At 73.1% G+C, this 56744-nt stretch carries 47 protein-coding genes and 1 other RNA gene (1 of these 48 running past the window's edge); 23 read left to right on the top strand and 25 right to left on the bottom strand.

Features of this window, described 5'->3' with window-relative positions; translation table 11 throughout:
* From ACFV1J_RS08345 to ACFV1J_RS08335, 3 genes are all read left to right on the top strand, one after another.
* Positions 1-379, top strand: partial view of an acyl-CoA dehydrogenase gene (locus ACFV1J_RS08345; protein WP_385856489.1) — the final stretch only. 1814 nt of this gene lie to the left of the window's left edge; 379 of the gene's 2193 nt are visible here — the last part of the coding sequence; the start codon falls outside the window, past its left edge; it ends in the stop codon at positions 377-379.
* A gap of 88 nt (positions 380-467) precedes the next feature.
* On the top strand, positions 468-1661 hold the full coding sequence (locus tag ACFV1J_RS08340; protein ID WP_385856488.1) for a lipid-transfer protein: 1194 nt from the start codon (positions 468-470) through the stop codon (positions 1659-1661).
* Between the two features lie 246 nt (positions 1662-1907).
* Positions 1908-3356 carry an MFS transporter gene (locus tag ACFV1J_RS08335; RefSeq protein ID WP_385856487.1) on the top strand — a complete coding sequence of 483 codons (1449 nt, stop codon included), beginning with the start codon at positions 1908-1910 and terminating at the stop codon, positions 3354-3356.
* 91 nt (positions 3357-3447) lie between these two features.
* On the opposite strand, the gene ACFV1J_RS08330 is transcribed toward ACFV1J_RS08335, so the two are convergent.
* From ACFV1J_RS08330 to ACFV1J_RS08315, 4 genes are all read right to left on the bottom strand, one after another.
* Positions 3448-4053: a response regulator gene (locus tag ACFV1J_RS08330; protein ID WP_385856486.1), complete on the bottom strand. Its 606-nt coding sequence runs from the start codon at positions 4051-4053 to the stop codon at positions 3448-3450.
* Positions 4050-5243 carry a sensor histidine kinase gene (locus ACFV1J_RS08325; protein WP_385856730.1) on the bottom strand — a complete coding sequence of 398 codons (1194 nt, stop codon included), beginning with the start codon at positions 5241-5243 and terminating at the stop codon, positions 4050-4052. Before ACFV1J_RS08325 ends, ACFV1J_RS08330 begins: the two co-directional genes overlap by 4 nt.
* Positions 5244-5480: 237 nt before the next feature.
* Positions 5481-6209 carry an ABC transporter permease gene (locus ACFV1J_RS08320; RefSeq protein WP_385856485.1) on the bottom strand — a complete coding sequence of 243 codons (729 nt, stop codon included), beginning with the start codon at positions 6207-6209 and terminating at the stop codon, positions 5481-5483.
* Positions 6209-7276, bottom strand: a complete 1068-nt coding sequence (locus ACFV1J_RS08315) for an ABC transporter ATP-binding protein (RefSeq protein WP_385856484.1) — start codon at positions 7274-7276, stop codon at positions 6209-6211. The genes ACFV1J_RS08320 and ACFV1J_RS08315 overlap by 1 nt, the downstream gene beginning before the upstream one ends.
* Positions 7277-7690: 414 nt before the next feature.
* On the opposite strand from ACFV1J_RS08315, the gene ACFV1J_RS08310 reads away from it, so the two are divergent.
* The 3 genes from ACFV1J_RS08310 to ACFV1J_RS08300 all read left to right on the top strand — a co-directional run bounded on the left by ACFV1J_RS08310 (position 7691) and on the right by ACFV1J_RS08300 (position 10812).
* Positions 7691-8566: a MaoC/PaaZ C-terminal domain-containing protein gene (locus ACFV1J_RS08310; RefSeq protein WP_385856483.1), complete on the top strand. Its 876-nt coding sequence runs from the start codon at positions 7691-7693 to the stop codon at positions 8564-8566.
* A 129-nt stretch (positions 8567-8695) separates the two neighbouring features.
* Entirely contained in the window at positions 8696-9772 is a 1077-nt protein-coding gene (locus tag ACFV1J_RS08305) for a Zn-dependent alcohol dehydrogenase (RefSeq protein ID WP_385856482.1), read from the top strand.
* A 59-nt stretch (positions 9773-9831) separates the two neighbouring features.
* Positions 9832-10812 carry a 3-oxoacyl-ACP reductase gene (locus ACFV1J_RS08300; RefSeq protein WP_385856481.1) on the top strand — a complete coding sequence of 327 codons (981 nt, stop codon included), beginning with the start codon at positions 9832-9834 and terminating at the stop codon, positions 10810-10812.
* Between the two features lie 80 nt (positions 10813-10892).
* Here the strand turns inward: ACFV1J_RS08300 and ACFV1J_RS08295 are convergent, their stop codons facing one another.
* Together ACFV1J_RS08295 and ACFV1J_RS08290 are read right to left on the bottom strand one after the other, a co-directional pair.
* Positions 10893-11060: a hypothetical protein gene (locus tag ACFV1J_RS08295; protein WP_385856480.1), complete on the bottom strand. Its 168-nt coding sequence runs from the start codon at positions 11058-11060 to the stop codon at positions 10893-10895.
* A 98-nt stretch (positions 11061-11158) separates the two neighbouring features.
* Complete coding sequence (locus tag ACFV1J_RS08290; RefSeq protein ID WP_385856479.1) at positions 11159-12613, bottom strand: hypothetical protein; 1455 nt, start codon at positions 12611-12613, stop codon at positions 11159-11161.
* 229 nt (positions 12614-12842) lie between these two features.
* On the opposite strand from ACFV1J_RS08290, the gene ACFV1J_RS08285 reads away from it, so the two are divergent.
* Genes ACFV1J_RS08285 through ACFV1J_RS08275 form a run of 3 tightly spaced genes read left to right on the top strand, consistent with a single transcriptional unit; the run spans position 12843 to position 15688 of the window.
* Complete coding sequence (locus ACFV1J_RS08285) at positions 12843-13721, top strand: Nif3-like dinuclear metal center hexameric protein (protein WP_385856478.1); 879 nt, start codon at positions 12843-12845, stop codon at positions 13719-13721.
* Positions 13718-14461, top strand: a complete 744-nt coding sequence (locus ACFV1J_RS08280) for a zinc ribbon domain-containing protein (protein WP_385856729.1) — start codon at positions 13718-13720, stop codon at positions 14459-14461. Before ACFV1J_RS08285 ends, ACFV1J_RS08280 begins: the two co-directional genes overlap by 4 nt.
* A 3-nt stretch (positions 14462-14464) precedes the next feature.
* On the top strand, positions 14465-15688 hold the full coding sequence (locus tag ACFV1J_RS08275; protein ID WP_385856477.1) for a bifunctional RNase H/acid phosphatase: 1224 nt from the start codon (positions 14465-14467) through the stop codon (positions 15686-15688).
* Between the two features lie 37 nt (positions 15689-15725).
* Here the strand turns inward: ACFV1J_RS08275 and eda are convergent, their stop codons facing one another.
* Both eda and yaaA read right to left on the bottom strand, forming a co-directional pair.
* On the bottom strand, positions 15726-16415 hold the full coding sequence (eda, locus tag ACFV1J_RS08270) for a bifunctional 4-hydroxy-2-oxoglutarate aldolase/2-dehydro-3-deoxy-phosphogluconate aldolase (RefSeq protein WP_385856476.1): 690 nt from the start codon (positions 16413-16415) through the stop codon (positions 15726-15728).
* Positions 16416-16522: 107 nt separating this feature from the next.
* The gene (gene yaaA, locus ACFV1J_RS08265) at positions 16523-17320 is read right to left on the bottom strand and encodes a peroxide stress protein YaaA (RefSeq protein WP_385856475.1); all 798 of its coding nucleotides are present in this window, start codon (positions 17318-17320) and stop codon (positions 16523-16525) included.
* 430 nt (positions 17321-17750) lie between these two features.
* On the opposite strand from yaaA, the gene ACFV1J_RS08260 reads away from it, so the two are divergent.
* On the top strand, positions 17751-19235 hold the full coding sequence (locus tag ACFV1J_RS08260; protein ID WP_385856474.1) for an RNB domain-containing ribonuclease: 1485 nt from the start codon (positions 17751-17753) through the stop codon (positions 19233-19235).
* A 38-nt stretch (positions 19236-19273) separates the two neighbouring features.
* On the opposite strand, the gene ACFV1J_RS08255 is transcribed toward ACFV1J_RS08260, so the two are convergent.
* Complete coding sequence (locus ACFV1J_RS08255; RefSeq protein ID WP_385856473.1) at positions 19274-19999, bottom strand: hypothetical protein; 726 nt, start codon at positions 19997-19999, stop codon at positions 19274-19276.
* Positions 19996-20805: a MerR family transcriptional regulator gene (locus tag ACFV1J_RS08250; protein WP_385856472.1), complete on the bottom strand. Its 810-nt coding sequence runs from the start codon at positions 20803-20805 to the stop codon at positions 19996-19998. The genes ACFV1J_RS08255 and ACFV1J_RS08250 overlap by 4 nt, the downstream gene beginning before the upstream one ends.
* Before the next feature lie 167 nt (positions 20806-20972).
* On the opposite strand from ACFV1J_RS08250, the gene rnpB reads away from it, so the two are divergent.
* Positions 20973-21375: RNase P RNA component class A (gene rnpB / locus ACFV1J_RS08245), an RNA gene on the top strand.
* Positions 21376-21534: 159 nt separating this feature from the next.
* Here the strand turns inward: rnpB and ACFV1J_RS08240 are convergent.
* The 8 genes from ACFV1J_RS08240 to ACFV1J_RS08205 form a co-directional block, all read right to left on the bottom strand.
* Positions 21535-22146, bottom strand: a complete 612-nt coding sequence (locus ACFV1J_RS08240) for a hypothetical protein (protein WP_385856471.1) — start codon at positions 22144-22146, stop codon at positions 21535-21537.
* Between the two features lie 64 nt (positions 22147-22210).
* A complete protein-coding gene (locus tag ACFV1J_RS08235; protein ID WP_385856470.1) occupies positions 22211-23593 on the bottom strand; it encodes a fibronectin type III domain-containing protein in 1383 nt (460 codons plus the stop codon).
* Between the two features lie 123 nt (positions 23594-23716).
* Complete coding sequence (locus ACFV1J_RS08230; protein ID WP_385856469.1) at positions 23717-24316, bottom strand: CAP domain-containing protein; 600 nt, start codon at positions 24314-24316, stop codon at positions 23717-23719.
* An 87-nt stretch (positions 24317-24403) separates the two neighbouring features.
* Entirely contained in the window at positions 24404-25459 is a 1056-nt protein-coding gene (locus ACFV1J_RS08225) for a chitinase (RefSeq protein WP_385856468.1), read from the bottom strand.
* A gap of 380 nt (positions 25460-25839) precedes the next feature.
* The gene (locus ACFV1J_RS08220; protein ID WP_385856467.1) at positions 25840-26985 is read right to left on the bottom strand and encodes a metalloprotease; all 1146 of its coding nucleotides are present in this window, start codon (positions 26983-26985) and stop codon (positions 25840-25842) included.
* A 187-nt stretch (positions 26986-27172) separates the two neighbouring features.
* Positions 27173-29161, bottom strand: coding sequence for an acetate--CoA ligase (gene acs, locus ACFV1J_RS08215; RefSeq protein ID WP_385856466.1), 1989 nt, complete (start codon positions 29159-29161; stop codon positions 27173-27175).
* 76 nt (positions 29162-29237) lie between these two features.
* The gene (locus ACFV1J_RS08210; protein WP_385856464.1) at positions 29238-30866 is read right to left on the bottom strand and encodes a cation acetate symporter; all 1629 of its coding nucleotides are present in this window, start codon (positions 30864-30866) and stop codon (positions 29238-29240) included.
* Entirely contained in the window at positions 30863-31297 is a 435-nt protein-coding gene (locus tag ACFV1J_RS08205; RefSeq protein WP_385856463.1) for a DUF485 domain-containing protein, read from the bottom strand. The genes ACFV1J_RS08210 and ACFV1J_RS08205 overlap by 4 nt, the downstream gene beginning before the upstream one ends.
* A gap of 578 nt (positions 31298-31875) precedes the next feature.
* On the opposite strand from ACFV1J_RS08205, the gene ACFV1J_RS08200 reads away from it, so the two are divergent.
* The 3 genes from ACFV1J_RS08200 to ACFV1J_RS08190 all read left to right on the top strand — a co-directional run bounded on the left by ACFV1J_RS08200 (position 31876) and on the right by ACFV1J_RS08190 (position 35629).
* Positions 31876-34716 carry an AAA family ATPase gene (locus ACFV1J_RS08200; protein WP_385856462.1) on the top strand — a complete coding sequence of 947 codons (2841 nt, stop codon included), beginning with the start codon at positions 31876-31878 and terminating at the stop codon, positions 34714-34716.
* Positions 34717-34859: 143 nt separating this feature from the next.
* On the top strand, positions 34860-35279 hold the full coding sequence (locus ACFV1J_RS08195; protein ID WP_385856461.1) for a hypothetical protein: 420 nt from the start codon (positions 34860-34862) through the stop codon (positions 35277-35279).
* Positions 35276-35629, top strand: coding sequence for a hypothetical protein (locus tag ACFV1J_RS08190; RefSeq protein WP_385856459.1), 354 nt, complete (start codon positions 35276-35278; stop codon positions 35627-35629). Before ACFV1J_RS08195 ends, ACFV1J_RS08190 begins: the two co-directional genes overlap by 4 nt.
* Here the strand turns inward: ACFV1J_RS08190 and ACFV1J_RS08185 are convergent.
* The 3 genes from ACFV1J_RS08185 to ACFV1J_RS08175 all read right to left on the bottom strand — a co-directional run bounded on the left by ACFV1J_RS08185 (position 35565) and on the right by ACFV1J_RS08175 (position 42632).
* Complete coding sequence (locus tag ACFV1J_RS08185) at positions 35565-38456, bottom strand: BTAD domain-containing putative transcriptional regulator (RefSeq protein ID WP_385856458.1); 2892 nt, start codon at positions 38454-38456, stop codon at positions 35565-35567. The genes ACFV1J_RS08190 and ACFV1J_RS08185 overlap by 65 nt on opposite strands.
* Positions 38457-38722: 266 nt before the next feature.
* Entirely contained in the window at positions 38723-39772 is a 1050-nt protein-coding gene (locus tag ACFV1J_RS08180) for a polyprenyl synthetase family protein (protein WP_385856457.1), read from the bottom strand.
* Between the two features lie 154 nt (positions 39773-39926).
* Complete coding sequence (locus ACFV1J_RS08175; RefSeq protein ID WP_385856456.1) at positions 39927-42632, bottom strand: SpoIIE family protein phosphatase; 2706 nt, start codon at positions 42630-42632, stop codon at positions 39927-39929.
* 280 nt (positions 42633-42912) lie between these two features.
* Between ACFV1J_RS08175 and ACFV1J_RS08170 the strand changes: the two genes are divergently transcribed.
* The 4 genes from ACFV1J_RS08170 (at position 42913) to ACFV1J_RS08155 (ending at position 46088) form a co-directional block, all read left to right on the top strand.
* Positions 42913-43602: a DUF429 domain-containing protein gene (locus ACFV1J_RS08170; RefSeq protein ID WP_385856455.1), complete on the top strand. Its 690-nt coding sequence runs from the start codon at positions 42913-42915 to the stop codon at positions 43600-43602.
* Between the two features lie 264 nt (positions 43603-43866).
* The gene (locus ACFV1J_RS08165) at positions 43867-44352 is read left to right on the top strand and encodes a hypothetical protein (RefSeq protein ID WP_385856454.1); all 486 of its coding nucleotides are present in this window, start codon (positions 43867-43869) and stop codon (positions 44350-44352) included.
* Positions 44349-45077 (top strand): hypothetical protein, encoded by a 729-nt coding sequence (locus ACFV1J_RS08160; RefSeq protein ID WP_385856453.1) that lies wholly within the window; start codon positions 44349-44351, stop codon positions 45075-45077. Before ACFV1J_RS08165 ends, ACFV1J_RS08160 begins: the two co-directional genes overlap by 4 nt.
* Positions 45078-45173: 96 nt before the next feature.
* Positions 45174-46088 (top strand): transporter substrate-binding domain-containing protein, encoded by a 915-nt coding sequence (locus ACFV1J_RS08155; protein ID WP_385856452.1) that lies wholly within the window; start codon positions 45174-45176, stop codon positions 46086-46088.
* A 19-nt stretch (positions 46089-46107) separates the two neighbouring features.
* Here the strand turns inward: ACFV1J_RS08155 and ACFV1J_RS08150 are convergent, their stop codons facing one another.
* A complete protein-coding gene (locus ACFV1J_RS08150; RefSeq protein WP_385856451.1) occupies positions 46108-46668 on the bottom strand; it encodes a dihydrofolate reductase family protein in 561 nt (186 codons plus the stop codon).
* Between the two features lie 240 nt (positions 46669-46908).
* Here ACFV1J_RS08150 and ACFV1J_RS08145 point away from each other — a divergent pair, with 240 nt between their 5' ends.
* Positions 46909-48483, top strand: coding sequence for a protease pro-enzyme activation domain-containing protein (locus ACFV1J_RS08145; RefSeq protein ID WP_385856450.1), 1575 nt, complete (start codon positions 46909-46911; stop codon positions 48481-48483).
* 124 nt (positions 48484-48607) lie between these two features.
* Complete coding sequence (locus ACFV1J_RS08140; RefSeq protein WP_385856449.1) at positions 48608-48919, top strand: hypothetical protein; 312 nt, start codon at positions 48608-48610, stop codon at positions 48917-48919.
* A gap of 89 nt (positions 48920-49008) precedes the next feature.
* Here the strand turns inward: ACFV1J_RS08140 and ACFV1J_RS08135 are convergent, their stop codons facing one another.
* The 3 genes from ACFV1J_RS08135 to ACFV1J_RS08125 form a co-directional block, all read right to left on the bottom strand.
* On the bottom strand, positions 49009-50049 hold the full coding sequence (locus tag ACFV1J_RS08135) for a peptidase (RefSeq protein ID WP_385856448.1): 1041 nt from the start codon (positions 50047-50049) through the stop codon (positions 49009-49011).
* A 192-nt stretch (positions 50050-50241) separates the two neighbouring features.
* Complete coding sequence (locus ACFV1J_RS08130) at positions 50242-51177, bottom strand: SDR family oxidoreductase (RefSeq protein WP_385856447.1); 936 nt, start codon at positions 51175-51177, stop codon at positions 50242-50244.
* Between the two features lie 52 nt (positions 51178-51229).
* Positions 51230-52171 carry a DUF4429 domain-containing protein gene (locus ACFV1J_RS08125; RefSeq protein ID WP_385856446.1) on the bottom strand — a complete coding sequence of 314 codons (942 nt, stop codon included), beginning with the start codon at positions 52169-52171 and terminating at the stop codon, positions 51230-51232.
* 175 nt (positions 52172-52346) lie between these two features.
* On the opposite strand from ACFV1J_RS08125, the gene ACFV1J_RS08120 reads away from it, so the two are divergent.
* The 3 genes from ACFV1J_RS08120 (at position 52347) to ACFV1J_RS08110 (ending at position 56553) form a co-directional block, all read left to right on the top strand.
* Positions 52347-53978, top strand: coding sequence for an alkaline phosphatase D family protein (locus tag ACFV1J_RS08120; RefSeq protein ID WP_385856445.1), 1632 nt, complete (start codon positions 52347-52349; stop codon positions 53976-53978).
* Positions 53979-54112: 134 nt separating this feature from the next.
* On the top strand, positions 54113-55429 hold the full coding sequence (locus tag ACFV1J_RS08115) for a multidrug effflux MFS transporter (RefSeq protein ID WP_385856444.1): 1317 nt from the start codon (positions 54113-54115) through the stop codon (positions 55427-55429).
* Positions 55430-55506: 77 nt separating this feature from the next.
* A complete protein-coding gene (locus tag ACFV1J_RS08110; protein ID WP_385856443.1) occupies positions 55507-56553 on the top strand; it encodes a serine hydrolase domain-containing protein in 1047 nt (348 codons plus the stop codon).
* The last annotated feature ends 191 nt before the right edge of the window (positions 56554-56744 follow it).

The following is a 56744-nucleotide window of genomic DNA, read 5'->3' as shown; positions in this document are numbered from 1 at the left end:
CGCCCTCCTCGACCGCACCGCCGGCCTCGACGGCTCCGTACGGGCCCGGGTGGGCGCGCTGGCCGCCGAGGCGCACGCGCTGGCCTGCATCACGCTGCGCACCACGCTCCAGCAGGTCTCCGGCTTCGAACCGGGCGCCGGCGCCAGCATCCGCAAACTGGTGCAGACCCCGCACCAGCAGAAGGTCGCCGAACTGGCGCTGGAACTCCTCGGCCCGGACGGCGCGGTGCGCGAGGGCACCGGTGAACGCGCCCTGCACGGCTTTTTGATGTCGCGCTGTCTGACCATCGCCGGCGGCACCACCCAGGTGCAGCGGAACGTGGTCGCCGAGCGGCTGCTCGGACTGCCCCGCGACCCGGAGCCCCGCCCCCTCATCTGACCCCGCCCCCTCATCCGACCCCGCCCTCTTCTGACCCCGCCCTCTTCTGACCCCGCACGACGCCCGGTGACTCACCAGGAGGACCGAAATGGCAGGCACGGCGTACCTCGTCGGCGTAGGGATGACGAACTTCGAGAAGCCCGAGACCCGCGCGTGGCAGTACTGGGACATGGCCAAGGAGGCGGGCGGGGCGGCGCTCGCGGACGCCGGGATCGGCTACGACGCCGTCGAGCAGGTGCCGGTCGGCTACTGCCACCAGCCGTCCACGGCCGGCCAGCGCGCCGCGTACGAGCTGGGCCTGACCGGTGTCCCCGTCTACAACGTCAACAACAACTGCGCGACCGGCTCGACGGCGCTGATGATGGCCCGTCAGTTCGTCGCCTCGGGCCTCAACGACTGCGTCCTGGCACTCGGCTTCGAGAAGATGCGACGCGGCGCGCTCGGCGGCGGCGCGGACGCGGGCGACTTCAGTACGTCCCCGGTCGCCCGCCACTACGGCGTCATGGCGGCCGCGCACGGCTTCGAACGGACCCCGCCCACCGCCCAGATCTTCGGCAACGCGGCCCGCGAGCACATGGAGAGGTACGGCACCACGGCCGAGCAACTGGCCGCGGTCGGCGCCAAGAACCACCGGCACTCCGCGCACAACCCCCGCGCCCAGTTCCGGGACGTCCACACGGTCGAGGAGGTACTGGCCGCCAAGGTCATCCACCACCCGCTGACCAAGCTCCAGTGCTCGCCGACCTCCGACGGCGCGGCCGCGGTGGTCGTCGCCTCCGAGCGGTTCGTCCGGGCGCACGGGCTGGCCGACCGGGCGGTGGAGATCGTCGCCCAGGCGATGACCACCGACACCGAGGAGAGCTTCGCCTCCGGCTCCTGCATCGACGTCGTCGGCAAGCCGATGTCGCGGGCCGCCGCCCGGCAGGTCTACCAGGCGTCCGGGCTCGGCATCGAGGACGTGGACGTCATCGAGCTCCACGACTGCTTCTCGATCAACGAGTTGCTCACCTACGAGGCGCTGGGCATGTGCGCGGACGGCGAGTCGGGGAAACTGGTCGCCGACGGGGCCACCACGTACGGCGGCCGCTGGGTGGTCAACCCGTCCGGCGGCCTGATCTCGAAGGGCCACCCCCTGGGTGCCACCGGCCTCGCCCAGACCGCCGAACTGGTCTGGCAACTCCGCGGCACGGCCGGCGCCCGCCAGGTCCCCGACGCCCGCGTGGGCCTGGCCCACAACATCGGCCTGGGCGGTGCGGCGGTGGTGACGCTGCTCCGCAGGTGAGCGTTAACTCTCCTCCTGGGACGGGTAGTTGGCCCTTCGGGGGCCCTCCCGACCCTTAGGGGACCGCCACCCCCAACCCCTACGGGCCCCGCGCCCCGCCCCCTTTCGCCCCGCCCTTCTTCGGGCGCCCGCCCCGCCGGCCCGCCCCGCCCCCGCTCTCCGCCCACCGACCTAGGTCCCCCGTCAGGTGGCGTATGCACCGATATCCCGATGCGGGGGGTGCGGGGCGGGTGCGAGCATGTCCGCATGCCCCCGATAGCCGAGTCCACCACCCTGTCCACGGCCGCCCGCCGCAGCGCCGCACCCGCCTGGCTGGTCATGCTGCTGGTCTGCGCCGGACAGTTCCTGGTCGTCCTGGACGTCTCCGTGGTGAACGTGGCACTGCCCGCCATGCGGACCGGGCTGGGCCTGAGCGAGCTGGGCCTGCAGTGGATCGTCAACGCCTACGTGATCACCTTCGCCGGCTTCATGCTGCTCGGCGGCCGGGCCGCGGACCTCTTCGGCCGTAAGCGGATCTTCGTCCTCGGGCTGGCGCTGTTCACCCTCGCCAGCCTGGGCGGCGGACTGGCCCAGCAGCCCTGGCAGTTGATCGCGGCGCGTACGGTCCAGGGCGTCGGCGCCGCCGTGCTCTCGCCGGCCACCCTCACCATCCTCACCACGTCGTTCCCGGCCGGCCCGGCCCGTACCCGCGCGATCGCCACCTGGACGGCGGTCGGCGCCGGCGGCGGCGCGGTGGGCGGTCTGGTCGGCGGGCTGCTCACCGAGTACCTGTCGTGGCGCTGGGTGCTGCTGATCAACGTCCCGGTCGGCGCACTGGTGTTGACCGGCGCGGCGCTGTGGCTCACCGAGAGCCGGCAGGGCGCGGCCCGACGGCTCGACGTGCCCGGTGCGTTGCTGGTGACCGGCGGGCTGGGACTGGTCGCGTACGGGATCGTGCAGACCGAGACGGACGGCTGGGGGGCGGCGTCGGCGCTGCTACCGCTGGCCGCCGGGCTGGTCGTGATCGCCGCCTTCCTCACCGTCGAGGCACGGGCCAAGGCGCCGCTGATGCCGCTGGGGCTGTTCCGGCTGCGCTCGGTCTCCTCGGCGAACGCGGCGATGGTGCTGGCCGGCGCCGCGATGTTCTCGATGTGGTACTTCCTGTCGCTCTACGTCCAGAACGTCCTCGGATACCAGCCGCTGCAGGCCGGGCTCTCCTTCATCCCGCACTCGCTGTCCATCGTCCTCGGGTCCACGGTCGGGCCGCGGCTGATGAACCGGCTGGGCGCCAAGTCCCTCGCCGTCACCGGCGCGGTGATCTCCGCGTCCGGCATGGTCTGGCAGGGCACGATGGACGTCGACGGAACCTACCTCGGCACGATCCTCGGCCCCGGCATCCTGATGGCACTGGGCGCGGGCCTGACCGCGACCCCGGTCGCCGCCATCGCCACCTCCGGCGCCGACCCGGCCGACCAGGGCCTGGTCTCCGGCCTGATCAACACCTCCCGGCAGATGGGCGGCGCCCTGGGCCTGTCGATCCTGTCCACCGTCGCCGCCTCCCGCATCGAGGCGGGCCACGGCACGAAGGCGGCCCTGGCGGACGGCTACGGGCTGGCCTTCCAGGTCGGCTCGGGAGTGCTGCTGGGCAGCATCCTGCTCATGCTGCTCGCCCTGCCGCGCCGCCGCACGGACGTGGCCCAGGGCTGGAGGGCCTGAGCCAGGGCTGGGCGTGGTGACGCAGGGTTGGGCGAAGGTCCAGGGTGGGGCTCGGCCCCCTGGCGGGGCCCCGGCCCCGGCCTCCCTCCCGCTACAGCCACCCGTTCTGCCGCGCCGCCCGTACCGCCTCCATACGGTTGCGGGTGCCGGTCTTGCCGATCGCCGCGGAGAGGTAGTTGCGGACGGTGGCCTGGGAGAGGTGGAGCTTGCCGGCGATGTCGGCGACGGTCGCGCCGTCCACCGCGGCGGTCAGCACGTCCCGTTCCCGCTGGGTCAGCGGATTGGGGCCGGCGCTGAGCGCCGCCGCGGCCAGCCCGGGGTCGATCACCCGCTCCCCGGCGAGGACCCGGCGGATCGCCGCCGCCAGGTCCTCCACCGGGCCGTCCTTCACCAGGAAGCCGGACGCCCCGGCCTCCATGGCGCGGCGCAGATATCCGGGCCGGCCGAAGGTCGTCACGATCAGGACCTTGCACGACGGCAGCGCGGCGCGCAGATCGGCCGCGGCGTCCAGCCCGCTGCGCCCGGGGAGTTCGATGTCCAGGAGCGCGATGTCGGGGCGGGCCTCCAGCGCGGCCGGTACGATCCGGTCGCCCGCCGCGACCTGCGCCACGACCTGCATGTCCTCTTCCAGGTCGAGCAGCAGCGCCAACGCGCCCCGCATCATCCCCTGGTCCTCCGCGAGCAGGACCTTGATCACCTGGTCAACCCTTCCGTCTCCGTCGTCTCCCCCGTCCCCACCGGCAGTTCGGCCGTCACCCGGAAGCCGCGTCGGCCGTCGGGGCCGCTGTGCAGGGTGCCGCCGGCCGCCGCCAGTCGCTCGGTCAGGCCCTTCAGGCCGGTGCCGCCGGGCGGGCCCGGTGTGCCGGGTGAGGCGGCGGTGCCGTCCGCGGGGGCCGTACCGGCGGTGTCACCGTCGGGCCCGGGGGTGCGGTCGCGGAGCCAGGTCCGGCCGGCCGTCGGGGTCGCACCGGAGCTTACGGGACCCCGGCCGTCGTCCGTGATCGTCAGCCGGACCCGTTCCTCGTCGGCGTGCACCGCGATCTCGCAGCGGGTGGCGCCGCTGTGCCGGAGTGCGTTGGTGACGCCCTCGCGGACGACCCAGCCCAGCAGCGCACCGGCCTGCGGGGGCAGCGGCGGCCCGGACTGCCGGACGACGGCTTCGATGCCGGCCGCCTCCAGCGCCGAACGGGCCCGGTCCAGTTCGGTGGTGAGGCTGCCCTCGCGGTAGCCGGTGACCGCCTCGCGGATCTCGGTCAGCGCCTGCCGGCCGACCGCCTCGATGTCCGCGGCCTGGGCGAGCGCCGCGTCCAGATCGCGCGGTGCCAGCCGGCGCACCGCCTCGGCCTTGACCACGACCAGGGACATCGTGTGTCCCAGCAGATCGTGCAGGTCGCGGGAGAAGCGCAGGCGTTCCTTCTCCACGGCGCTGCGGGCGAGTTCCTGCCGGGTGGCCCGCAGCTCCTGGATGGTGTCGAACAGGCTCAGCACCGTGGACGTCACCATGCCGGAGAGGAACGTGCCGTAGCCGACGCCGAACGCGTCGCTCGGGTCGCCGGCCTGCCCGGACAGGAATCCGGCCGCACCGCTGAGCACGATCAGCCACACCGCGAGCTTCTTGCCGCGCAGCGCGCGGACCGTACCGGAGGCCAGTGACAGCAGCGGGAAGAACAGGAACCAACTGCCGCCGAAGCCGAGCGCGATGGCGAACGTGATGGCGGCGAGCACGCCCAGGGCGACGACCGGGTAGCGGGTGTCGCGCAGCCGGGGGCTGAAGGCCGACCAGATGACGGTGAGGTAGAAGGAGTTGAAGGCCAGCAGCCCGAGGCCGGCCAGCCAGGGGTTGCCGGTCCTGCCCTGGACGATGTTGGAGAACGCGCCCAGCCCCATCAGCAGCCAGGGCAGGAAGCTGTATTTGCCCGGGCCCTTGTCGAGCTTTCCGCCGGGCCGCTTCGCACACGACGTACCGTCGCCGTCGGCCGCCCCGTCCGTCCCCGTTGCCCCGTCCGTCCCCGCTGCCCCGTCCGTCCCCGTCGCCCGGCCGGGCGTTCCGCCGGCCGGGTCCTGCTCCTGCTCTGTCTTCTGCCGCACTGTCGATTCCCAGATCCGTGCCATCGCCATCGCCGGTCACACGGTCCGTGCGGCCCGGCGGTACGCGTACACCGCGTATCCGCCGAAGACTGTCAGCCAGGCGGCCAGCACCGCCACTGCCGCCAGGCTCGGTGCGCCGCCCTCGGTGACGCTCCGGCCGAGTTCGGCGAAGCGGTTGCCGGGCGTCCAGGACGACAGGGCGCGCAGCCAGCCGGGGAACAGCTCGGGCGGGAACCACAGTCCGCCGACGATCGACAGCAGCAGCATGCAGCCCGTATTGACCACACCGGTGGACTGCGCCGAGAGGCGGTAGCCGTTGCCCAGCCCGAGCAGGGTGAACGGGGCGGTGCCGACCCACAGCAGACCGGCCAGCGCGGCCCACTGCCAGGCCGGCATCCGGACGCCGTTGGCCAGCGCGCCCACCAGCAGGACCGCGGCGATGGCCGGCAGGACCGTCACCGACCCGGTCAGCCCGCGGCCCACCACGGCGCGCAGCGACCCCATCGGGGTGATCCGCAGCTGCCGCAGCCAGCCCAGCTGCTTGTCCTCGGCGACGCCGGTGCCGGTGCCGATCGCCGCGCCCAGCGCGCCGTACGCGGCCATGCCGACCATCGAGGCGGTCTTCCACCCCATGTCCGCGCCGCCGGGGCCGGTGCCGATGTTGGTCATCAGCACGTACATCAGCACCGGCATCCCGATGCCGAAGATCACGAAGCCCCGGTCGCGCAGCGTACGGCGGACTTCGAGACGGAGGTAGGCGAGCATCACACGGTCTCCTTCGGGGCGGCGAGAGGCGGGGCGTCGAGATTCGGAGCGTCGCGGTCCGGAGCGTCGCGGTCCGGGGCGGCGACGTCCGGGGTCTCGGGGGAGGTGAGGGCGAGGAAGGCGTCCTCCAGGCTGGCGGCGGAGACCTCCAGGCCGCGGACCAGGCCCAGTCCGGCCAGCGCCAGGACCGTGGCGTCGGAGTCCGCCGTCCGCAACAGGGCGCGGTCGCCGCGGACCTCCACGGTGTGCACGCCGGGCAGCCCGGACAGCGGTGCGGTCGGCGCGCCCGCGAGGTCGAAGGAGACCAGCGACCCGCCGGCCCGCCGCTTGACCGCCTCGCCGCTGCCGTCGGCGACCACCCGGCCCCGGTCGATCACCACGATCCGGTCGGCATGGTCGTCCGCCTCCTCCAGGTAGTGGGTGGAGAACACGATGGTGTGGCCGCGCCGGGCATAGGCCCGCATCGCGCGCCAGAACGTCCGGCGGGCCTCCACGTCCAGGGCCGCGGTCGGCTCGTCGAGGACCAGCAGGTCGGGGTTGCCGGCCAGCGCCACCGCGAACCGCACGCGCTGGGCCTGGCCGCCGGACAGCCGGTCCACCCGCCGCCCGGCGAACTCGGCCAGGCCCGCCAGCTCCAGCGCCTCGGTGACGTCCATCGGCCGCGGGTAGGTGGCGGCCACGAAGCCGACCAGTTCGCGGACGGTGACCCGGGGGATGGCCTTGCCGTCCTGCAGCATCGCCCCGACCCGGCCGGCCCGTACGGCGGTCTCCGGTTCGCCGCCGAACAGCCGCACCGTGCCCGAGGAGGGCGGTAGCAGCCCCAGCAGCATGTTCAGGGTGGTGGACTTGCCGGCGCCGTTGCGGCCGAGCAGTGCCACGGTCTCGCCCGCGGCGATCCGCAGGTCGATGCCGTCCACGGCCCGCACCGCGCCGTAACTCCGGGTGACGCCGGAGAACGCCACGGCCGTCCCGCCGCCGCCCCGCACCACCGGCGCCCCCTGCGCCGTCGTCCGCTTCCTGCCCGGTGTCGTATCCGGTGTGGTGTCTGTTGTCGTGTCCGGTGTCATCTCTGCCCCTCCGGTCGGTTCCTGTCCATGACGTTACGGAGCGTGCGCGGGCCGGGGCAGGGGCGAATGTGGGTGATGCCCACTGACAAATGTCACGGCTGCGGACCCCGGCTGCGGACCCCGGCTGCGACCCGGAGCCCGACGCGTTTCTGACAAACCGTCAGGGGCCTTCCCGGTGCTCGACGAATCGGCTATACATGAAGGCCATCGGCTAGAACGCGTTCTAGAAGTGGGCGGATGTCCCGTGCGGTCCGCCGGCCGGCGCGCGAGCCGCGCCCGGCCGGTGTCCCGTACGGCACCGCCGACCCGCGCGGTCCGCGCCGACCAGTGACGACCCCGGCCCGTCCGACGGTGCGGACGGCCGGGCCGGGGTCTTCCACCGAACTCCACCGTGGTGAAGGAGCAACCGCCCCCATGCCCATCGACGTCGCCAAGGCCACCTCCGCCGAACCGCGGACCACCGAACTCGCCTGGGACCACAAGGACGTCCAGCTCTACCACCTCGGCATCGGCGCCGGCGCCGCCACCCCCGAGAAACCGCGGGCCGCCACCGACCCGGACGAACTGCGCTACACCCTGGAGAGCGCGCTGCACGTCCTACCGAGCTTCGCCACCGTCGCGGGCGGGGGGATGGCCCTGGCCGGCGGGCTCTCCGCCCCCGGCATCGACGTCGACCTCGCCGCCGTCCTGCACGGCGGGCAGACCGTCACCGTGCACCGCCCGCTGCCGGTGCACGGCCGCGCCACCCAGACCTCGTCCGTCCCGGCCGTCTACGACAAGGGCAAGGCCGCCGTCATCGTGCTGCGCGCCGAAGCCGCCGACGACGACGGGCCGTTGTGGACCTGCGACACCCAGATCTTCGTCCGCGGCGAGGGCGGCTTCGGCGGCGACCGTGGCCCCTCCGCCCGCCACGAACTCCCCGACCGCGCCCCCGACCTGACCACCGACCGGCGGATCCGCGCCGACCAGGCGCTGCTCTACCGCCTCTCCGGCGACTGGAACCCGCTGCACGCCGACCCCGAGTTCGCCAAGCTCGCCGGTTTCGACCGGCCGATCCTGCACGGGCTGTGCACCTACGGCGTCACGCTCAAGGCGGTCGTCGACACCCTGCTGGACGGGGACGTCTCCCGGGTCCGGTCGTACGGCACGCGCTTCGCCGGAGTGGTCTTCCCGGGCGAGACGCTCCGCATCCGGCTGTGGCGTGAACCCGGCCGGATCCAGGTGTCGGTGACGGCGCCCGAGCGGGACGACGCGGCGGTACTGGCGGACACCTTCGTCGAGCACAACTAGCCACCGTTCAGCCACCGTTCAGTGCCCCCGCTCAGCCACCGCTCAGCCACCGTTCGGTGTCATCGCTCAGTCATCGCTCAGCCATCGCTTTGCCGCCGCCGAGTTGTCGTCTCCGAGGGGAGCCGTGAGATGCGCGCAGCCGTACAGCACGAGACCGGGCAGGACAAGCTGGAGGTCCTCGACGACGTCGAGGCGGTGGGGTTCGGGCCCGGCAAGGTCAGGATCCGCATCCGGGCGACCGGACTGTGCCACTCCGACCTCTCGGCGATGAACGGGGTGCTGCCGCAGCCCGTGCCCTTCGTCCCCGGCCACGAGGGCGCCGGGGAGATCGTCGAGGTCGGCGACGGGGTCACCGGTCTGGCGGTGGGCGACCGGGTGCTGATGTGCTGGCTGCCCGCCTGCGGCAGCTGTCCGTCCTGCAAACGAGGCCAGACCCACCTGTGTCTGGCCGGGTTCATGAACGCCGGCACGCCCAACTTCCGGCGGCCCGGCGGGGATGTCTTCGGGTTCGCCGGCACCGGCACTTTCGCCGAGGAGGTGGTGGTCGCCGCCAACTGCGCGGTGCCCATCCCGGACGACGTCCCGTACGAGATCGCCGCGCTGATCGGCTGTGGCGTCACCACCGGGCTCGGCGCGGCCTTCAACACGGCGCAGGTGGCGGCCGGTTCCTCGGTCGCGGTCATCGGCTGCGGCGGCGTCGGGATCTCCGTCATCCAGGGCGCCCGGGCCTGTGGCGCGGCCCGGATCGTCGCCGTCGACCCGGTGCCCGCCCGGCGCGAGGCGGCCCTGCGCTTCGGCGCCACCGAGGCCGTCGCCCCGGAGGAACTCGCCGGCGCCAAGGCCGAGTTCACCGGTGGCGAGGGCTTCGACTACGTCTTCGAGGTGGTCGGCAGGTCCGCCACCGCCCGCACCGCGTACGAGACGACCCGGCGCGGCGGCACCCTGTGCGTGGTCGGCGCCGGCGCCATGGACGACACCTTCCAGGTCAACATGTTCGAGCTGTTCTTCGACGAGAAGCGGATCCTGCCGTCCCTCTACGGCGGTGGGGACGTCCTGCGCTCCTACGAGCGGGCCATCGCCCTGTGGCGGGCCGGCCGGATCGACCTCGAAGGGCTGATCACCCACCGCGTCCGGCTCACGGAGATCAATGACGCCCTCGACCAGATGCGGTCCGGGACGGCACTGCGCACCTGCATAGAGATCTGACCGGCTGACAGCGAGACCCGAGAGCCGCCGCACGAAGACCGAGAGGACGGGAGCGCCAGATGGCACAGACACAGCCACAGCCACAGCCGCAGTCGCCGCCACAGCCACTTGAGGGTCTGACCGCGATCGTCACCGGGGCCGGCCGCGGACTGGGGCGCGCCGAGGCCCTCGAACTCGCCCGGCTCGGCGCGGCGGTCGTGGTCAACGACTATGGACAACCCGGCCGCGACGGCTCTGGTGCGTCCTCCGCCGGCCCCGCCGAGGACGTGGCCGCCGAGATCCGCGCGGCGGGCGGCCGTGCGCTGGCCCACGTCGGTGACGTCGCCGACCACCAACAGGCCCGCGCACTCGTCCAGTTGGCGATCGACACCTACGGCCGGCTCGACATCCTCGTCAACAACGCGGGCATCCTCCGGGACCGGATGGTGTTCTCGATGACCGAGGACGAATGGGACTCGGTCATCCGGGTGCACCTCAAGGGCCACTTCAACACCACCCGCTTCGCCGCGGCGCACTGGCGCGAGCGGTCCAAGGCGGCCGGCGGCCCGGTGCACGGCCGGATCATCAACACCTCCTCGGAGGCGTTCCTCGCCGGCTCGGCCGGCCAGCCCAACTACGCCGCCGCCAAGGGGGGCATCGTCGGCCTGACCACCTCCACGGCGCTGGCGCTGGCCAAATACGGCGTGACCGCCAACGCGATCTGCCCGCGCGCCCGCACCCGGATGACCGAGGACGTCTTCGCCGGCTTCGGCGAACCCACCGACGGCCGGCTCGACCCGCTGGCCCCCGAGCACGTCGCACCGCTCGTCGGCTATCTCGCCGCACCGGCCGCGGCCCGGGTCAACGGTCAGCTGCTGGTCGTCCACGGCGGCATGGTCGCGATCGCCGAACGGCCCCGGATCGCCGCCAAGTTCGACACCGCGAAGGAGGCCTTCACCTTCGAGGAGCTGGACGAGCTGCTGACGCCCTACTACGCACAGCGCCCGCCGCACGAGACGTTCGCGGCGGGCGAGGTGCTGGCCCTCAAGCACGGCTCCTGAGGCGCGGCCTCTGCGGCGCCGCTTCTGCGGCGCTGTGGTGGGCCGGGGCGGCCGGCCCGCGGCCCCTCGCGCCCGCAGCCCTACGCGTCCTGCGGCTGCTTGTCCCGGCGGTGCCGGCCGTGCGCGGCGGAGTCGGACTCCTCCGTGGCGGCCGGGCCACGGTGCCTGCCGGAGTGTGCAGCCTCGGCGGCCTGGGCGGATGCCTCCTGGGGGCGCGCCTGGGTCGTGTCGGTTCGGGCTTCGGACATGGGAAGAGTCACTCCGTCGGATCGCTTGCTGCTGTACGCGTCGGGACCCCGCCCGGCCGCTGCGAGGCCGTACCCCGAGCGGCGTCACCGGTGACCGGTCAACCGGCTGCGTAGCCCCCACCCGAAAGTTTAACGGGGTGGGAAATCACGCTCCATCGGGCCCGGCGGGCCCCGAGAGGCGCCTGTTGCAGCGGAACTGGCCTGCACATAGGGGGATGTGCGGGGGAGTGCTGCGGTTCCGTGCGGACGGCCTTCGGTTGTGCAGATGCTGTGGAGCCGTTGTCGGCATCCGCTGCATCCGGGACAATCCCCCCGCCACCTACGGTCTCCCCGCCCGCCACCGCCCGTACAGACCCCACCGGCCCCACCGGCTCCGCCCCTGCTGCTGGCCCCGCCGGTTCCGTCGGCCCCGCCGGTTCCGTCGGCCCCACCGGCTCCGCCAACCCCACCGATGCCGTCGGCCCCACCGGTTCCGTCGGCCCCACCGCCTCGACCGTCCCCACCGCCCCGACCGCCCCCACCGCCATCCTGGGCTCCACCGGCTCCAGCGGTATGGCCATCCGCGCCAGCCCGCACGGCTCCGTGTCCGTCGCGCACGGCAGCAGCAGTTCGCCGTCCGCCGTCCACAGCCCGGTCCCCGCCAACCACCCGTCCGGTACGGGCAGTTGCCGCAGCCGCCGGTCCCAGGGGCGCCAGATCCCCAGCCCGGTACCGCTCGCCGCGTCCACCCGGAACGCCACCGCACAGCTCTCCGGCGCCAGCATCTGCCCCGGCTGCACGGCGAACGGCGTCACCGCGGCATCGGCCGGCCGCAGGCACTCCGGGAACCGCACCGGCAGGCGGCTGCCCAATACGCCCCAGCCCAGCCGGTCGTGGCCCGGCGCGTCCGAGCGGACCAGCAGCAGCCCGCTGTCCGGATCGGCCAGCAGCAGCCGGTCGTTGCTCTCCTCGGTGATCTGCAGCAGCGGCCCGGTCTCGCCGCCCCGCGCCAGATCGACCAGCACGGTCTTGGTCCGGCCGTTCAGCTCCCGGTCCAGGGCCAGCAGCCGCCCGCCGCGGTCCAGCCACGCGCCGCCCGTACAGCGCCCGGGGATCTCCGCGACCCGCTCGGGCCCGCCCGCATCACCGGGCACCCGCCACAGCGCGGTGTGCCCGCACCCCGGCGCCAGGGCGTACGCGTCGGTGCCGCCCGGCGTCGGCGGCAGCAGGGTCAGTTCCGCCGCTTCCACGGTGCCCAGCAGGAGTTCGCCGGTGCCGGGGCCGGTCGGGTAGAGCAGGGAGAGGGTGAAGCGGTCGGCGACCCGGCGCAGGATCAGCACCCGGCCGTCCGTCAGCGGCAGCAGTTCGCTGTCCGGCTCCTCGGGCTGGCTGCCGGGCAGCGGCACCGCGTACGGCTCCGGGCCGCTCAGCGTCCAGCGCTCCGGGAACCAGCTCCGGTCGGCGTCGTCGTGCCGGGCGAGCCGGGCGGCGTACGAGCCGTCGGCGGCGATCGTCAGGGCCGCGCGGTGCGGCCCGTCCAGTGCCGTGGCGTCCTCAGTGGCGCAGATCGTCATGAAGTGGTCACCTCCAGTCGGCAGACCGACGCTAGGTTTCGCGGTTCCGGCCGGTCGACGAGGGGTGCCGCACTTCACGCATAAGGGTGGCGGATGTCCGGTTCGCCGGTGCCGGCCGGGGTGGTTGTGCTTCCTGCTTCAACGGGGCCGCCCCGGGCGGGTCGCACCGGTGCGCCCGCGCGCGGGCGGCGGCGGTGCGGGTTCACGCCCGGGAGGTAACCTTCCACCCGTGCCCGTACTGTCTGAAGTCCTCACCGCGCTCGACGCCCTCTGGCCTCCCGAGCGGGCCGAAGGGTGGGACGCCGTCGGCACGGTCTGCGGAGACCCGGACGCCGAGGTCCGCCGCGTGCTGTTCGCCGTCGACCCCGTCCAGGAGGTCGCCGACGAGGCGGTACGGCTCGGCGCCGACCTGCTCGTCACCCATCACCCGCTCTACCTGCGCGGGACGACGACGGTCGCGGCCTCGACGTTCAAGGGCAAGGTCGTGCACACGCTCATCAAGCACGACATCGCCCTGCACGTCGCGCACACCAACGCCGACACCGCCGACCCCGGGGTCTCCGACGCCCTGGCCGGCGCCCTGGACCTGCGCGTCCTCGGCCCCCTGGTGCCGGACCCCGGCGATCCGGCGGGCCGCCGCGGCCTGGGCCGGATCTGCGAGCTGCCGCACCCGATGACCCTGGCCGAGTTCGCCTCGTACGCGGCCGCGCACCTGCCGGCCACCGCGCAGGGCATCCGGGCGGCCGGCGACCCGGACCGCGAGATCCGCACCGTCGCGGTCTCCGGCGGCTCCGGCGACAGCCTCTTCGACGACGTCCGGGCGGCCGGTGTGGATGCCTTCCTCACCGCCGACCTGCGCCACCACCCGGCGTCCGAGGCCACCCAGACCACCGGACGGAGCACCCCGCCCGCGCTGCTCGACGCGGCCCACTGGGCCACCGAATGGCCGTGGTGCGAGCAGGCCGCGGCCCAGCTCGACGCGGTCTCCGACCGGCACGACTGGGGACTGCGCACGCACGTCTCCCGTACGGTCACCGACCCCTGGACCGCCCACGCGGCGTCCACCCCGATCTTCACCCCGACGCACACCACAGGAGCCCCCCGCTGAACGCCGCGCCCGCCGACCAGATCCGCCTCCTCGACGTCCAGGCCCTCGACGTCCGGCTCACCCAGCTCGCGCACCGGCGCGACAACCTCCCCGAACTGGCGGAGCTGCAGACCCTGGAGGCCGACCTCACCCAGCAGCGCGACCTGCTCGTCGCCGCGCAGACCGAGGAGAGCGACACCAGCCGCGAGCAGACCAAGGCCGAGCAGGACGTGGACCAGGTGCGCCAGCGCGCCGCCCGCGACCAGAAGCGGCTGGACTCCGGCGCCGTCACCTCCCCCAAGGACCTGGAGAACCTCCAGCACGAGATCGCCTCGCTCGCCAAGCGCCAGGGCGACCTGGAGGACGTCGTCCTGGAGATCATGGAGCGACGCGAGGCCGCCCAGGAACGGGTCGCCGAGCTGACCTCCCGGGTGGAGGCCATCCAGGCCAAGGTCGACGACGCCGTCGCCCGCCGCAACGCCGCCAGCAGCGAGATCGAGGCCGAGGTCGCCGCGGTCACCAAGGAGCGCGAGCTGACCGTCGCCGACATCCCGGACGACCTGCTGAAGCTCTACGACCGCATCCGCGCCAAGGAGGGCGGCGTCGGCGCGGCCCGCCTCTACCAGCGCCGCTGCGAGGGCTGCCGCCTGGAGCTGAACATCACCGAGATCAACGACGTCCGGGCGGCCGCCGCCGACACCGTCCTGCGCTGCGAGAACTGCGGCCGGATCCTGGTCCGCACGCCCGACTCGGGCCTGTAGGCCATGCCGCGCACGCTGATCGTCGAGGCGGACGGCGGGTCCCGGGGCAACCCGGGGCCGGCCGGCTACGGCGCGGTCGTCCTCGACCCGGAAACGGGCGAGGCGCTCGCCGAGGCCGCCGAGTTCATCGGCACCGCGACCAACAACGTCGCCGAGTACAAGGGCCTGGTGGCCGGGCTGCGGGCCGCGCTCGCGCTGGACCCGGAGGCCCGCATCCAGGTCCGGATGGACTCCAAGCTGGTCGTCGAGCAGATGTCCGGGCGCTGGCAGATCAAGCACCCGGACATGAAGCCGCTGGCCGCCGAGGCCAGGTCGGTCTTCCCGGCCGACCGGGTCACGTACGAGTGGATCCCGCGCTCCCAGAACAAGCACGCCGACCGGCTCGCCAACGAGGCGATGGACGCCGGGAAGATCGGCAAGCAGTGGGAGCCGCGGGACTCCCGGGCCGCGCTGGCCACCGCCGCCGCACCCGCCCGCAGCGCCGCCGCCCTTGCCGCCGACGAGGCCGCGGAGCGCGCGGAGGCGGCAGCGGAGCGGGCCGAGACCGCCGCGGCCCCCGAGGCGGTGGCCGCCCCGCCGGTCGGCTGGGGCGCCCCGGACCTCGGCGTACCCGCCACGTTCGTCCTGCTGCGGCACGGCGAGACGGCGCTGACGCCCGAGAAGCGGTTCTCCGGCAGCGGCGGCACCGACCCCGAACTCTCCGCCGCCGGCCACCGCCAGGCCCAGGCCACCGCGGCCGCGCTGGCCGCCCGCGGCACGATCCAGGCCGTGGTCAGCTCCCCGCTGCGCCGCTGCCGGGAGACCGCCGAGGCGGTCGCCGACCGGCTCGGCCTGGAGGTACGGCTCGAAGAGGGCCTGCGCGAGACCGACTTCGGTGCCTGGGAGGGGCTGACCTTCGCCGAGGTGCGCGAGCGCTACCCCGAGGACCTCGACGCCTGGCTGCACTCCTCCAAGGCGGCGCCCACCGGTGGCGGCGAGTCCTTCGCGTCGGTCGCCCGCCGGGTCGCGGTCACCCGCGACAAGCTGCTGGCCCGGTACGCCGGCAAGACCGTCCTGCTGGTCACCCACGTCACGCCGATCAAGACCCTGGTCCGGCTGGCGCTGGGCGCCCCGCCGGAGTCGCTGTTCCGGATGGAACTCTCCGCCGCCTCGCTGTCCGCGGTCGCGTACTACTCGGACGGCAACGCCTCACTGCGGCTGCTGAACGAGACGTCGCATCTGCGGTGACTTCCGCGCTGGCACACTCCGCGGCTGACCTTGCGGATCAGCCGCGGAGTGCCGCCGCCTCATGGGCCAGCCGCTCGATCCTCGCCCAGTCCTTGGTGGCCAGCGCGTCGGCCGGCAGCATCCATGTACCGCCGACACAGCCGACGTTGGGCAGTGCGAGGTACCCGGGAGCGGACGCCAGGGTGATCCCGCCGGTCGGGCAGAAACGGGCCTGCGGCAGCGGGGCGGCCAGCGACGTGAGGTAGGCCGTCCCGCCGGCCGCCTCCGCCGGGAAGAACTTCAGCTCGGTGACGCCCTCGTCCAGCAGGGTCACCACCTCCGAGGCCGTCGAGACGCCCGGCAGGAAGGGCAGACCGGAGTCCCGCAGTGCGCCCAGCAGCCGCGGCGACCAGCCGGGGCTGACCAGGAAACGCGCGCCGGCCGCGCGGGCCGCGGCGACCTGGTCCGGGTTGAGCAGCGTGCCCGCGCCGACCACCGCGTCCGGGACCTCGTCGGCGATCGCCCGGATGGCGTCCAGCGCGGCGGGCGTCCGCAGGGTCACCTCGATCGCCGGCAGCCCACCGGCGACCAGCGCCCGGGCGAGCGGGACCGCGTCGGCGGCCTCGTCCAGCACGACGACCGGGAGGACGGGGGCGAGCCCGAGAACCGACGGGACCGAGGGGCCGGTACCGGGGGCGGACGCGGGGGACGAGGCACGGGACGAGGCGGCGTGAGTCACGCCGCCCATAGTGCGCCTCGCACCTACCCTGCGCAACGACCGTTGCGCAGGGTGCAATGTACCTCCGGCGGCGGCGCGGTGGTGCGCTGCCCGGTGCCGCCCGGGACGTAGGTGACCTAGAGCTCCGTCACGATCACATCGAGCGCCCACGGCTTGCCGCCCTTCGCCGGCGCCTGGGCCTCCACCGCGTACCCCAGCTCGCGCAGCGCCTCGACCAGCTCCGCCGGGCCCTCCGGCGGGCGGCCCGCCGACAGCAGGTCCCGGACCAGCCGGCCCTTGGTCGCCTTGTTGAAGTGGCTGACCACCGTGCGCTTCTCCACGCCGTTCACGGTCTTCGACTGCAGCACCCGCACCGTCGCGGTCCGCCCGGCGACCTCGCCCTTGGGCTTCCACGCCGTGGCGTACGCCGCCGACCGCAGGTCCAGCACCAGACCGGTACCGGCCGCCGCCGGCAGCACCTCCGCCATCGGCGTCCGCCAGAACGCGCCCAGCGCGCCGAGCCCCGGCAGCTTCACGCCCATCGAGCAGCGGTACGACGGAATCCGGTCGGTGATGCGGACGGCGCCCCACAGCCCGGAGAACACCAGCAGCGACCGCTCGGCCAGCTCCCGGGCCGGCCCGTCCAGGGACGCCAGGCCGAGCGCGTCGTAGAGCACGCCGGTGTAGATCTCGCCGGCCGGCCGCGTGCCGGCCGTCCGCAGCCCCGCGTTCTTGGCGATCTCGCCCTTGAGGCCGTCGCTGAGCCCGAGCACCTCCTGGGCCTTGGTCTCGTCCGCCGCGCACAGTTCGACGAGCTCACCGAGGACCGTCTCCCGCGCGGCGGTCAGCCCGGGCAACGACAGCGCGCCGGTGTCCAGCGGCGCCCCGGCCGCTCCCGGGGCCTTGCCTTCGGACGGCGGCAACAGCACGAGCACGGTGTTCTCCTTCACGGCGGTACGGGCGGGGGTGCGGCCCCCGGAAAGCGTATGGCCTGCACCGCCCGCCCCGAGAACCACACCCACCCGCGCCGCCCTAGCCGAACCGCGCGCCGGGTGCGCTTCTCGGCCCGATCGCCCGGCACGCCTCGGGCGGCACCCGCGCTGCCCCGGCCCGCTGGCCCCGATCGCCCCGCCCGCCACGCGCGCCACCCGTGCTTCTTCGCACCGCTCGCCCCCGATCGACCCGCGCGCCACGGGCGCCACCCGTGCTTCCCCCCGGCCCGATCGCCCCGCCCGCCTCGGGCGCCACCCGCGCTTCCCCGCCCCGAGCGCCCCGATCGACCCGCGCGCCTCGGGCGCCGGATGCGCGTCCCCGCGCCCCCCGCACGGCGCGCCACCCCGGGCATCCAGTCATACGCTCGGTTTCATGCCCCGTCGCCATATGCATGTGACCGACGCAGCCGAGGCACCGCTGCGCGCGGCGCTGCGGGAGCTGCGGATCGATCTGGAGCTGCCGGACCACTTCCCGCCGACGGCCCAGGCCGAGGCGGACAGCGCGGCCCGGGCCCCGCGGATCCCGGCCGCCGACGGCGCGGTGGCGACCGAGCACGCCCTGGACGACGCCACCGACCTCCCCCTCTTCACCATCGACCCGCCCGGCTCCCGCGATCTCGACCAGGCGATATTCCTCTCCCGCCGGCCCGCCGGAGGCTTCCGCATCCACTACGCCATCGCCGACGTCGCCTCGTTCGTGACGCCGGGCGGTGCGCTGGACGCCGAGGCCCACCACCGTGTGACCACCCTGTACTTCCCCGACGAGCGGATCCCGCTCTACCCGTACGCGCTGAGTGAGGGCGCCGCCAGCCTGCTGCCCGACCAGGACCGCCCGGCCGTCCTCTGGCAGCTCGACCTCGACCCCGAGGGCGTCCTGGTCGCCACCTCCGTCCGTCGTGCCATGGTCCGCTCCCGCGCCCGCCTCGACTACACGGGCGTCCAGCGGGTCATCGACGAGGGGACGGCCGAGGAGCCGCTCGATCTGCTCCGGGAGATCGGCCTGCTGCGCGAGGAGCTGGAGGTCGCCCGGGGCGCGATCTCGCTGCACGTCCCCGAGCAGGAGATCGTCGAGCGGAACGGCCGCTACCACCTGGAGTACCGTGCGCCCCTGCCGGCCTACGGCTGGAACGCGCAGATCTCCCTGCTCACCGGAATGGCCGCGGCCGAACTGATGCTGGCCGCCGGCACCGGCATCCTGCGGACCCTCCCCACCGCGCCCGACGGCTCGGTCGCCCGGCTGCGGCTGGCCGCCCGGGCGCTCGGCGTCGACTGGCCGCACCACACCTCGTACTCCGCGCTGATCCGTAGCCTCGACCCGCACCGCGCCGCGCACGCCGCGTTCCTCCTGGAGTGCACGGCCCTGCTGCGCGGCGCCGGCTACACCGTCTTCGACGGCACCCCGCCCAGCGCCTCCGAGGCGCTGCACGCCGCGGTCGCGGCCCCCTACGCGCACGCCACCGCACCGCTGCGCCGGCTCGTCGACCGCTACACCTCCGAGCTGTGCCTGGCCGCGTTCGCCGGCCACGAGCCGGCGGACTGGGTGCGCAGTGTGCTGCCCCGGCTGCCGCACGAGATGGAGATCGGCACCCAGCGCGCCAACCAGGTCGAGCGGGCCTGCGTCGACCTCGTCGAGGCCGCGCTGCTGCGCGACCGGGTCGGCGAGACCTTCGAGGCCATGGTCGTCGACATCCAGGAACAGGACCCCACCCGGGGCACCGTCCACCTCTACGAGCCGGCCGTCATCGGCCCCGTCGAGGCCGCCCCGGAGGGCCCCGGCCTGCCCCTCGGCCAGCGCATCCAGGTCCGCCTCCGGGAGGCCGAACCGGGCCTCGAACCGGTCCGCTTCACCCCGGCGTGACGCCGTACCCGGCCCCGGCCCGGACCCGCACGTTCCCGCTACGCGGCATCCCCGGCCCGCTCGCCCTCCGCAGGGGCCGGCCCGTCCGCGGCCGGGATCCGCCCATCCGCCACGGCCGCCACGGACGGCACCGCAGCCACTGGCGCCACCGCCGCCCGTACGGCCGCCACCGCGCCCCGTGCGTCATCGGCGTGGAACCGCACCGTCCGCACCTCGTCACGCCGCCCCGACAGCCGCACCCCGACGACCGGCCCGCTCAGCTCGACGGTCACCGACGTCTGCCCGCCCACGGCCAGCGCCCACACCCCACCCTCCCCGCTCTCCTTCCCGTCCCTCCCGTCCTTCGGGAAGCGGAGGTCGTACCGGACGGAGGCGATCCGGTCCAGCGGGATGCGGATCTCCCTCCGGGCGCCGTCCCGGAGCAGCAGGCGCTCCGCGCCGAGCACATGGGGACGGGTGACCGCGGCCGCCTGCAGCCCCAGCAGCATCAGCACCGTGTAGACGTCGACGACCAGCATCACCGCCTGCGCCGTCGGGACGGGGCCGAGCATCGCATGCACCCCGGCCGTCTCCACCACGCACACGAACGTCAGCCCGTAGACGAGCGCCGACTGCGCCGCCGCGTACGGCAGGGCCCGCTCGCCCGCCGCCACCCCGAACCGTCGCCGCGCCACCCACCACACCAGACTCGCCAGCCACCGCCCCTCATGCGCCAGCAGCCGCCGCACCACCCCGTGTCCCGTGCTCGTTCCTCCCCGGCTCACCGCGCACGCTCCGCGACCAGCTGGATCGCCCGGCGCATCGCCTCGGCCTGCGCGGGCGGGAAGTGCGCGTAGTACGCGGCCAGGAATCCGCCGCCCGTCTCCCGGCCCCCGGCGGCCGCGCGCGCCCAGTCCTCCCCGCCGACCTCGGCGACCACGCTGTCGGGAATGCAGTCGGCGAGCGCCCGCGCGGCCCGTTCCACCCGCGGGTCGTCCGGCGCGGCCTCCGCCAGCTCGTCGAGCAGCCCGTACACCTCGTACGCCCGCGCCATCGCCCCCGGCGCCGCGGTGAAGTCCCCGAGCAGGCCCGCGACCCGCTCACCCGCCCCGTCGCCCGTCGCCTCCAGCAGCGCCAGCACCTCCCGTTCCTTCGCGGCCATCGCGGGCTCGGGTCCGGGGAGCGCCGCCGACATGCGGGCCATCTCCTGGAACACCGCGGCCAGTTCGTCGGACACCGGGCCCTCCGCGGGCAGCCCGCCGTGCTCCTCCGCCTGCTGCCGCAGCGCGGCCAGCCGCCCCCGCCGCGCCCGGATCTCCTCCTCCTGGCGCGCCAGGTCGGCGTCCAGCTCGGCCAGCACCTCGTGCAGCTCGCGCCCGGAGTCGTCGGCGAGCACGTCCCGGACCTCCTCCAGCCCGAGGCCCAGTTCCGTCAGCCGGCGCAGCCGGGCGAGCGCGACCGCGTCCCGCAGCCCGTACTCCCGGTAGCCGTTGGGCCGGCGTTCCGGCTCGGGCAGCAGTCCGAGGTGGTGGTAGTGGCGGACGGCACGGGTACTGACGCCGACAAGACCTGCGAGCTCACCGATTCTCATGCCGTTCAGTAGAAACGTTGCCGCTGCGACAAGGTCAAGCGCGCTCCGGCAGGAGGAGGGGTCCGGAAGCAGGCGTGCTCCGGCAGCAAGCACTCCGCCAGGAGAGGCCGGCCCGGTGCCGGGACGAGGGCCGGGTCCGCGCCGGGTAGCATGGTCGCCACGGCGGACGAGCCGGCCGGACGGCCGCGTGGGGATCGGCAACGATCCTCCCGAGGAACGTCCGGGCTCCACAGGGCAGGGTGGTGGGTAACACCCACCCGGGGTGACCCGCGGGACAGTGCCACAGAAAGCAAACCGCCGGAGGCTTCGGCCTCCGGTAAGGGTGAAACGGTGGTGTAAGAGACCACCAGCCTCCGAGGTGACTCGGAGGGCTAGGTAAACCCCACCCGGAGCAAGGTCAAGAGGGGGCATCGGCGATGCCCCTGCGCGGACGACCGAGGGCTGCCCGCCCGAGTCCGCGGGTAGACCGCACGAGGCTGCCGGCAACGACAGCCCTAGATGGATGGCCGTCTCCCCCCGGCCCGCAAGGACCGGGGGCGACAGAACCCGGCGTACAGGCCGACTCGTCCGCCACGCCATTACGGCTCCGACCTGGGGAATGCCCTGGTCGGGGCCGTTGTGCGTTGGGGTGGGACACGAAGACCTCCGGTTGGTGCAGCCGTGGGCGACTGCACCAGACCGGAGGTCTTCACCTCGATCAGGGGCGGTAGGGGGCCAGCGTGCTTGTGGTCAACGCGCCCCGTGCCGGCGGCGTTTGTGCCACCAGATGGCCGTTGCGCCCAGGGCGCCTCCCACGCCCGCGCATACCGCGGTCCACCGGGTCGGGTGGGAGCCGTCGCCGGCGTCCGCCCGGTTGCGGGGTGACGGGTCGTGGCCCGCGGTCGGAGTCCGGCCCTTCGCCGACTGGGGAACGGCCTCGGACGACGGGTCGTGGTCGCCGGACGAGGGCGGCCTGTGGGTGCCGGGGGTGACCGTCACCCGGCCCTCGCCGTGGCCCAGGTCGGGCAGGCCGCTCTCCACGGTGATCTTCCACCGGCCCGGGGGGAGTGCTTCCCGGGTGGAGTAGGTGGCCTCGGCTCCCGGGACGGCCACCAGGACCCACGGCCCGGCCGTACGTCCCTCCGAGGAGACGGCGCTCAGGGTGCCGGCGACCTTCTCGGTCACCGGGTCCTTGTCGTTCTCATACGTGGCGACGGCCCGTACGTGGCCGTCCCCGCCGCCGGACGTCTCGATCCGGAATGCGATCGTGTCGCCGTGGGCGGCGGCGGGCACGGCCGTGCCCAGGACGATGAGCCCCGTCGTCAGCAGTACCGTCGCCAGAGCGGAACAGCGGATACGCATGGTGGGGGGTCTCCTTCCGGTACGGGGACGCTGACGCACGGCCCCTGGGGGCGGTCATCAGTGCTCAGGAGGACGCCGGGGTGCGGAAGGTCACCGTGGGGCCGGGCCGGGAGGTGTGTCCGTCGCGGTCCCGCACGGAGACGGTGGCCCGGTAGCTGGTGCCGGCGCGCAGACCGGTCACCCGCAGCGTGGTCGACGTACTCCGGCCGGCGTCGCGGCCGTTGAGCCGGATCTGGTAGCTCTTGGCCGAGGGGACCGCCTTCCACGTCAGGACGGCGGACCTCGCGGTGAGGTGGGACGCCTTCGGTGCGGGGCCGGTCCCGGCGCCCTTGGCCGCGTCCGGGATCAGGAACAGGCTGTTGGCGGTGTTCCAGTGCGTGGCGAGGTAACTGCCGGGCTGCGGCGCGGTGCTGAAGTAGTCGTCGTGGTGGCAGTCCAGGCGCTCTTCGTGGTTCCGGTCCTGGCACACGTTGCGCATCTCGACGCCGGGGGCGTCCGAGTAGCACATGAGGTCCCACTCGTCGGTGCAGTGCCCGTGCTTGCTGCTGTTGGGGGCGCTGTCGTTCACCGCTCCCAGGTTGTGCCCCAGCTCGTGGGCGGCGACATGGCCGTTCCAACAACCGGAGTCCACGCGGGCGTAGGACGGTCCGAAGTTGTTCCGGTTGTCCTTGCCGGGGCGGTCGTCACCGGTCAGCGTCCCGATGCCGCAGAGCAGATTGGCATCGGTGAACATCACGTACTTCCGGTCCGGCCGGTTGTGGCCCTGCGCGGTCACCGCCTGGTTGGTGGCGTCGAAGTCGCCCAGGGCCGAGGCGGGAACCTCGACGTTGGTCACCGAGGCCGTACAGTCCGAGTCGGTGACATAGCGGATGTGCCGGGATCCGCCGGTCTCCTTGGCGCTCTCGTTGTAGATGACGTCGGCGTCCGCCGCCCACTTCTTGAAGGAGGCCCGGTACTGGGCGAACCGGTCCTGCCCCGGCGCGTGGACGTACAGCACCTGGACGCGGTTGCCCTTCTTGCCGTCGCCGTCGCAGACGACCTGGGAGCCGGAGCCCGCCGCCGCCGAGGCGTTCCGTACGACGGGGGCCGCGTCCTTGGTGATGTCCACGCCCTTGGGGGCCGCGTCCGGCCCGTGGGAGCACAGGTCGCCCTCGGACAGCTTGTACATGCCGACGCACTTGTCGCCCTTGGGGGCCGGAGTGAGGCCGTCGTAGACCATGCCGCGCCGTGTGTCGTTCTTCGGCGCCGCCGCGATCGGGGCGGGGCGGTCCTCCTGGTGCGAGGCGCCGGTCCGGGTCGACGCCTCGGCGGCCGGCTTCGCTCCGGGGCCCGCCATGGCGGAGGTGACGGTGACCGCGCCGCCGGCGAGGCCGGCCGTCGCCGCGACCGCGATCACGGCGAGGCGGGTTTTGCGCTGGTACTTGTGTATGCCGCTTGTTCTTGACATGACAACATCCATTCACTGTGCGTGACCGGCGAGCCGGTCGGGTAGCGTTTCCTGCCGCTTTCGCAAACCGGTGCTTTCGAAATCCGGAATTGAGTCCCGTATTCGGAATCCGGTAGGGGCGGTTCAGTGCGAGGTGCCGAAGTCCTGCGTCCACCAGGGGCCGCCGGGACCGAAATGAATTCCGACTCCTATTTCCTGTGAGTCACAGGCGAGAATGTTCTCCCGGTGGCCCGTGCTGTTCATCCAGGTCCGCATCACCTGGGTGGGCGTCCGCTGGCCGGCGGCAATGTTCTCGCCGTAGGAACTCCACTGGTATCCGGCCGCGGTGATGCGCTCGCCCGGACCGAGGCCGTCCGGGTTGGTGTGGTCGAAGAAACCACGGTTCGCCATGTCGTCCGAATGCCGCTGGGCCGCCTTCTGCAGCCGGGCGTTGTTCTTGAGCGGCGAGCAACCGGCCTTCGCCCGCTCGGAATTGACCAGCGCGATCACTTGGCGCACGTACGTCGTGCGCTTGCTCGTGCGAGGCGCGGACCTCGCCGTCGCCTGCGTATCGGGCGAGGCCGCGGCGGCCGTCGTTTTCGTGGCCTGCGGCCCGGACTCGGTGCCGGCCATCGCGGCATGGACGCCGATGGCGGTGGCGGCGACGCCGCCGGCCGCCGTGGCCACGGTGATCAGGAGGCGGTGTTTCTTGCGGTACTTGTGAGCCGCGCGCTTTGTGGGCATGACGAACGTCCCCTCGTCGGTCAGGTGGTGGGGAGGGAGGGCGAGGGCAGAGGGCGGGCTCCGGACGGATCGGAGCCCGCCCGCCCGTCAGCCCTGGTAGGAGGCGAAGACCTTGGTGAACGCGTGGTCGCTCTGCTCGACCCCGCTACAGGTGGGGTCGGCCTGGTCCTTGGTGCCGCCGGCACACTGCTTGTCCCGCGTCGCGGACCACAGGGAGAAGCCGCCCAGATGCTTGGACTTGGCGAAGGCGACCAGCTTCTTGGCGTCCTGGAGCGTGAACACCTCGCCCTTGATGTCGTTGACGCCGATCATCGGGGTGATCGTCAGCGCCTTCCACGCGTCCGCGTCGGACAGGCTCAGCGTGCGCTGGATCTGGCCGTGCGCCGCGCTGGCGGCGTCCATGGCGTACCTGGCCATGTTGCCGGTGAACGAAGGGCCGTAGTCCATGGCCATGAGGTTGACGGCGCTGATGCGGACCCCGTTCGCCTTGGCGTCGGCGAGCGTCTTGACCCCGTCCGGGGTGAGCCCGTTGGGCAGGACCGGCAGGGTGAACGTGACGTCCAGCCGGGGGTTGTCCTTCTGGAGCTGCGCGAGGGCCTTGGAGCGCAGGGTGTTGACCTGCGGCATGTGCAGGCCGAAGCCCTCGATGTCGAAGTCCACCTTGGTGAGGTGGTAGGCGCTGATGACCTTCTGGTAGGCGGCCGCGAGCTGGGTGGGGTCGGAGCAGGCGGTGGCCAGTTCGGCGCCCGTGGCCCCGCCGAAGGAGACCCGTACGTCACCTCCCGCCCGGCGCAGCTCCTCGATCTTGGCGGCCACCGGATTGGCGTCGAGGCCGGAGCTGCCGCCCCACTCGGGGATGCAGCCGCCACCGCGCTGGATGAACGCGAGGTTGAACTGCTTCACCCCGGTGGCCTTCGACACGGCCGGCAGGTCGAACGGCGGTGTGAGCGTGGCATCGACGTAGGGAGCGAACCGGGCGGCTGGGCGCGGGGCCGTCTTCGCGGCGGCCCCGTGGCCCGCGACGGGCAGACTCGCCTGCGCGGCACTCGGGACCAGCGCGGCCACAGCGACGGCGACGCCGCCGGCGGCTAAGGCACCCGCGACGGCCTTTCCCTTACGACTGACGGTATGACGGTGGTTCATGGGGGGTTATTCCTCTTCCTCATCAGCGGAGTGATGGAGCCGAAAATTGCGTGCTAGTGCACGTTAGAACCCGCCAGCGCGAAATAGGGCGACTTAATACGCCCTTAAGGAAGTGCTCAGCCGCACTTAAGTACTTTTTTTATCGCCCACCGCGATCGAGCCACTGCATTCCGGATTGCACGCTGGTCAGTAATCCGCTTTCACCTTCACGCCGCGGTCAGCCTGCTGCCGCGACGGACCGAGCCACCGCTGAAAAACCCCGGAATCAGGTCACGGAACGAGACGATACGATCGCGTAGCGGATTTCGCAGCATTTTTGTGCGGCCGTGACAAGGATGTCGGGTGACCCGAGCAGCGACAGGAAGTCGTCCCGCAGGTCCTCAGTAGTTGATGGTGTGGTTCTGCAGGATGTGGCGTGCCTTGCCGTCGGTGGCGAGGTGTGCGGTGGGCCTCAGGGCGGTGAAGTACTCGCGGAACGTGGAGACATGGTGGGTGCTCAGCAGTGCGATGGTGCGGTTCCAGGTGCCGCCGTCCACATTGCGCCACAGGTCGAGCAGGGAGCCGCCCACGTTGCCCTGGACCGTGTCGCCGTTGTCGTACGTGGGGCCGTGGGTGAAGCTGATGGGCACTCCGTTCGGCCCGACGTACTGGTAGTCGCCCAGGACGTACGCGGCGGCCGAGTCGGCGAAGGCCTCCGTCCATGCGCAGGTCTCCGAACTCGCCTTGTCGACCCAGTGCCGGTCGCAGTGGGTGACCTGCGGGAACCAGCCGCCGAACAGCCTGTGCTGGAGGAAGTGCGCGCTCTCGTGCAGCACCGTGTGCTCGGAGTCGGGCGCGTCACCGGTCAGGTGGACGGTGTTGTGCTGGGTGTCGTAGACCGTGCCGGAGGGTGCCGATGGGGCCCACTGCATGGTCAGTTCGGTGCATTCGTTGTCATCGGTCTCGCGGGCGCTCCAGCAGTTGCTCTTGGGATTGCCGCGCTGCGACCACAGCACGTTCGCGGTGTCGAAGGCGTGCCAGGCGCGCATGTCACCGGATGACGGCTTCCTGGCTCCCAACGATCTGCTGGCCGAAACGGCGGTCTGTACGGGGGAGTTCCAGGTGAAGGTGGTTCCCTTGCCGTTGGTGACCTTCCAGAGGTTGCTGCTCTCCGCCGAGACCCGGACCCACATCCTGTCCATCGCCCGTGAGGTCTCGGGGGCGTAACACGCCCGGAAGCCGCCGTCGGAGACATCGGTGAGCAGGGCGCGGGTGTTGAGTTTCCGCGCGCTGCCCAACGCGTTCTCCCGGCCCCACAGTTCGACGTTGGCGTTGCGTACCGGTTTGGTCTTCCACGGTTTGTCGGGTCCGTCCTCGGCCGACCGGTAGTCGAAGTGGAGGGAGCCGGTCAGGCAGATCTTCTCGGAGGCCGCACTGGCCCCGTCGGAGAGCAGGGGAAGGGAGATGGCGGCGACGGAAATCAGGGCGGCTCCGCAGCCTGCCACGAGAAGTTTCTTGCTGAGCAGGCGGTCTATTGCTTCACGCATGGTGGGGCTCTCTGGTCGTCGTTGTCGGGACGGCCGGCCGGACGGACGGACGGCCGGACGCCTCCGGCGCGCCGACGGTCGCGCCGCTGCATGACGCGAGGCCCCGCCCAGGGCTCACACCCCGGCGGGGCCTCGCTACCGCTCGTTGACGGCCGGGTCGTCTGGTGGACGGCCGGGTCGTCGGTCGTCAGTCCTCGTCCGGGGAGGTGGGGAGGGCGGCCTGGATGAGGTCCATGACCGAGGCATCGGTGAGGGTGCTGACGTCGCCCAGCGTGCGGTTCTCCGCCACATCGCGGAGGAGGCGGCGCATGATCTTGCCCGAGCGGGTGGTGGGCAGGGCGGTCACGGTGAGGATGCGCTTCGGTTTGGCGATCGGGCCGAGTTCCCCGGCGACATGGGTGCGGAGCTCTTCGACGAGGGTGTCGGACTCCGAGGCGGTGCCGCGCAGGATGACGAAGGCGCAGATGGCCTGGCCGGTGGTCGGGTCGTTCGCGCCGACCACGGCGGCCTCGGCGACCGCGGGGTGGGAGACGAGGGCGGACTCGACCTCGGTGGTGGAGATGTTGTGGCCGGAGACCAGCATGACGTCGTCGACCCGGCCGAGCAGCCAGATGTCGCCGTCCTCGTCCTTCTTCGCGCCGTCGCCGGCGAAGTACAGGGGGGTCCGGGGAGGAACCCCCTGGAGGGAACCGGCCTTGAAGCGGGACCAGTACGTCTCGAGGTAGCGCTGGTCGTCGCCCCAGATCGTGCGCAGCATGGACGGCCACGGCTCGGTCAGCACGAGGTAGCCGCCACCGCCGTTGGGAACCTCGTTGGCGTCGTCGTCCACGACGGTCGCGGCGATGCCGGGCAGCGGCACCTGAGCGGAGCCGGGCTTGGTCGCCGTGACGCCCGGCAGCGGGCTGAGCATCATCGCGCCGGTCTCGGTCTGCCACCAGGTGTCGACGATCGGGCAGCGGCCGCCGCCGATGTGCTCCCGGTACCAGATCCATGCCTCCGGGTTGATCGGCTCGCCGACCGACCCCAGGAGGCGCAGCGACGACAGGTCGTACTGGGCCGGTATGTGGTCGCCCCACTTCATGAAGGTGCGGATGGCGGTGGGGGCGGTGTAGAGGATCGTCACGCCGTACTTCTGGACGATCTCCCACCAGCGGCCCTGGTGCGGGGTGTCCGGGGTGCCCTCGTACAGGACTTGGGTGGCGCCGTTGGAGAGCGGGCCGTAGGTGATGTACGAGTGGCCGGTCACCCAGCCGACGTCGGCGGTGCACCAGTAGACGTCGGTTTCCGGCTTGAGGTCGAAGACGGCGTGGTGGGTGTACGACACCTGGGTGAGGTAGCCGCCGGTGGTGTGCAGGATGCCCTTGGGCTTACCCGTCGTGCCGGAGGTGTAGAGGATGAACAGCGGGTGCTCGGCGGGGAAGGCCTCGGGGGTGTGCGTCTCGCTCTGCCGGTCGACGACGTCGTGCCACCACAGGTCCCGGTCCCCGTACCAGACGGTCGGCCCGCCCGTGCGGCGCACCACCAGGACGTGCTCGACGGTGGGGCACTTCGCCACCGCACGGTCGATGGCCGGCTTGAGGGCGGAGGGCTTGCCGCGGCGGTAGCCGCCGTCGGCGGTGATGACGACCTTGGCGTCCGCGTCCTGGATGCGGGCGGCGACCGCCTCGGCGGAGAAGCCGCCGAAGACGACCGAGTGCGGTGCGCCCAGGCGCGCGCAGGCCAGCATGGCGATGACCGCTTCGGGGATCATCGGCAGGTAGATCGCGACCCGGACGCCCGCGGCCACGCCGAGTTCCGCCAGCGCGTTGGCGGCCTTGGCGACCTCGCGCTGCAGCTCGGCGTAGGTGATCGAGCGGCTGTCGCCCGGCTCGCCCTCGAAGTGGATCGCCACCCGGTCGCCCAGGCCGTTCTCCACATGCCGGTCGACGCAGTTGTAGGCGACGTTCAGCTTGCCGTCGGCGAACCACTTCGCGAAGGGTGGGTCGGACCAGTCCAGCGTCTCGGCCGGCGCGACCGCCCAGTTGAGACGGCGGGCCTGCTCCGCCCAGAAGCCGATCCGATCGGCGGCGGCCTTCGCGTAGGCGTCGGCGGTGACGTTGGCAACCGCCGCCAGGTGGGGCGGCGGGGCGAACCTCCGTTCCTCGTGGAGGAGGTTCGCCAGGCTTGCGTTGTTCACGACGGGCTGCTCCTTGCAGTCGTTCGTCGGGTGGGGACCAAGTGGTGTGGTGGCGACGGCGTCGCGGGGCCGGGGCTCAGTGCGCGCCGGCACCGGTGAGGGAACGGACTTCCAGCTCCGCGTACTTGTCCGGGTCGGTCTCGCGGGAGGCGAGGGTGCCCAGCCAGCCGGCCAGGAAGCCGATCGGGATGGAGACCAGGCCGGGGTTCTCCAGGGGGAACCAGTGGAAGTCCGCACCGGGCACCAGCGACGCCGGGGTGCCGGAGACGACCGGGGAGAAGACCACCAGCACCACGGAGGTCACCAGGCCGCCGTACATGCTGCACAGCGCGCCGGTGGTGTTGAACCGCTTCCAGAACAGGCTGTAGAGGATCGTCGGCAGATTGGCCGAGGCCGCGATGGCGAAGGCCAGGGCCACCAGCGCCGCAGTGTTGAGCTTGTCGGCGAACATGCTCAGGACGACGGCCACCATGCCGATGCCGACCGCGGCCCACCGCGCCGTTCTGATCTCCTCGCGCTCACTCGCCTTCCCCTTGCGCACGGCGTGGGCGTACAGGTCGTGGGCGAACGAGGCGGACGAGGTGAGGGTGAGGCCGGCCACCACCGCCAGGATCGTGGCGAAGGCGACCGCGGAGGTCACCGCCAGCAGGGTGGCGCCCAGGGTGGATCCGGGGCCGCCGCCGAGCACTTCGGCCAGCATCGGCGCGGCCGTGGTGCCCGCCGGGTTGGCGGCCTCGATCACCGAGTGCCCCACCAGCGCCGCCGCGCCGAAGCCCAGCACGAGCGTCATCAGGTAGAAGGTGCCGATCAGGCCGATCGCCCAGTTCACCGAGGTCCGGGCGGTCTTGGCGGTCGGCACCGTGTAGAAGCGGACCAGGATGTGCGGCAGGCCCGCGGTGCCCAGGACCAGCGCGACACCGAGGCTGATGAAGTCCAGCTTGGTGGTGGGGCCGGCGCCGTACTTCAGGCCGGGCGAGAGGAAGGCATGGCCCTTGCCGCTGGCCTCGGCCGCCGAGCCGAGGAGCGAGGAGAGGTTCCACCCGAACTTGCTCATCACCAGGACGGTCAGCAGCAGCGTTCCGGCCATCAGCATCGCGGCCTTGACGATCTGCACCCAGGTGGTGCCCTTCATGCCGCCCACGACGACGTAGAGGATCATCAGCACGCCGACGCCCAGGATGATCCACTTCTTGGGCGCTTCGCCGGAGACGCCGAGCAGCAGGGCCACCAGGGAACCCGCGCCGACCATCTGGGCGAGGAGGTAGACCACGGAGACCACGATGGTCGAGAGGCCCGCGGCGGTACGCACCGGCCGCTGACGCAGACGGAACGCGAGGACATCGGCCATGGTGAACCGGCCCGCGTTGCGCAGGGGTTCGGCCACCAGGACCAGCGCCAGGATCCAGGCGACGAGGAAGCCGACGGAGTACAGGAACCCGTCGTACCCGAAGAGCGCGATGGTGCCGGTGACGCCCAGGAACGAGGCGGCCGACATGTAGTCGCCGGAGATGGCCAGGCCGTTCTGGAATCCCGAGAACGAGCGGCCGCCGGTGTAGAAGTCCGTGGTGCCCTTGGTCTGCCGGCTCGCCCACAGGGTGACGCCCAGCGTGGCCGCCACCACGGCCAGGAAGAGGCCGATCGTCAGCCAACGGCCGCCGTCCGCGCCCGGGGCCGCCAGGGCGGTCTGCGGAAGGTGAGTGATCATGCCGCGGTCCCCGCCGCCGAGACGTGGCTGTGCGCACGGACCCGGGCCTGCTCGATGCCTTCCTTGATCTGCTCCGCGAGCGGGTCCTGCCGGCGGTTGGCATGCCGGGTGTAGAGCCACGCGGCGAGGAAGGTCGCGGCGAACTGGACGAGTCCGAGGAAGAACGCGACGTTCAGATTGCCGACGACCTTGCCGGTCATGAGGCCGGGCGCGTAGCTGGACAGCAGGACGTACAGCAGATACAGACTGAGCACCGCGGTGGTCGCCACTACGGCGAACACCCGCTGCGCGCGCCGGAGCCGGCGGAACGGCCCGCCCTGCTGTGCGGTCCGGAACACCGTGGCGGTGAGGTCGTCCGTGGCGGGCGGGGCTCCCGTGCTGCCGGGCGCGTCGGCCGTGGGGATGCCGGGAGGGGAGGCGTGCGTGGTCATGGGCCTTTCCAGTGGTGGGGCTCGGTGGGGCCCGGCAGCCGGACCGGCCACGGGGCGGTGGTGCTCACCGGCTCACCGGTTCACGGCGACGGCGAACGGGCTCCCTGCCGGTCGGTGAGCGGCAGGGGGACTCGGGTCGGCGCGGAGTACGGGGCGGCATGAGCCGCTTCCGGACAGCCGTGCGGTGTGGCACGGCATCCGGCCGCACGACCCTTGTTCAGCCAAAGTGTCGGGCGGGACCGGCCAGGATGGATGACGGGCCGTACCGAAGGATTAAGGGACCGCTGTAGTGGGCAAGGCACCGAAAGATCGCCTGAGCCGCGGTCCGTTGCGGGCCGTCCCGGCCGCCTTACCGGAAAATTATCGATTCCTTACACGCCGACGCCACCCTTCTGGGCAGAGCTGCCGGCCCCGGCGAGGTGACCCCCCTTCATGTCGCCGGTGGGCCGGCCGCTCACCGCCAGGTAAGACAGCGTGTCCCCGCCACCGGCAGGGGGCCGCCCTCCAGAACAGTCGTGGTGTGAGATGCCGACCAACCCCGCAGCGACCGCTTCCCACGCGGAACGGGGCGCGGTCCGGTGCTGATCGGGCGGGAACGTGAGCTGAGCGCGCTCGGCCGGCTGCTCGGGGACGACACCTGGACCGGCGGTGACTCCGCCGTCATCAGCGGGGGTTGGGGGAGCGGGAAGACCGCACTGCTGCGGGCCGCCCTGGCGGACCTCCGCCAGGACCCCGGAACCTGCGTCGTCTCGGCGGTCGCGGACCCGCTGGAACGCGACCTGCCCTTCGGCGTGGTCCGCCGGCTCTTCGAGCACCTGGCCGCGGACGACCCGTCGGGTCCGCCGTTCCGCGACTGGACCCTGGACGCCGCCCGGGTGCTCGCCCCCTGGGCGCAGCGGCCGGACGGGCCGGCGTCCACGGTGACCGGACAGGACGCGGAGACCCTCGGCGGCCTGTACCGGCTGTGCGTCCGACTGGCCGGTGAGAGAAGGCTGTTGATCGCCGTCGACGATCTGCAGTGGGCCGATCCGCACTCCCTCCTCTGGCTGCGGTACCTGCTGCGCAGGGCCGACAACCTGCCGCTGGTCGTCCTCGCCACGCTCGGTCCGGGGGATGCGCATCCGCACGCTGCTGCCGTGGCCGCCGTCGAGCCGCTGTTCCGGCACCGGCTGACCCTCGACGGCCTCGCCGACGACGCCGTCGAGGCCCTGGCGGCGCAGGCTCTGGGGGAGGCCCCGGAGCAGCCGTTCACCGTCGCCTGCCGGGAGGCCACCGGCGGCAACCCCCTCCTGCTGCACGCGGTCCTGCGCGGGCTCCGGATGTCCGGGCAGCGTCCCCGGACGGAACTGGCGGACCGGATCACCGGCCATGTCCCGGCCGACCTGGGCCCGGCCTTGCTCACCCGGATGCAGGAGGTCCATCCGTACGCCGTGACCACGGCCCAGGCCGTCGCGGTGCTCGGCGGTGCGCCGGGCATCGACCTGATCACGGGGGTCACCGGCCTGCCGGAGCCGGCCATCGCGGACGCCGTGCACCGGCTGGTGGGCGCGGGGTGGCTGACCGGGACGGAGCACGGCCTGTCCTTCGTCTGCGACGTCCTGCCGGCGGCGGTCACCGCGGTGGTGCTGCCGAGCCGCCGGAAGGACCTCCACCTCCGGGCGGCCCGGCACCTGCTGGCCCACGAGGCTCCGCTGATACGGGTGGCCGCCCATCTGCTGCTCAGCCCCCTGGGCGAGCCGTGGGTGCCGGAGGTGCTCGGCCGGGCGGCGACGCTGGCCGCGGAGCAGGGCGACGACGCGCACGCCGCCGCCTTTTTGCGCCGCGCCCTGCGCGAGGAGCTCACGGCGGAACTGCGGGCCACCCTGCTGGCGACGCTGGGCGAACTGGAACTCACCTCCAGCCTCCCGGTCGCCGTCCGCAATCTGGAGCGCAGCCTGGAACTGTCCACGGACCCGGTGCAACAGACCGCCATCGCCCGTACGCTGGCCGGCGCGCTCCTGGCTCTCGACCGGCACCCCGACGCGCTGGAGACGCTGCGAGGCACCTCCGAGGCGGTCCGGCGGACGGACCCCGACCAGGCCATGCGGCTGGAGATCGACTTCATCCACACCAGCCTGAGCGAGGCGGCCTCGGCCCCGGCCGTGGTGCCACGGCTGATGGAGCTGGACGTCTCCGACGCGGCCGGCAGCCCCGTGCAGCGGCCGCTGGCCGCCCTGTTGAGCCTGCGCGCGGCCATGGCGGGAACGTCCACGCGGGAAGTGGTGGACCTGGCCCGGCTGGCGCTGAGCCAGGGCATGAACCCGGACGACGACGAGTCCGTCGTCTACACCAGCGCGGTGATCTCCCTGGGCGCCGCCGGGGAGGCGGAGTTGGCGCTGACGTACGCCGACGCGGCCGTGCGGGCGGCGCACCCCGGAACCTCGGCCTTCCACTACGCCCACGCCCTCAGCACCCGGGCGAACATCCACTGCCGGCTCGGCCGTCTCGCGGACTGCCAGGCCGACGCGGAGGCCGCGCTGGGCGCACTCGGCAGTATCGGCGTCGGCCCGTGCAACGGCCTCAGCACGTTCGCGATCACGACGCTGGCGGAAACGCTGCTCCGGCAGGGCGAGCTCGCCGACGCCGACGACCTGCTGGTCCGCGGCGAGTTGAGCGGCCGGCTGAACGGCAACTGGATCAACGACTACGTACTGATGGTGCGTGGCTGGCTGCGCTGCGCCCAGGGGCGGTTGGAGGAAGGGCTGGCCGACTTCCTGCTGTGCGGTGAGCGGACCTGCGCCCGCGGGATGCCCAACCCCGGTTTCTTTCCCTGGCGTTCGGAGGCGGCGTTGGTGTACGCGGCACTGCGGCAGGGCGAGGCGGCCAGGGCGCTGGCGGAGGAGGAGCTGCGGCTCGCCCGCGTCTGGGGCGTGCCCGAGGTGACCGGTGTGGCGTTGCGCGCCCTGGGAGTGGTGGTCGGCGGGCGGGAGGGACTCGATCTGCTCGGCGAGGCCGTACGGCTCCTCGACGGCGCGCCCGCGCGGGTGCGGTACGCCCAGGCGCTGGCCGACTGCGGTGTCCTCGCCCGCAAGGTCGGCCGGCTGTCCGAGGCCCGCAAGCACTTGCAGCGGGCCGTGAGCGTCGCCCATGAGTGCGCGGCGACGACGCTGGCCGATCAGGCGCTCGCGGAGCTGCGTGCCGCCGGTGACCGGCCGCGCACCCGGACCTTCCACGGCGTGGGAGCACTGACCCCCACCGAGCGGCGGGTGGCGGACCTCGCCGGCCGGGGGATGACCAACCGCGAGATCGCCCAGCGCCTCTTCGTCGGTCTGCGCACCGTGGAAGTCCACCTGACCAGCGTCTACGGGAAGCTCGCCATCGACGGCCGGGCGGGGCTGGCGCGCGCGCTGGCCAAACCCCGTTCCGAAGTCAGGTTATGACGAAGCGGGGTGAGGGCGCGGAAAAACTGCGTTCCACCTCCCCCGGAATGTCTTCGGTACCGACCACGACGTCACCGTGCGCCCCGGTACGTACCTTCATCAACTCCCCACCTTTCACGTTTTCCGCTACCGAGGAGAGACCCATGGGGCTCATCAAATCCACCACCGTCGCCCAAGTCGCCGAGGCCGTAGGGCAGTCCGACCCGCTGGCCCGCCCGGTGGTGACCCTGGGCGTGGGGTCGGGGCGCCATCCGTTCCTGTCCGCGATGCTGTCCGACGGTGTCGGCGACAGCGACAGCTTCTTCGTCACCCTCACCGACCGCTCCGTGCTGTTCCACGAGGTGCAGGCGGCGCGAAGCCGGCCGGGGAAGCTGCGGTACGACATCGAGCGCGAGCAGGTCCGCACACGGATCGGCGAGGTCCGCCGGGGCTTCCTGTGGAGCACCTTCCGGTTCCGGTTCCCCGGGGACACCGAGGCGACCTGGCTCAACGTCCGCCGCGCCTGGCGACCGGAGATGGACCGGTTCCTCGCCGCGCTGCACGAGGACGGGCACTCGGCATGACGTCACTTACCCCCTCCCGACAGCCCTTTGGCCGATGGATACCGCCGACCCTGGCCCTCACCGTGGCCGTGGTCAGCGGCTGCGGTCTGGTCGGCGACCCGGCCGACCCCGCGACCCCGAGCCCCCTGCCGGTCCGCACACCGCCGCCGGCGCCTCTGCCCGACGAGATCGTGCCGGAGCTGCCCTGCCCGGCGGAAACCCGGCGGCCGGAGACCGTCGAGGTGGACTGGCCCGCCGCGGCCGCCGCGCACCGGGCCGCCGGGCCGCACGGAACGTCGGTGCTCGCTACCGGCTGCCCTCCGGTGCAGCTGGTGGCGCTGACGAACCGGCGGCCGGGAGGCGGCTCATGAAGGCCCGCGCCCGCTCCTCGCCCGCGGCGTCGCCGAGCTGGGCCAGGGCGGCCCCGGCCTCCGCCGCACACGTACGGGCCTGCTCCGGCCGGCCGACGGCGGCCAGCACCGAGGCGAGGGCCAGCAGCGTATGGGCGCGCTGTGCGTGCAGGCCGTGCGACCGGCAGACGGCGAGCGCCGTACCGTACTCCGTCACCGCTTCGTCGAACCGGCCGAGTGCCGCCAGTACGTCGCCCAACACGCGTTGCGCCAGGGCGATGCCCACCGGATTGTCCCCGGGCGGGCACTGGGCGAGGGCGTCCCGGGCGGCCTCCAGCGCCTGGTGCGGCCGGTCGAGTGCGAGGTGGGCGCGGGCCAGGCTGACGGAGCACTGGGCGGCCATACCGGGCTCGCCGCTCTCACCCGCCAGGGCGTGCGCGCTCCGGTAGTGGCCGATGGCCTCCTCCAGGCCGTCCGGCCGCACGGCGGCGACCACGCCCATGGTGTACACGACACGGGGGGCCAGTACCTGGTCCGCGGGGTCGAGCGTCTCGTGGGCGCGGGCGGCCAGCGCGACCGCCTCCTCGTGGTGTCCGATCCGCGCGCAGGCGACGGACGCCGTGATGCAGCTGAAGACGGTCGCGAGCCGCTCCCCGTGGTGGTCGGCGGCGCGCAGCAGCGTATGGCTCAGCTGATGGATGGGACCCCACGGCAGACAGAAATCGGTGAACGGCATGAGCAGCGCCAGAAGGCACGACAGGGTGCGGGTGTCCTCCGCGCTCACCGGCCGATAGGGGTGGTGCAGGATCTGGCCGGCGACGGCCAGCATCGCGGGGAGCTCGTGCAGCACCCAGTCCTGCGCGTGCAGCGCGTCGGTGAAGGCCGCGGCGCCCGGCATGCCGTCCGGATCGGCGGCGTCGGGCAGCCGGCTGTAGGGCCGCTCGGCACGCATGGCGCTGCTCGTCCCCGCGAGGTAGAAGCGGGCGACCCGGCTCAGGGCCGCCTGCCGCGTGGGGGCGGGGTCGGTGTCCAGGGTCCGGTGGCGGGCGAACAGCCGCAGCAGATCGTGGTAGCGGTACCGGCCCGGTTCCCCGGGTTCCAGCAGACCCTGGTGGGTCAGGGACTCCAGGGTCGCCTCGGCCTCCCGCCGGTCGCACCGCAGCACCGCCGCCGCGGCGGCCGGGGAGAGGTCGGGCACCTCGGGGATGGCCAGCAGCCGGAAGGCACGCGCCTCCGCGTCGTCCAGCGTCGAGTAGCCGAGGTGGAAGACCGATTCGACGGCCAGGCTGCCGGCCTCCAACTCGCCCAGCCGCTGCGAGCGGTCGCTGAGCCGCTCGGCCAGCGTCGCGAGCGTCCAGCGCGGACGGGCCACCAGGCGGGCGCCGACGATACGGACGGCCAGCGGGAGCATCCCGCACGCCCGCACCAGGTCGCGGGCGGTCTGCTGTTCCTGACGGCACCGCCCGCTGCCGGCCATCCGCTCCAGGAGGGCAAGGGCCTCCCGCTCGCTGAACGGTTCGAGCGCGGTGTGGGTGGTCGCCGGGAGGCACATCAGTGCCGTACGGCTGGTGACCAGCGCGGCGCTCCCGGCGGTACCCGGCAGCAGGGCGCTCACCTGCTCGGTGTCGGCGGCGTTGTCCAGCAGAAGCAGCAGCCGGCGGCCGGCCATCCGCGAACGGTACAGCGCGGTCCGCTCCTCCCGCCCGCTGGGCACATTGCCGGCCAGCACACCCAAGGAGCGCAGGAACCACTCCTGCACCTCATAAGGGTTCGCCCGCTCCCGTCCGGTCCCGCGCAGGTCGACGTAGAGCTGGCCGTCGGGGAACTGCTCCCGCACGGCGTGCGCGGCGTGCACGGCCAGCGTGGTCTTCCCGACGCCTCCCATGCCGTGGATCACGCAGATCACCGGAGCGGTGGCGTCCGTCCGTACGGCACCGGCCAGGGCGTCGCGCACCTGCCGGCTCTCCTCCCCGCGGCCGGTGAAGTCAGGGACGTCGGGAGGGACCTGCGCCGGCGGCACCCAGGTCGGCCGGTCCGGCCCGGCGGCCGGTCCGGCTGCCGGGGACGCGGTGGCCACACCCGGCGGCGGTGCCAGCGTCGGGTCCGCCTCCAGGATGCGCTGATGCAGACGTACCAGCTCAGGGCCGGGATCCACGCCCAGCTCGGCGGCGAGGTGCCGTCGGGCCGCGTTGAACCCGGCCAGCGCGTCCGCCTGCCGGCCGCAGCGGTACAGCGCGAGCATCTGTAGCGCACGCAGCCCCTCGCGCAGCGGATGTTCGTCGGCCAGTGTGAGCAGTTCCCCGACGACCCGGCTGTGTCCGCCGAGCTGGAGTTCCAGGGTCAGCCGCGCCTCGACGAGGAGGAGCCGGTACTCCACGAGCCGGTCCCGCTGCCGCTGGGCGTAGGGGCCGGGCACTCCCGTCAGCGGAGTGCCGTCCCACAGCGCCTCGGCCTCGGCCAGGCTGCGGACGGCCGGCTCCAGCTCCCCCTGGCTCCGGGCCGACTGCGCCCGGGCATGGAGCCGTTCGGCCTGGGAGACGTCCAGCGCCCCGTCCGGCAGGTGCAGCGCATAGCCGCCGGCGACGGAGACCAGGGCCTTGGGCGCGGCGGACTCGCTCTCCAGCACGGTGCGCAGCCGTGAGATGTGGTTGCGCACCGCGACGTGCGCGCTGGCCGGCGGGTCCGATCCCCAGACGTCCCGCACCAGTTCGTCCGCGGAGGCGACCTGGCCGCACCGCAACGTCAGCGAGGTGAGCACCGCGCGCTGCTGTGCCGGCCCGATGTCCAGCGGCCGCCCATCGCGCCAGGCCCGCAGCGGACCCAGCGCCGCGATCCGCAGTCCCCCCATGCCCTGCTCCCACGTTCCGACCCGCGGCATCAGTCATGTCCACCTGTCATCAGCCATTGGCCGAGAACCGAGGGGCGGTCACTTGCCGGGAAGTTCTGCCCGGTGGGCATTATCCCTGGAAGCGCTCTCGGCGGTCCGGGGTGTCCGCTGGTCGAAACGGTGCGGGCGGACATCCCGGCCCTCCGCCGTGGCAGGTCGGGGCCACTCTGCCCGGGTTCGTACCGCGTGCATGGCCGGCCACGACGGCGGCGCATTGCGTGTCCCGGTCACGCTCGGCGGTGGATGAGGAAAGGCAGCAGCGCACGGATCTCGTCGCATGCCGTCGGCTCCAGGTCGAGCGCCGTCAGGCAGTCGTGGGCCCTGTCGAGGTGCTGCTGGGCCTCGCTCCGGGTGGCGGAACGCCCGCCCGCCTCCTCGATGAGATCGGCGGCCTGACGGGCGCCGGCGTCGTCCAGTGTCCCGCCCGATTCGAGCATCCCCACCAGCCGCCGTGCGGCCGGGGTGCCCGAGGCCAGCGCCGCCAGGACGGGGTAGGTCTTCTTCAGCCGTCGCAGATCGTTGTGTACCGGTTTGCCGGTGTCCTGGGGGTCCCCCCAGATGCCCAAGAGGTCGTCAACGGCTTGGAAGGCCACTCCGAGATGCCGGCCGGCTCGTGTGAGACCTGCGACGGTCGCGGCCGGTGCGCCGGCGAGCACGGCGCCCAGGCCGGTGGCGCACCCGAGCAGCGCACCGGTCTTGTGCTCGGCCATCGACCGGTACTCGGGCACCCGGACCGCGTCGGCGCCCGTCCATGAACGGCACTCGAAGAAGAGGTCGTCGGCCTGGCCCCGCGCCATGTCGTTCAGGGCCTGGGCCAGGTGCCGCACCGCCGCGCCGCTCTGTGCCGCGGGGGAGTCGCAGAGGATCTGGGCAGCGAGGGCGCACATCGCGTCACCTGCCAGGACCGCGGGTCCGGCACCGTAGGCCTTCCAGGTGCTCGCCCGCTGCCGACGGGTCTCGTCGCCGTCCATGATGTCGTCGTGCACCAGCGAGAAGGTGTGCACCAACTCCACGGTGACCGCACCGGCGACGGCGCACTCCGCGGGCGCTCCGGCCGCCTCCGCGCAGAGCACCGTGAGTGCCTGGCGCACCCCCTTGCCCTGGGAGCCGGGGACGAACCTGCCTTCCTTCTTGGTCCATCCGAGAGAGTGGGCTGCCATGTCGGCCAGCCACGGATGGAGGCGCTCCACGGCCTCCACGAGCGCCGGTTGCACCAACGCGCGGCAGCGGGCCAGGGTTTGCGCCGCGGCGGCCTGGGGCGCGGTAAGAGGCGTCATGATCGGGTGTGTCCTTCGGTGTCCTTGGGCGGCCAAAAGTAGGGGGAGAACGCGCCATGACGGATGACGGGCGATACCGAAGGATTACGACGTCGGGGCGGCAGACGAGAGATGACGAGGCGTCAGAAACCTGTCAGGTGCGGCCCTTTGGTGTTCAGCGGGCCGTCAGGTCCTGTTCCGCCCAGATGGTCTTGCCCTGCTTGGCGTGCCGGGTGCCCCAGCGCTGGGTGAGCTGGGCGACCAGCAGGAGGCCGCGTCCCCCCTCGTCGAAGACGCGGGCCCGGCGCAGATGCGGAGCGGTGTCGCGGGAGTCGGAGACCTCGCAGATCAGGCTGCGGTTGTGGATCAGCCGCAACTGGATCGGCGGCTGCCCGTAGCGGATGGCGTTGGTGACCAGTTCGCTGACCACCAGCTCCGTGGTGAACACGGCGTCGTGCAGCCCCCAGGCCGTCAGTTGCGCGGTCGCGTCGCGCCGGGTCCGGGCGACGACGGCGGGGTCGGAGGGCACGTCCCAGCGGGCGACCCGGTCGGCCCCCAGCGCGTGGGTGCGGGCGATCAGCAGCGCGATGTCGTCGGCGGGGCGGGCCGGGAGCAGTGCGTCGAGGACGTTGTCGCAGACCTCCTCCATGGACGCGGCGGGCCGGGCGAGCGTGCTGCACAGCAGGTCGAGCTGCTCGTCGGGATCGCGGCCGCGGCTCTCGATGAGACCGTCGGTGAAGAGGGCCAGCAGGCTGCCTTCGGGCAGCTCGACCTCGACGGCTTCGAAGGGCAGCCCGCCCAGTCCGAGCGGCGGGCCGGGCGGTACGTCGAGGACCTCCGGGTGGCCTTCCGGGGTGACCACGGCGGGCGTCGGACTTCCGGCACGGGCCAGTGAGCAGTGCCGGGAGACCGGGTCGTAGATGGCGTAGAGACAGGTGGCGCCGACGTCACCGGGAGCGGCGGGACGGGATCCGTCGGGTTCGACGCCCGACTCGGTGGTGGCTTCGGCGGACAGCCGCAGCACGATGTCGTCGAAGTGGGTGAGCAACTCGTCGGGCGGCAGATCGATATCGGCCAGGGTGCGGACCGCGGTCCGCAGCCGGCCCATGGTGACCGATGCCTCGACGCCGTGGCCGACGACATCGCCGACGACCAGGGCGACCCGCGCTCCGGAGAGCGGGATGACGTCGAACCAGTCGCCGCCCACCCCGGCCTGCGCCGGAAGGTAGCGGTAGGCGACGTCCAGGGCGCTCTGGTCCGGCAGGCCCCGGGGCAGCAGGCTGCGCTGCAGGGCGACCGCCATGTGGTGTTCCCGGGCGTACCGGCGGGCGTTGTCGATGCAGACCGCGGCGCGGGCCGCGAGTTCCTCGGCCAGGGCCAGGTCGTCGTCCTCGAACGGTGCGGTGCGCCCCGAGCGCCAGAAGTTGGCCACGCCGGTGGCGAGGCCGCGGGCGCACAGCGGGGCGGCGATGAGGGAGTGGATGCCGTAGTCGAGGAGCCGCCGGGCGCGCTCGGGGTCCTGGGCCTGCCATCCGTGGGCCGTGCGCAGGTCCGGTTCCAGCCGTGCCTGCCCCGCCGTCATTCCTCTGGCCTGGGGCGTCGAGGGCCGGAAGGTGATCAGTTCGCCGGTGGGGTAGAGCGGATGGTCGTCGCGGATGCCGACGGTGGCGGTGCGGCGCAGCGTCGTCCGCGTGCCGTGCGGCTCCTCGCCGCGCAGAACCGGCTCGGCCAGGTCGACGGTGACGAAGTCGGCGAACCGCGGTACCGCTGCTTCCGCCAGCTCCTGCGCGGTGCGGGTCACATCGAGGGTCGAGCCGATGCGGACGCTGCCCTCGTACATGACGTTCAGCCGGCTCCGGGCCGCCTCCGTCTTTCCGGACAGGGCGTGCAGCTCGGTGGAATCGCGGAGGGTGGTGACGGTGCCTCCGGGGCCGTCCGGCCGCCCGGTGGCACGCTGGTTGACGGCGAGCAGCCGGTCCCCCGCCGAGTGCAGCTCGTCGCTGGCCGGGCGGCCCGAGGCCAGCAGGGCGGCGGTGCGCGGGGCGAGGCCGAGGGTGTCGACGTGCCGGCCCTCGGCGTCGGCGGGGAGGTCGAGCAGCCGGCGGGCCTCGTCGTTGGCGAGCAGCAGCCGGCGGTCCTCGTCGACGATCAGGACGCCTTCCCGGACGGAGTGCAGCACCGCGTCGTGGTGCTCGTAGAGCCGGGTGATCTCGGCCGGGCCCAGGCCGTGCGTCTGCCGCAGCAGTCGCCGGCTGAGCAGCGCCGTCCCGCCCGCGGTGACGGCCATCGCGGCGGCCGCGGCGGCCAGGGCCACCGGCACCTGCCGGTTGAGGGTGGCGCTGACGTTCTTCGTGGTGATGCCGGCGACGACCGCGCCGATCACCCGGCCCTGCGGGTCCCTGATCGGCACGTTGGCCCGGACCTGCGGTCCGAGCGTCCCCTTGGCCGTCTCCGTGGTCGTGTGACCGGACAGCACCGACGCCAGATCACTGCTGAAGTGTTTGCCGATCCGCTCAGGCTTGGGATGCGTGTAGCGGATGCCGTTCCGGTTCACGACGACGACGAAATCGACCCCGGACCCCACTCTGACCGCTTCGGCCCGCGGCTGGAGCACCGCCGTGGGATCGCGGGACCGCATGGCGGCCTCGATCCCCGGCGCATGGGCGAACGCCTCGGCCACGCCCAGTGACCGCTTGGCGGCCTCGTGTGTGCTGTTGTGCTGGGCATCGATGACGAGCGCGAACGCGGCGCCGACGCAGAGCAGCACGATGACCGCCAACTGCAACAGAAACATCTGACCGACGACGCTGTGCACGCTCAGCACCGAGCGGGAGACCGTGCGCCCGCCACGGCCGGAGCTGCGCGCGTGTGCGGCCACCATGCCCTTCCACTCCTCTTGTCGCTGGGGGAAGGCGATGCCTCTTGTCGCCGGGGAAGGCGATGTGTCGCCGGGAACGGCGATCGGGACGGCCCGGGGGCGGCCGGCTGTCAGGGAACGTGTCAGGGAACGCGTTCGGCTCGGCTCACGGCCCGCAACGTGCGGCGATGCCCCAGGCGCACCCCCGAAGTGCCGTCCCTGCGTCGGCCCCGCGGGAGCGGTGGCGTCCTTGAGTCAAGGGTAGGACTTCAGCAGGCGGCCCCCTTCGCGGACACTGGCTGACATGGTGACGGTCCTCGGTGTCGACGCCTGTCCGGGCGGTTGGCTGGCGGTCGAGCTCCGCGACGGCCGGTTCGCGCAGGCACGAGCCGTCACGACCCTGCGCTCCCTGCTGCCCGTTGCCGCGTCCGGTGACGTCGCGGTCGTGGCCGTGGACATGCCGCTGGGGCTCCTCGACACCGGGTGGCGGCGGGCGGACACCGAGGCGGCGGCCCTGCTGGGACCGCTCAGGGGGAGCGTCTTCCGGGTGCCGCCGCGCACGGTGTGGCAGGAGGAGACGTACGACGAGGCGCGGGCCCGGTGCCGCGAACTCACCGGGGCCGGGCTGAGCCGCCAGAGCTGGGGGCTCGCCGCCAAACTCCGTGAGGCGAACGCCTGCTTGACGGCACCCGGGGGCGACCGGCTCCTCGAAGTGCACCCGGAGGTGTCGTTCCGGGCCCTGGCGGGCGGCACGGCGCCGCTTGCCCGCAAGAAGAGCTGGGCGGGGCAGATGGCGCGGCGCTCGCTCCTCGCCGCGGCCGGCATCGTCCTCCCGGACGACCTGGGGGCCGCGGGGCGCACCCCGCCGGACGACGTCCTGGACGCGGCCGCGGCCGCATGGACGGCCCACCGGATCGCCCGCGGCCGCGCGCACTCCCTCCCGGACCCGCCCGAGCACGATGCCGACGGGCGCCCCATCGCCATCTGGTACTGACGGGCGCCCCGTCGCCATCCGGTACTGATGGTGCACCGGGTGTCCGTCCGGCATCCCGCTGCGCCTGCGCCCCGGTCGGCAGCGTCCCGCGCCGCCCCCTGCCGCCCCGCGCGCGACGCGGCTCGAAGCGCTGCCAGGTGGCGATCGCCCATGGTGGAAACCCTCAACCGTATGGGTGTGGATCAGCTCTCACATGGGTAACACGCCTTTCCCGTATGGGTGTTGCGGCGGGGGGCCGTGACTTCTGAGCGTGGGGAGAGCCGGATGTCCGACCTGGCGACCGTATCGGCCGAGATCGCGCCCTATCTGACCATGGCGGCGAACAGCCTCGGCACGTCCGTGATCAGCGCCGCCCAGCAGCGGATCGCCGAGCGCACCGTCACGGCCGGGGAGGGATTCTTCCGCCGGCTGCTGCGCCGCGGTGACGGGGCGGACGGAGGCCCGGTCGGCGACGCCGGCCGGCTGCTTCTCGACCAGGAACGGGCGGACGCGCTCGACCGGCAGCTGGCGGGCCTCGGCGACGACGAGCGCCGGGTGCTGGCGGCGGCGGTGGCCGGCTGGCTGGCGGAGCCCGCCGACCGGCGGGACGAGCACCGGCTCCTGCGGCAGATCGACCGGCTCGCCGCGTCCGCGGGCGGCCGTACCGTCCACCACCACGTCACCGCGACCGGCCAGGGCTCGATCGCGGCCGGCGAGATCCACGGCGACATCCACATGGGAGGCAGCGCGGACACCCGGAACGGTTCATGAGCCGCCCGGCGGACCGTGGCGACGTCCACCACAGCACGACCTCGCACGGCGCTCACTCCATCGCGGCCCACGACATCAGGAACATCTTCATCAAGTGGGTGATGCACCCCAGCGCCCGCTGGCTGCCGCTGCTGCTGGCCTGCGCCGCCGTGGTGATCGCCGGCACCGTCTGGCCGGACGGACCGGCCCGCCAGTACACCCTCTGGGGCCTGCTCACCGGCCTGTCGGTGAGCACCGCCGCGGCCCGCGTCCTCGACCGCGGTCCGCGCGACGCCCGGCTGGCCGCTGTACTGTCCCTGGTCTCCGTACTGGCCACGGTCGGCGGCTGGCTGGCCTTCCAGAGCGTCCGGACGCACGGCGAGATCGACGTGACCGGGCAGGTCCGTACGGAGGGCAGCCAGCCGCTGGACGACGTCGCGCACCGCACGCTCACCCTCCGGCTCGACGCCCGCGCCCTGGCGGAGCCGCGTAACGCGCTGCGGCTGACGCTGGACCTCACCGACCACGACCCGGCCGGCCCGACCTGCCTGCCGGACACCCGCGCCACGCTCTCGCTGCTCACCGCGGGCTCCGCGGACCGGACCGCGGACATCCGGCCCGGCGGCACCGTCGACTTCGCCCTGGGAGCACGGACCGCCACGGTGACGATCGGCGTCCGGCTGCACACCGGCCGCGGCTGCCGGATGGACGTGCGGACGACGAGCGCGGTGCTGCATGACCGCTGATGGTTGCGTTCGATGACGTTCCGTCAGGAACCTCACGTCGCACCAGTGTTGACGCAGAAACGTAAGAAGCAGGAACCGTCGGACCGGGGGAGACCGATGAGCATCACACGACGCGACAGCACCGCCCGACCGCTGAGGTCCCGGCGTCCCAAGGCCCTTCCCGGGCTGGCCGGGCTGGTCGGGCTCGCATGCACCGCTCTGGTGGCGACCGCCTGTGGATCCTCGGAGCCGCCCTCGCTCTTCGCGGGTGGCAAGGTGTCGGTCGGGGCCAAGAACGACCAGCCCGGTACGGGCGTCGTCCACACCTACAAGTTCTCCGGCTTCGACATCACCGTCGCCCGGCAGGTCCTCAAGGCGGTCGGCGCCGAGCCGGACTTCGGGATCGTGCCGTCGGAGGACCGCAGCGCGGTGCTCACCGAGAAGAAGAAGGACCTGGTCGTGGCGACGTTCTCGATCACCGTCGACCGGATGAGGACGCTGGACTTCGCGGGCCCGTACGCGTCCACGTACCAGGGCATCATGGTCCGCAGGAACGACCAACGGATCCGCCGGCCCGAGGACCTCTTCGGCAAGCGCGTCTGCACCTGGCCCGGGACGACGTCCGCCACCACGTTGGAGGGGCCGGAGTACGCCCGGATCGCGGTCTACGAGCGTCCGGACGCGTCGAGTTGCATCACCGACCTCAAGGTCAAGAAGGTGGCCGACGCGGTCTCGACCGACCAGATGATCCTCTACGGCTTCACGCAGGAGAACCCGGACCTCAAGGTCGTCCCGGACCTCACCTACGGCTCCGCCAACCACTACGGCATCGCGATGGCCAAGGGGCACCGCAAGGACTGTCTGCGGCTGCGCGACGCGCTGCGGGAGTACGTCAACAGCAACAACTGGAGCCACGACTTCTCGACGTCGCTGTGGTCGGTCCCGAAGGCCGATCCGACCTGGGAGACCGACTACCGGCCGCGTGCCGAGACCATCGACGCCCTCTCCTGCCGGGACCGCCCGCGGGCCTGAACGGGCACGGCAGGTGGGGTCAGGCCTCCTCGGGCCCGTCGTTCCCGGCGTAATGGAGCAGTACGACACCGTTGCCGAAGGCGTGGGTGTCGAGCAGCCGGAGGCGGGTCCTGGTGTCCGCGTCGGGGAAGAGCGGGGTGCCGCGGCCGATGAGGACCGGATGGAGGTAGAGGCGGTACTCGTCGACCAGGCCGAGCCGAAGGAAGGACGCGGCCAGGTGCGCCCCGCCGAGCGCCAGGTCCCCGCCCGGCCGCGCCGTCAGCTCCCTGATCCCCTCGACCGTGACCTCCCGCACGATCGTGGTGTTCCAGTCGGCCCGCTCCAGGGTCCGGGAGAACACGAACTTGGGCATCTCCCGCCAGATCCCGGCGAACTCGGCCATCGGCCCGCGGGCGTCCGGGTCGGCGTCGGCGGTCGGCCAGTACCCGGCCATCAGCTCATGGGTGACGCGGCCGGACAGGAGGCCGCCCATGGTCCTGAGCAGGTCGTTGAAGTGCTGGTGCAATTCGTCGTCGACGACATGCCAGGCGATGTCGTGGTCCGGCCCCTCGATGTAGCCGTCGAGCGACAGCGACATCATCAGGACGATCCTTCGCCTCGGGGTCCCTTGGCTCGTGGTCCCCTGGCTCGTGGTCCCCTGGCTCGTGGTCTCTCGCATCGCGGTCCTCCCGGCGGCACCCTACGCCGGACCGGCGGCCGTGGCCCCGACCAGCGCCGCCCGGCTGGGCCCCGCGCCACCCGACCGGGCCCGCGCCCACCCGACCGGGCCCGACCCCGCTCGACATGCGAACGTGGCGTGATCGGGTCGATACTTTGTGCTATGAATGAACGATTTGTCCAACTTCCTGGTAGTGAGCGGGCCGCCGCCCCCAAGGCGCGCCCCGCCGGTTCCCTCGACGGGTCCACCCCCGTCCACGCCACGATCATGCTGCGCCGCCGGGCCGAGGTCCCCCGGGATCTGATCACCGGGCCGGACACCATCTCGCAGGCCGAGCTGGCCCAGCGGTACGGCGCCGACCAGGCCGACGCCGACCGCGTACGCGAGGTACTGGGCCGCCACGGCGTCGACGTGAACGAGGTCGATCTGGCGAGCAGACGCATGAAGGTGTCCGGTACGGCGGACCAGATGGCGGCCGCGTTCGGGACCCAGCTGTCCCGGGTGGCCAGCCCCGACCCCATCCATGGTGAGCTGGTCGAGCACCGGCACCGCGAGGGCCCGCTGCGGCTGCCCGCGGAGCTGGACGGTGTGGTCGTGGCGGTGCTCGGTCTGGACGACCGCCCGCAGGCCCGTCCGCATGTCCGGCACGCGCGGGCCCGGGCCCGCCACACCTCGTACAAGCCCTCGCAGCTGGCCGGTGTCTACCAGTTCCCGCCGGACACCGACGGCACCGGCCAGACGCTGGCGATCATCGAACTCGGCGGCGGGTTCACCCAGGACGAGCTGACGGAGTACTTCCGGTCCCTCGGGCTGCCGAAGATGCCCAAGGTGACGGCGGTCGGCGTCGGCACCGCCCGCAACCAGCCGACCGGTGACCCGCACGGCGCCGACAGCGAGGTGCTGCTGGACATCGAGGTCGCCGGTGCGCTGGCGCCCGGCGCCGAGCAGAAGGTGTACTTCGCGCACAACACCGACCAGGGCTTCGTCAACGCGGTCAGCCAGGCCGTCCACGACACCCCGACCCCGGCCGCGCTGAGCATCAGCTGGGGCGCCGCGGAGCCGTTCTGGACCGACCAGGCCCGTGCCGTGTTCGACGAGGCGCTGGCCGACGCCGCGGCGCTGGGCGTGACGGTGTGTACCGCGGCCGGCGACGACGGCAGCAGCGACGGCGTCCCGGACGGCCGCCCGCACACCGACTTCCCGGCCTCCAGCCCGCACGCGCTGGCCTGCGGCGGCACCCGCCTGGACGCCGACCCGGACTCCGGTCTGGTGCGCAGCGAAGTGGTGTGGGGCGGCAACGGCGGCGGCGCCACCGGCGGCGGCATCAGCGAGGCGTTCCCGCTGCCGTCCTGGCAGACCACGGCCGGTGTGCCGCACAACGGCAGCGGCCCGGGCCGCGGTCTGCCGGACGTCTCCGGCGTCGCCGACCCGGCCACCGGCTACGAGGTGCTGGTGGACGGCCACCCCTCGGTGATCGGCGGCACCAGTGCCGTCGCCCCGCTCTGGGCGGCGCTGACCTGCCGTCTGGTCGAGGCGCTCGGCCGCCCGCTCGGCATGCTGCACCCGCTGCTGTACGCCGGAGCCACCCCCGGGCACACCGCCCGCGGCTTCCGGGACGTCACCGTCGGCAGCAACGGCGACTTCGACGCCAGTCCCGGCTGGGACGCCTGTACCGGTCTGGGCGTCCCGAACGGCACCGAACTCCTCGCCTCCCTGCGGGAGATGGTGACCCGCTGACCCGCCGGTCAGCCGGACCCGCCGGGTGTGCACGGCCGCGCCCGGCGGGCCCTTCGCGGATGGCCCGATCACGCGGCGGGGTGGTTCCGCGGCCGGTACTCTCGGGGGGATTTCCCTCGAATGGGTGTACGGGACGGGTGTACGGGTGGGGGCTGCGGTGCTCAAGCACTACTACCGGCTGGTGTATTGGAAGCGGCGGATCAGCCGCTCCCTGGGGTGGCGGCGCGGTATGGGTCCGGGAGCGCTGGGGCCGCAGCGGCGGCGGACACGCACCGGGCGGGGCCCCCGGCGCGGTCGCCAACTCCTTTACGGGGCACGCCCGTTCCTGATCTTCGGTGCCCTGGTCGCGCTCGTCGTGGCGGCCTCGGCACTGGTCGCCGGCGGCTACGAGGACGTGGGCTGGGCGGTGATGTCCGGGGGAGTGGACGGGGAGTGACGAGCCGCTCCGGTAGGCCGTACGGCGGCGGCCGGGAAGCGCACCGTCGCCGTACGGCCCGCCCGTCCCTCAGGGCGCGGCTGCCTCCGTCAGGACGCCTGTGCCGTGCTGTAGAGGTTCTTGGCGTCGTCGCCGAAGTACGGACCGAACATGGTGTTGGGCAGGAACTGGTAGCCGAAGCTGTTCACCGAGGACTGCAGCCCGGTGCCGGTCTTCTCGTCGAACGAGGTGAACCACGGGCCGCCGCTGGAACCACCGGTCATGTTGCAGGACAGACCGTGGTCGTGGGAGAACAGCGGGTCCTTCATGGTGGTGCCGCTGCAGTAGATCAGCTTGGTGCCGTCGTACGGGGCCGCCGCCGGATAGCCGAAGGCGTACATCGTCTTGTTGTAGCCGGAGTTGAAGGACAGGCCCTGCCCGCCGACGACGTCGGTGAGCTTCTTGCCGTCGAGCGGGGCGACGACCGCCGCGCCGACGTCGTAGTTGATGTCCTCGCTCGCCGTCCACTGCGGGGTGGAGAGCGTCTTGGCGGCCGGCCACTTGCCGTACGGGGCCTGGCCGTCGTGGTAGCCGGGCACGAAGACCCAGTTGGTGTGCCAGGCGCCGTCCAGCTTCACACAGTGCCCGGCGGTGATCACGGTGCTCTTGTTCGCGCTGGTCACCGCGTCGCCGGAGCAGGACGCGTTACGGCCCTGGTAGGTGAAGAACACCCGGCCGGCGGTCTTGGTGACCGCGCCGCCGCCGGTCCACGGGCCGCCCGGCTGGGCCGCGGCGGTGGGCCGCAGTACGGGCAGGGACGGCAGCCCGGGCAGCTGGGGGAGCGTCGGCCGCACGGTGAGCGGGGCGCTGCGCGGGACCGCGGCGCGGTGCTGCCGCGCCGGCGCGGCGAGGTCGAGCGGGGTGGCGGACCGCATCCGCGCCGCGGTCCAGAAGGCGCCGGCGGTGCGCTGCGGGGTGGCGGAGCGGGGGGAGTTCTGCGGGGTGGCGGCGCCGGCCGGGCCGGTGGGGAGCAGCAGGGCCAGCAGCGTACCGGCGGCGGTCAGGGTGCCGAGGGCGGCCCGGGATCCGCGCGCCGGACGCCGCGTCGCTATGCCGTCAACTGCGGTGCCGCCACGGTCGTTTCGTCTCACGCGTAACTCCTTCTGCGGGGGCCGCGGACGCCGGGCGCGCGGCCGATGGGGACGGGACCGCCGCACGCGACGGCCCGGCAGACGAGTGGTGCGGTGAGAGGTAAGCGTGCCACCGGAAGCGACCGGAGGGCAGGGGGCGGACGGAAACGGTCCGGTGGAGGCGATGTGATCGTCGCCCGTGCCGACGGACGGTCAACCCCGCCCGATATAGGGCATGGCGGTCGCCATCACCGTCGCGAACTGCACATTGGCCTCCAGCGGCAGCTCCGCCATGTGCACCACCGTCCGGGCCACGTCCGCGGCGTCCATCACCGGCTCCACCGCCAGCTGCCCGTTCGCCTGCAGGATGCCGGTCTGCATCCGGTCGGTCATCTCGGTGGCCGCGTTGCCGATGTCGATCTGACCGCAGGCGATGCGGTACGGACGGCCGTCCAGCGACAGCGACTTGGTCAGCCCGGTGATCGCGTGCTTGGTGGCGGTGTACGCGACGGAGTGCGGCCGCGGGACGTGCGCCGAGATCGAGCCGTTGTTGATGATCCGGCCGCCCTGCGGTTCCTGCTCCTTCATGGTGCGGAAGGCGGCCTGGGCGCAGAGGAACGCACCGGTGAGGTTGACCTCGACCACCGCGCGCCAGTCGTCGTGCGAGAGCTCGGTGAGCGGCACCGCCTTGCCGAAGGTGCCGGCGTTGTTGAAGAGCAGGTCGAGCCGGCCGAACCGGTCGCGGACCGCCGCGAACAGCGCGTCGACCTGTTCGGGGCGGGTGACATCGGTCGGCACGGTGACGACCGCGGGGCTGGTCGGCTCGGTCAGAGCGGCCAGGCGGGCGGTCTCCTCCAGGGCCTCGGCGCGCCGCCCGGCCAGCGCCACCGACCAGTTGGCCCGGATCAGCGCCTGGGCGACGGCCCGCCCGATGCCGGACCCGGCGCCGGTGACCACCGCGACCTTGCGGGGCGCCGCGCCGCCCTCCCGTGCCTCCTGGGCCGCCGCCGCGGTCTGCGGGGTCGGCCCGCCCCGCGTGGCCGGTGCCGGCAGTGTGGGCCGGGGCGCGGTCGCCGTGCCGCCCACGTGCCCGGCCCGCGCCACCGGCGTCGCCTGTGCTGCCCCTGCCCGCTGTGTGTTCTGTGCCATGGCGGCAGCGTAAACGGCGGCGGACGGCGAACCGGCCGCCCGCCGCGGCGACTCAGCCGCCGGTGTCGAAGCGCCGCAGCACCGCCGCCTTCGTGGCGGTGAACTCCTCGTCGGTCAGGATGCCGTCGCGGTGCAGCTCGCCCAGTTCACGCAGCCGGCGCAGCAGCGCGTCGTGGTCGTCGGCGGGGGCGGCGGCAGGTGCGGCGGCCGCGGGGGCGGACGCGTTCCCGGCCGCGTTCCCGGCCACGGGGGGTACGGACGCCGTCGCGGGGAGGGCCTGGGCGGCGGGCGCCGAGGGGTGCGGCAGCCGTGCGGTGACCGCGGCCGCCAGCAGCGCGGTGGTGCCGCTCTCCTTCTTGAAGCCCCACAGCTCGATGGAGTCGGGGTCGTGGTCCGGTTTGAGCCGTTCCTTCGTGCCGTGCGGACGGAAGCGCAGGAAGCCGGACTCCAGCCCGACGGGCGGGCGCCACTCCACCGCTTCGATGTCGGTCAGGGCGTAGTCCCGCGTGCCCCACTGCCGTTTGGTCTCACTGGTGTTCCAGCGCCACTCCACGCGCACCCGTTCCCCGTCGAAGGTGGCGACGCCGTCCACCCCGGCGGCGGACAGCGGTACCGACGGGCCGGGCAGCAGATAGCGGTCACAGGGCCCGTCCGGCACCTGTTCCAGCATCAGCGCCTGCCGGACCGCGTCCACGAAGTACTCGGCGACGTCCACCCGCGCCGGCTCCACCGCGACCTGATACGGATTCGCGTCGTCCGGCAGCCCGCCGCCGGTGACCTGGAGCAGCGGGTCCGCGCCGTCCCGCAGCCGCAGCCGCAGCCGGCCGGCCTTGCGGCCCGGTTCGTGGGCGATGCCGGCCAGCGCGGCCAGCGGGACCGTGAACTCGCCCAGGTCCTGGCGCAGTTTGTGCACCCCGCGCTCGCGCCCCGGCACGATGCGTATGCCCTCTCCGTCGAAGCTCCAGGTGCCGTCGCGCACCATCAGTTCAGCCATGTCCCGAATCCTACGGAGAGTCGGCGGTGCGTGCCGCGTGCCGTGATTGTCCGGCGTCGTCCGGTGCCGGACCAACCATCATCGAGCGGTCATGCCTGCGTCGTACACGGGTCAGCGGCCCGCCGCCCCGCGGCCGTCCAATCGTCCTCAGCAACCGCCGCCAGGGGAGGGCCAGATGACGCACACCGCACCGTACGAGCAGGAGATCAGGGCCGCCGCCGCCCACGTCGCCCGGCGTCGCTTCCTCACCGTCACCGGAGCCGCCGCCGCACTCGCCTTCACGGTCAACGTCCCGGCCGCGGGCGCCGCGCACGCCGCCGAGGCCGACGCCCGGAAGATCACCGAGAACCCCTTCACCCTCGGCGTCGCCTCCGGCGATCCGCAGCCCGGCTCGGTCGTGCTGTGGACCCGCCTCGCGCCGCGCCCGTACGAGCCCGGCAACGGGATGCCGAACGCCAGAGTCACGGTCCGGTGGGAGGTCGCCTACGACGAGCGTTTCGCGCGGCTGGCCGGTCACGGCCGGGCCGACGCCCACCCGGAGTTCAACCACTCCGTGCACATCGAGCCCACCGGCCTGGCGCCGGACCGCGTCTACTACTACCGCTTCCGGGTCGGCAGCTGGATCAGCCCGGTCGGCCGCACCCGCACCGCCCCCGCGCGCGGCGCCCACCTCTCCCGGTTGAAGCTCGCCGCGGTCTCCTGCCAGGCCTACCACGACGGCTACTTCACCGCCTACCGGCACCTGGCCGAGGAGGACCTCGACGTCGTCTTCCACCTCGGCGACTACCTCTACGAGTACCCGGTCGACGCGGCCGGCGGCGCCCGCAAATACACCGACCGCACACTGCCCGCCCACTTCCGGCGCGAGACGGTCACGCTGGAGGACTACCGGCTGCGCTACGCCCTCTACAAGTCCGACCCGGACCTCCAGGCCGCGCACGCCGCCCACCCCTTCATCGTCACCTGGGACGACCACGAGGTGGAGAACAACTACGCCTCCGACATCAGCGAGGACAACCTCCCGCCCGCCGAGTTCCTGGTCCGCCGGGCCGCCGCCTACCGCGCGTACTGGGAGAACCAGCCGCTGCGCCGCCCGCAGCGCCCGCACGGCCCGGACGCCCGCCTCTACCGTCGCCTCCACTACGGCCAGCTGGCCCAGTTCGACATCCTCGACACCCGCCAGTACCGCTCCGACCAGGCCTACGGCGACGGCTGGCACGCGCCCGGCCCGGAGTCCGACGACCCGAAGCGCACCCTGACCGGTGCCACCCAGGAGCGCTGGCTGATCGACGGCTGGCGGCAGTCCACCGCCCGCTGGAACGTGCTCCCGCAGCAGGTCGCGTTCTCCGAGCGGCGCAACGCCACCGGCCCCGGCTACCAGCTCAGCATGGACGCCTGGGACGGCTACCGGGCCTCCCGCGCGCGGGTGCTGGCGGGCGCGGAGTCGGCCGGCGTGGACAACCTCGTCGTGCTGACCGGCGATGTGCACGTCCACTACGCCTTCGACATCAAGAAGGACTTCGCGGACCCCGGATCGCGCACCGCGGGCGTGGAGTTCGTCACCACCTCGATCGCCAGCGGCAAGGACGGCGCGGACAGGCCCGCCAACTGGGGCACGTACATGGCGGCCAACCCGCACATGAAGTTCTACAACGGCCGCCGCGGCTATGTGACGGTCACCCTGGACCGGGACACCGCCCGCGCCGACTACCGGACGGTGTCCGCCGTCACCACCCCCGGCGCACCGGTGAAGACGGCCGCGTCCTTCGTCACCGAGGCCGGCAACCCGGGCCTCAAGCCGGCCTGATGGCCTGACCCCGACCCCGGCCGGAACCCTCGGCCGGGACCTCAGCCCTAGGTCCAATGGCGCACCCCGTAAGGGGCCGTAACCCGCCCTGGGCATGACACCATGGATCGGCCCACCGACCCATGGAGACGCACATGACGGAGCCCGGCACCAGACCGGCCGACCCCTCGGACACCCCCGCGATAGCCGGGCGGGACGCGGCAGCGGCACCACCGCCCGCCGCGTCCCGCCGCACCGGCCTCCTCGTCACCCTCGTCCTCGGCGGACTCACCGCGGTCCCGCCGCTCTCCATGGACATGTACCTGCCGGCCCTGCCGCAGGTCACCACCGCGCTGCACAGCCCCGCCGCCACCGTCCAGCTCACCCTCACCACCTGCCTCGCGGGCATGGCGCTGGGCCAGATGATCGTCGGCCCGATGAGCGACAAGTGGGGACGCCGCCGCCCGCTGCTGGCCGGCATGGTCATCTACGTCCTGGCGACCGCCCTGTGCGCGGTCGCCACCAACGCCGAACTCCTCATCGCCTTCCGGCTGTTGCAGGGACTGGCCGGCGCCGCCGGCATCGTCATCGCCCGCGCCGTGGTCCGCGACCTCTACGACGGGGTGGCGATGGCGCGGTTCTTCTCCACCCTGATGCTGATCTCCGGGGTGGCGCCGGTCGTCGCCCCGCTGATCGGCGGGCAGATCCTGCAGATCACCGACTGGCGCGGCGTCTTCGTCGTCCTCACCGCCGTCGGCCTGGGCCTCACCCTCCTGGTCTGGCGCCGGCTGGCGGAGACCCTGCCGCCCGCCCGGCGGCAATCCGGCGGTCTCGGCGAGGCCCTGCGCACCATGCGCGACCTCCTCGTCGACCGGGTCTTCTCCGGCTACCTGCTCGTCGGCGCCTTCGCCTTCGCCGCCCTCTTCGCGTACATCTCCGCCTCGCCGTTCGTCGTCCAGGAGATCTACGGCGCCTCCCCCCAGGTCTTCAGCCTGCTGTTCGGCATCAACTCCGTCGGCCTGGTGGCCGTCGGCCAGATCAACGGCAAGATCCTGGTCGGCCGGGTCGCCCTGGACAAGGTGCTGGGCGCCGGCCTGGCCGTGATCGCGCTCGCCGCGACCGCGCTGCTGCTGATGTCCGCCGGCGTCTTCGGGCACGTCGGCCTCGTCCCGACCGCCGCCGGACTGTTCGTGCTGATGGCCGCCATGGGCCTGGTCATGCCGAGCACCAACACCCTGGCGCTGCTGCGCACCCCGCACGCGGCCGGCTCCGCCTCCGCCCTGCTGGGCACCTCGACCTTCCTCCTCGGCTCGGTGGCCTCGCCGCTGGTGGGCATCGCGGGCGAGCGCACGGCCGTACCGATGGCACTCGTCCAGCTCTCCTGCGCCGTATTGGCGCTCGGGAGCTTCCTGGGACTGTGCCGTCCGTGGCAGCGTAAGGGGGACAGCTCCGGCGGGAGGACCGCACTCTGAACGCACCGCGACTCACCTCTGGCACCCCGGCCCGGGCGGGACTGGACCCCGCCTGGGTCGACCGGCTGGTGCGCGGGGTGCGGGAGCTGCCCGAGGGCCGGCCGCCGTGGAGCCCGGGGGCCGTGGTGCTGGCCGGCCGCGGCCCGGTCGTGGTCGCCGAGGAGGCCGCCGGCTGGGCGCAGCGCTACCGGGCGTACGACCCCGAGCGGGACCGCGGGCTGGACCTGCCCCGCGACCTGTGGGTACCGATGCGGGCCGGCACCGTCTTCGACCTGGCCTCGCTCACCAAGCTCTTCACCGCCGTCGCCGCCGTCCAGCTGGCCGAACGCGGCCGGCTCTCCCTCGACGACGAGGTCCGGGACCATCTGCCGGCGTTCGCCCCCGGCCGCACCGTCCGGCAGCTGCTCACCCACACCTCCGGGCTCGCCCCCGAGCTCCCCTTCTACGACCACCCCGGGCGGGCCGCCCAACTGGCGCTGCTGTGGCGGGAGGCGGCGGCCCCCAGCGGCGGCACCGGCGCCGGCTACCGCTACTCCGACCTGGGCCTCATCGCCCTGGCGCTGATCCTGGAGCGGTGCACCGGGCGCGGCCTGGACGCCCTGGTCCGCGAGCAGATCACCGGCCCGCTCGGCATGACCTCCACCCGCTACGGGCCGCTGCCGCCGCACGGCGTGGCGGCGACCGAGGACCAGCGGCGGCCCTGGGCCAAGGCGGACCGCGGCATGCTCCGCGGCGAGGTGCACGACGAGAACGCCTGGGCGCTGGGCGGGGTGGCCGGCCACGCGGGCCTGTTCTCCACCGCCCAGGACCTGGCCGTGCTGTGCCGGACCCTGCTCAACGGCGGCGCGTACGGCACCACCCGGATCCTCGGGCCCGCCGCGGTCGACGCCCTGCTCGACCCGCCGGGCCTCGGCTTCGTCGTGGACCAGCCGTACTTCATGGGCGAGCTGGCGGGCCGCGGCGCGGCCGGGCACACCGGCTTCACCGGCACCAGCCTGGTCCTGGACCGCGCCACCGACACGTTCCTGGTCCTGCTCGCCAACACGGTCCATCCCCGCCGCCGCGACGCCGGCAGCGGCCCGCGGGCCGCCGCCGCGACCTGCTTGGCGCGAGCCGCGGGCTGAGACTTGCCGCACGTTTTCGGCTTTCCCGCCGAGGGGGTTGCCGTCTTTTCCGCCTTCGGCGGGGTGGGGGTTTGGGCCGGGGGCGCCTGGTGGGTGGTGGGTTGCGGGTTCGGCCCTCCGGCGCCTGTTGTGTGGACTGCTTCGTTTTACGTCCACACAACAGGCGCTGTCTCTTATACACCACTGACGCT

Origin of the sequence: Streptomyces sp. NPDC059649, assembly GCF_042734445.1 — a bacterium.
GTDB lineage: Bacteria > Actinomycetota > Actinomycetes > Streptomycetales > Streptomycetaceae > Streptomyces.
This window is presented reverse-complemented; position numbering and strand designations above follow the sequence as displayed.

What these genes read in the sequence shown, in the direction of transcription:
- ACFV1J_RS08340 (WP_385856488.1), top strand. Translation starts at nt 468, where the DNA reads ATGGCAGGCACGGCGTACCTCGTCGGCGTAGGGATGACGAACTTCGAG.
- ACFV1J_RS08335 (WP_385856487.1), top strand. Translation starts at nt 1,908, where the DNA reads ATGCCCCCGATAGCCGAGTCCACCACCCTGTCCACGGCCGCCCGCCGC.
- ACFV1J_RS08325 (WP_385856730.1), bottom strand. Translation starts at nt 5,243, where the DNA reads ATGGGGCTGGGCGCGTTCTCCAACATCGTCCAGGGCAGGACCGGCAAC.
- ACFV1J_RS08320 (WP_385856485.1), bottom strand. Translation starts at nt 6,209, where the DNA reads ATGCTCGCCTACCTCCGTCTCGAAGTCCGCCGTACGCTGCGCGACCGG.
- ACFV1J_RS08315 (WP_385856484.1), bottom strand. Translation starts at nt 7,276, where the DNA reads ATGACACCGGACACGACAACAGACACCACACCGGATACGACACCGGGC.
- ACFV1J_RS08310 (WP_385856483.1), top strand. Translation starts at nt 7,691, where the DNA reads ATGCCCATCGACGTCGCCAAGGCCACCTCCGCCGAACCGCGGACCACC.
- ACFV1J_RS08305 (WP_385856482.1), top strand. Translation starts at nt 8,696, where the DNA reads ATGCGCGCAGCCGTACAGCACGAGACCGGGCAGGACAAGCTGGAGGTC.
- ACFV1J_RS08300 (WP_385856481.1), top strand. Translation starts at nt 9,832, where the DNA reads ATGGCACAGACACAGCCACAGCCACAGCCGCAGTCGCCGCCACAGCCA.
- ACFV1J_RS08295 (WP_385856480.1), bottom strand. Translation starts at nt 11,060, where the DNA reads ATGTCCGAAGCCCGAACCGACACGACCCAGGCGCGCCCCCAGGAGGCA.
- ACFV1J_RS08290 (WP_385856479.1), bottom strand. Translation starts at nt 12,613, where the DNA reads ATGACGATCTGCGCCACTGAGGACGCCACGGCACTGGACGGGCCGCAC.
- ACFV1J_RS08275 (WP_385856477.1), top strand. Translation starts at nt 14,465, where the DNA reads ATGCCGCGCACGCTGATCGTCGAGGCGGACGGCGGGTCCCGGGGCAAC.
- eda (WP_385856476.1), bottom strand. Translation starts at nt 16,415, where the DNA reads ATGGGCGGCGTGACTCACGCCGCCTCGTCCCGTGCCTCGTCCCCCGCG.
- ACFV1J_RS08260 (WP_385856474.1), top strand. Translation starts at nt 17,751, where the DNA reads ATGCCCCGTCGCCATATGCATGTGACCGACGCAGCCGAGGCACCGCTG.
- ACFV1J_RS08250 (WP_385856472.1), bottom strand. Translation starts at nt 20,805, where the DNA reads ATGAGAATCGGTGAGCTCGCAGGTCTTGTCGGCGTCAGTACCCGTGCC.
- ACFV1J_RS08240 (WP_385856471.1), bottom strand. Translation starts at nt 22,146, where the DNA reads ATGCGTATCCGCTGTTCCGCTCTGGCGACGGTACTGCTGACGACGGGG.
- ACFV1J_RS08235 (WP_385856470.1), bottom strand. Translation starts at nt 23,593, where the DNA reads ATGTCAAGAACAAGCGGCATACACAAGTACCAGCGCAAAACCCGCCTC.
- ACFV1J_RS08230 (WP_385856469.1), bottom strand. Translation starts at nt 24,316, where the DNA reads ATGCCCACAAAGCGCGCGGCTCACAAGTACCGCAAGAAACACCGCCTC.
- ACFV1J_RS08225 (WP_385856468.1), bottom strand. Translation starts at nt 25,459, where the DNA reads ATGAACCACCGTCATACCGTCAGTCGTAAGGGAAAGGCCGTCGCGGGT.
- ACFV1J_RS08220 (WP_385856467.1), bottom strand. Translation starts at nt 26,985, where the DNA reads ATGCGTGAAGCAATAGACCGCCTGCTCAGCAAGAAACTTCTCGTGGCA.
- ACFV1J_RS08210 (WP_385856464.1), bottom strand. Translation starts at nt 30,866, where the DNA reads ATGATCACTCACCTTCCGCAGACCGCCCTGGCGGCCCCGGGCGCGGAC.
- ACFV1J_RS08205 (WP_385856463.1), bottom strand. Translation starts at nt 31,297, where the DNA reads ATGACCACGCACGCCTCCCCTCCCGGCATCCCCACGGCCGACGCGCCC.
- ACFV1J_RS08195 (WP_385856461.1), top strand. Translation starts at nt 34,860, where the DNA reads ATGGGGCTCATCAAATCCACCACCGTCGCCCAAGTCGCCGAGGCCGTA.
- ACFV1J_RS08190 (WP_385856459.1), top strand. Translation starts at nt 35,276, where the DNA reads ATGACGTCACTTACCCCCTCCCGACAGCCCTTTGGCCGATGGATACCG.
- ACFV1J_RS08185 (WP_385856458.1), bottom strand. Translation starts at nt 38,456, where the DNA reads ATGGGGGGACTGCGGATCGCGGCGCTGGGTCCGCTGCGGGCCTGGCGC.
- ACFV1J_RS08180 (WP_385856457.1), bottom strand. Translation starts at nt 39,772, where the DNA reads ATGACGCCTCTTACCGCGCCCCAGGCCGCCGCGGCGCAAACCCTGGCC.
- ACFV1J_RS08175 (WP_385856456.1), bottom strand. Translation starts at nt 42,632, where the DNA reads ATGGTGGCCGCACACGCGCGCAGCTCCGGCCGTGGCGGGCGCACGGTC.
- ACFV1J_RS08170 (WP_385856455.1), top strand. Translation starts at nt 42,913, where the DNA reads ATGGTGACGGTCCTCGGTGTCGACGCCTGTCCGGGCGGTTGGCTGGCG.
- ACFV1J_RS08165 (WP_385856454.1), top strand. Translation starts at nt 43,867, where the DNA reads ATGTCCGACCTGGCGACCGTATCGGCCGAGATCGCGCCCTATCTGACC.
- ACFV1J_RS08160 (WP_385856453.1), top strand. Translation starts at nt 44,349, where the DNA reads ATGAGCCGCCCGGCGGACCGTGGCGACGTCCACCACAGCACGACCTCG.
- ACFV1J_RS08155 (WP_385856452.1), top strand. Translation starts at nt 45,174, where the DNA reads ATGAGCATCACACGACGCGACAGCACCGCCCGACCGCTGAGGTCCCGG.
- ACFV1J_RS08150 (WP_385856451.1), bottom strand. Translation starts at nt 46,668, where the DNA reads ATGATGTCGCTGTCGCTCGACGGCTACATCGAGGGGCCGGACCACGAC.
- ACFV1J_RS08145 (WP_385856450.1), top strand. Translation starts at nt 46,909, where the DNA reads ATGAATGAACGATTTGTCCAACTTCCTGGTAGTGAGCGGGCCGCCGCC.
- ACFV1J_RS08130 (WP_385856447.1), bottom strand. Translation starts at nt 51,177, where the DNA reads ATGGCACAGAACACACAGCGGGCAGGGGCAGCACAGGCGACGCCGGTG.
- ACFV1J_RS08125 (WP_385856446.1), bottom strand. Translation starts at nt 52,171, where the DNA reads ATGGCTGAACTGATGGTGCGCGACGGCACCTGGAGCTTCGACGGAGAG.
- ACFV1J_RS08120 (WP_385856445.1), top strand. Translation starts at nt 52,347, where the DNA reads ATGACGCACACCGCACCGTACGAGCAGGAGATCAGGGCCGCCGCCGCC.
- ACFV1J_RS08115 (WP_385856444.1), top strand. Translation starts at nt 54,113, where the DNA reads ATGACGGAGCCCGGCACCAGACCGGCCGACCCCTCGGACACCCCCGCG.